The 56,752-nt window shown below is 41.4% G+C and carries 62 protein-coding genes and 1 other RNA gene (2 of these 63 running past the window's edge); 30 read left to right on the forward strand and 33 right to left on the reverse strand.

The genetic code is table 11. The annotated features are described in order from the left end of the window. The 4 genes from B9Y67_RS05710 to B9Y67_RS05725 all read right to left on the reverse strand — a co-directional run. A protein-coding gene (locus tag B9Y67_RS05710; RefSeq protein WP_085505812.1) for an acyl-CoA dehydrogenase family protein crosses the window boundary here: on the reverse strand, window positions 1-1,093 show its 5' portion. The gene continues 689 nt to the left of window position 1, outside the view; 1,093 of the gene's 1,782 nt are visible here — the first part of the coding sequence; it begins with the start codon at window positions 1,091-1,093; the stop codon falls past the left edge of the window. Between the two features lie 15 nt (window positions 1,094-1,108). Then, window positions 1,109-2,284: an acetyl-CoA C-acetyltransferase gene (locus tag B9Y67_RS05715; protein ID WP_085505813.1), complete on the reverse strand. Its 1,176-nt coding sequence runs from the start codon at window positions 2,282-2,284 to the stop codon at window positions 1,109-1,111. Between the two features lie 32 nt (window positions 2,285-2,316). Continuing rightward, on the reverse strand, window positions 2,317-4,716 hold the full coding sequence (locus B9Y67_RS05720; RefSeq protein ID WP_085505814.1) for a 3-hydroxyacyl-CoA dehydrogenase/enoyl-CoA hydratase family protein: 2,400 nt from the start codon (window positions 4,714-4,716) through the stop codon (window positions 2,317-2,319). A 229-nt stretch (window positions 4,717-4,945) separates the two neighbouring features. Continuing rightward, a complete protein-coding gene (locus B9Y67_RS05725) occupies window positions 4,946-5,863 on the reverse strand; it encodes a proline dehydrogenase family protein (protein WP_085505815.1) in 918 nt (305 codons plus the stop codon). Between the two features lie 235 nt (window positions 5,864-6,098). Between B9Y67_RS05725 and B9Y67_RS05730 the strand changes: the two genes are divergently transcribed. Together B9Y67_RS05730 and B9Y67_RS05735 are read left to right on the forward strand one after the other, a co-directional pair. Then, window positions 6,099-6,356, forward strand: a complete 258-nt coding sequence (locus B9Y67_RS05730) for a hypothetical protein (protein WP_085505816.1) — start codon at window positions 6,099-6,101, stop codon at window positions 6,354-6,356. A 17-nt stretch (window positions 6,357-6,373) separates the two neighbouring features. Next, the gene (locus B9Y67_RS05735) at window positions 6,374-6,700 is read left to right on the forward strand and encodes a spore coat protein (RefSeq protein ID WP_085505817.1); all 327 of its coding nucleotides are present in this window, start codon (window positions 6,374-6,376) and stop codon (window positions 6,698-6,700) included. Window positions 6,701-6,855: 155 nt separating this feature from the next. Here B9Y67_RS05735 and copZ read toward each other — a convergent pair whose 3' ends face one another. The 4 genes from copZ to B9Y67_RS05755 all read right to left on the reverse strand — a co-directional run bounded on the left by copZ (window position 6,856) and on the right by B9Y67_RS05755 (window position 10,335). Beyond that, on the reverse strand, window positions 6,856-7,062 hold the full coding sequence (gene copZ, locus B9Y67_RS05740) for a copper chaperone CopZ (protein WP_028783617.1): 207 nt from the start codon (window positions 7,060-7,062) through the stop codon (window positions 6,856-6,858). Window positions 7,063-7,093: 31 nt separating this feature from the next. Beyond that, window positions 7,094-9,478 carry a heavy metal translocating P-type ATPase gene (locus tag B9Y67_RS05745; protein WP_176223919.1) on the reverse strand — a complete coding sequence of 795 codons (2,385 nt, stop codon included), beginning with the start codon at window positions 9,476-9,478 and terminating at the stop codon, window positions 7,094-7,096. A gap of 11 nt (window positions 9,479-9,489) precedes the next feature. Further along, entirely contained in the window at window positions 9,490-9,804 is a 315-nt protein-coding gene (locus B9Y67_RS05750) for a metal-sensing transcriptional repressor (protein WP_085505819.1), read from the reverse strand. A gap of 147 nt (window positions 9,805-9,951) precedes the next feature. Then, window positions 9,952-10,335: a DUF302 domain-containing protein gene (locus B9Y67_RS05755; RefSeq protein WP_085505820.1), complete on the reverse strand. Its 384-nt coding sequence runs from the start codon at window positions 10,333-10,335 to the stop codon at window positions 9,952-9,954. Window positions 10,336-10,607: 272 nt separating this feature from the next. Between B9Y67_RS05755 and B9Y67_RS20620 the strand changes: the two genes are divergently transcribed. Next, window positions 10,608-10,772 (forward strand): hypothetical protein, encoded by a 165-nt coding sequence (locus B9Y67_RS20620; RefSeq protein ID WP_176223920.1) that lies wholly within the window; start codon window positions 10,608-10,610, stop codon window positions 10,770-10,772. 58 nt (window positions 10,773-10,830) lie between these two features. Here B9Y67_RS20620 and B9Y67_RS05765 read toward each other — a convergent pair whose 3' ends face one another. The 4 genes from B9Y67_RS05765 to B9Y67_RS05780 are packed head-to-tail and all read right to left on the reverse strand — an operon-like array spanning window position 10,831 to window position 12,919. Then, window positions 10,831-11,592, reverse strand: coding sequence for an STAS domain-containing protein (locus B9Y67_RS05765; RefSeq protein WP_085505821.1), 762 nt, complete (start codon window positions 11,590-11,592; stop codon window positions 10,831-10,833). Then, a complete protein-coding gene (locus B9Y67_RS05770; RefSeq protein WP_085505822.1) occupies window positions 11,579-12,241 on the reverse strand; it encodes a cobalamin B12-binding domain-containing protein in 663 nt (220 codons plus the stop codon). Before B9Y67_RS05770 ends, B9Y67_RS05765 begins: the two co-directional genes overlap by 14 nt. 13 nt (window positions 12,242-12,254) lie before the next feature. Beyond that, the gene (locus tag B9Y67_RS05775; protein ID WP_254901723.1) at window positions 12,255-12,617 is read right to left on the reverse strand and encodes a hypothetical protein; all 363 of its coding nucleotides are present in this window, start codon (window positions 12,615-12,617) and stop codon (window positions 12,255-12,257) included. Next, window positions 12,614-12,919 carry an antibiotic biosynthesis monooxygenase family protein gene (locus B9Y67_RS05780; RefSeq protein WP_085505823.1) on the reverse strand — a complete coding sequence of 102 codons (306 nt, stop codon included), beginning with the start codon at window positions 12,917-12,919 and terminating at the stop codon, window positions 12,614-12,616. Before B9Y67_RS05780 ends, B9Y67_RS05775 begins: the two co-directional genes overlap by 4 nt. Window positions 12,920-13,208: 289 nt before the next feature. Here B9Y67_RS05780 and B9Y67_RS05785 point away from each other — a divergent pair, with 289 nt between their 5' ends. Beyond that, window positions 13,209-14,729, forward strand: a complete 1,521-nt coding sequence (locus tag B9Y67_RS05785; RefSeq protein WP_085505824.1) for an AbgT family transporter — start codon at window positions 13,209-13,211, stop codon at window positions 14,727-14,729. Window positions 14,730-14,807: 78 nt separating this feature from the next. On the opposite strand, the gene B9Y67_RS05790 is transcribed toward B9Y67_RS05785, so the two are convergent. The 3 genes from B9Y67_RS05790 to B9Y67_RS05800 form a co-directional block, all read right to left on the reverse strand. Beyond that, entirely contained in the window at window positions 14,808-15,611 is an 804-nt protein-coding gene (locus B9Y67_RS05790) for a VLRF1 family aeRF1-type release factor (protein ID WP_085505825.1), read from the reverse strand. Window positions 15,612-15,786: 175 nt separating this feature from the next. Then, a complete protein-coding gene (locus B9Y67_RS05795; protein WP_085505826.1) occupies window positions 15,787-17,283 on the reverse strand; it encodes an esterase/lipase family protein in 1,497 nt (498 codons plus the stop codon). 317 nt (window positions 17,284-17,600) lie between these two features. Beyond that, window positions 17,601-18,494 (reverse strand): glycine betaine ABC transporter substrate-binding protein, encoded by an 894-nt coding sequence (locus tag B9Y67_RS05800; protein ID WP_085505827.1) that lies wholly within the window; start codon window positions 18,492-18,494, stop codon window positions 17,601-17,603. A gap of 307 nt (window positions 18,495-18,801) precedes the next feature. On the opposite strand from B9Y67_RS05800, the gene B9Y67_RS05805 reads away from it, so the two are divergent. Next, on the forward strand, window positions 18,802-20,268 hold the full coding sequence (locus tag B9Y67_RS05805) for a UDP-N-acetylmuramoyl-L-alanyl-D-glutamate--2,6-diaminopimelate ligase (RefSeq protein ID WP_176223921.1): 1,467 nt from the start codon (window positions 18,802-18,804) through the stop codon (window positions 20,266-20,268). Window positions 20,269-20,277: 9 nt separating this feature from the next. On the opposite strand, the gene B9Y67_RS05810 is transcribed toward B9Y67_RS05805, so the two are convergent. The 3 genes from B9Y67_RS05810 to B9Y67_RS05820 all read right to left on the reverse strand — a co-directional run bounded on the left by B9Y67_RS05810 (window position 20,278) and on the right by B9Y67_RS05820 (window position 21,485). Beyond that, window positions 20,278-20,649: a VOC family protein gene (locus tag B9Y67_RS05810; RefSeq protein ID WP_085505829.1), complete on the reverse strand. Its 372-nt coding sequence runs from the start codon at window positions 20,647-20,649 to the stop codon at window positions 20,278-20,280. 149 nt (window positions 20,650-20,798) lie between these two features. Next, window positions 20,799-20,984 carry a YfhD family protein gene (locus tag B9Y67_RS05815; protein ID WP_085505830.1) on the reverse strand — a complete coding sequence of 62 codons (186 nt, stop codon included), beginning with the start codon at window positions 20,982-20,984 and terminating at the stop codon, window positions 20,799-20,801. A 141-nt stretch (window positions 20,985-21,125) separates the two neighbouring features. Continuing rightward, on the reverse strand, window positions 21,126-21,485 hold the full coding sequence (locus tag B9Y67_RS05820) for a Lin0512 family protein (RefSeq protein WP_062441000.1): 360 nt from the start codon (window positions 21,483-21,485) through the stop codon (window positions 21,126-21,128). A gap of 309 nt (window positions 21,486-21,794) precedes the next feature. On the opposite strand from B9Y67_RS05820, the gene gvpQ reads away from it, so the two are divergent. The 12 genes from gvpQ (at window position 21,795) to gvpU (ending at window position 27,816) form a co-directional block, all read left to right on the forward strand. Next, entirely contained in the window at window positions 21,795-22,400 is a 606-nt protein-coding gene (gene gvpQ / locus B9Y67_RS05825; RefSeq protein WP_085505831.1) for a gas vesicle protein GvpQ, read from the forward strand. Between the two features lie 27 nt (window positions 22,401-22,427). Beyond that, on the forward strand, window positions 22,428-22,718 hold the full coding sequence (gene gvpA / locus B9Y67_RS05830) for a gas vesicle structural protein GvpA (protein WP_062441008.1): 291 nt from the start codon (window positions 22,428-22,430) through the stop codon (window positions 22,716-22,718). Window positions 22,719-22,784: 66 nt separating this feature from the next. Beyond that, window positions 22,785-23,078 (forward strand): gas vesicle protein GvpO, encoded by a 294-nt coding sequence (gene gvpO / locus B9Y67_RS05835; RefSeq protein WP_085505832.1) that lies wholly within the window; start codon window positions 22,785-22,787, stop codon window positions 23,076-23,078. A 37-nt stretch (window positions 23,079-23,115) separates the two neighbouring features. Then, on the forward strand, window positions 23,116-24,045 hold the full coding sequence (gene gvpN / locus B9Y67_RS05840) for a gas vesicle protein GvpN (protein ID WP_085505833.1): 930 nt from the start codon (window positions 23,116-23,118) through the stop codon (window positions 24,043-24,045). 5 nt (window positions 24,046-24,050) lie between these two features. Then, on the forward strand, window positions 24,051-24,815 hold the full coding sequence (locus B9Y67_RS05845) for a GvpL/GvpF family gas vesicle protein (RefSeq protein WP_176223962.1): 765 nt from the start codon (window positions 24,051-24,053) through the stop codon (window positions 24,813-24,815). Continuing rightward, entirely contained in the window at window positions 24,812-25,063 is a 252-nt protein-coding gene (locus B9Y67_RS05850; protein WP_085505835.1) for a gas vesicle protein GvpG, read from the forward strand. Before B9Y67_RS05845 ends, B9Y67_RS05850 begins: the two co-directional genes overlap by 4 nt. Window positions 25,064-25,078: 15 nt before the next feature. Beyond that, window positions 25,079-25,882 carry a GvpL/GvpF family gas vesicle protein gene (locus B9Y67_RS05855; RefSeq protein ID WP_085505836.1) on the forward strand — a complete coding sequence of 268 codons (804 nt, stop codon included), beginning with the start codon at window positions 25,079-25,081 and terminating at the stop codon, window positions 25,880-25,882. 14 nt (window positions 25,883-25,896) lie between these two features. Then, window positions 25,897-26,154 carry a gas vesicle protein gene (locus B9Y67_RS05860; protein ID WP_062441022.1) on the forward strand — a complete coding sequence of 86 codons (258 nt, stop codon included), beginning with the start codon at window positions 25,897-25,899 and terminating at the stop codon, window positions 26,152-26,154. Then, window positions 26,138-26,434, forward strand: a complete 297-nt coding sequence (locus B9Y67_RS05865) for a gas vesicle protein K (protein ID WP_139823744.1) — start codon at window positions 26,138-26,140, stop codon at window positions 26,432-26,434. The genes B9Y67_RS05860 and B9Y67_RS05865 overlap by 17 nt, the downstream gene beginning before the upstream one ends. Window positions 26,435-26,458: 24 nt before the next feature. Further along, window positions 26,459-26,776: a gas vesicle protein gene (locus tag B9Y67_RS05870; protein WP_085505838.1), complete on the forward strand. Its 318-nt coding sequence runs from the start codon at window positions 26,459-26,461 to the stop codon at window positions 26,774-26,776. A gap of 51 nt (window positions 26,777-26,827) precedes the next feature. Next, window positions 26,828-27,415, forward strand: coding sequence for a YtxH domain-containing protein (locus B9Y67_RS05875; protein WP_085505839.1), 588 nt, complete (start codon window positions 26,828-26,830; stop codon window positions 27,413-27,415). A gap of 26 nt (window positions 27,416-27,441) precedes the next feature. Beyond that, window positions 27,442-27,816 (forward strand): gas vesicle accessory protein GvpU, encoded by a 375-nt coding sequence (gvpU, locus tag B9Y67_RS05880; protein WP_085505840.1) that lies wholly within the window; start codon window positions 27,442-27,444, stop codon window positions 27,814-27,816. An 89-nt stretch (window positions 27,817-27,905) separates the two neighbouring features. Here the strand turns inward: gvpU and B9Y67_RS05885 are convergent, their stop codons facing one another. Together B9Y67_RS05885 and B9Y67_RS05890 are read right to left on the reverse strand one after the other, a co-directional pair. Continuing rightward, the gene (locus B9Y67_RS05885; protein WP_254901724.1) at window positions 27,906-29,609 is read right to left on the reverse strand and encodes a SulP family inorganic anion transporter; all 1,704 of its coding nucleotides are present in this window, start codon (window positions 29,607-29,609) and stop codon (window positions 27,906-27,908) included. Further along, the gene (locus tag B9Y67_RS05890) at window positions 29,572-29,778 is read right to left on the reverse strand and encodes a hypothetical protein (RefSeq protein ID WP_085505842.1); all 207 of its coding nucleotides are present in this window, start codon (window positions 29,776-29,778) and stop codon (window positions 29,572-29,574) included. Before B9Y67_RS05890 ends, B9Y67_RS05885 begins: the two co-directional genes overlap by 38 nt. A gap of 291 nt (window positions 29,779-30,069) precedes the next feature. Between B9Y67_RS05890 and B9Y67_RS05895 the strand changes: the two genes are divergently transcribed. After that, window positions 30,070-30,519 (forward strand): hypothetical protein, encoded by a 450-nt coding sequence (locus B9Y67_RS05895; protein WP_085505843.1) that lies wholly within the window; start codon window positions 30,070-30,072, stop codon window positions 30,517-30,519. Between the two features lie 46 nt (window positions 30,520-30,565). On the opposite strand, the gene B9Y67_RS05900 is transcribed toward B9Y67_RS05895, so the two are convergent. The 6 genes from B9Y67_RS05900 to B9Y67_RS05925 form a co-directional block, all read right to left on the reverse strand. After that, entirely contained in the window at window positions 30,566-31,225 is a 660-nt protein-coding gene (locus tag B9Y67_RS05900) for a 3'-5' exonuclease (RefSeq protein WP_085505844.1), read from the reverse strand. 27 nt (window positions 31,226-31,252) lie between these two features. Next, window positions 31,253-33,196, reverse strand: a complete 1,944-nt coding sequence (locus B9Y67_RS05905) for a DUF294 nucleotidyltransferase-like domain-containing protein (protein WP_176223922.1) — start codon at window positions 33,194-33,196, stop codon at window positions 31,253-31,255. Beyond that, window positions 33,162-34,841 (reverse strand): sodium:solute symporter family protein, encoded by a 1,680-nt coding sequence (locus tag B9Y67_RS05910; protein WP_085505846.1) that lies wholly within the window; start codon window positions 34,839-34,841, stop codon window positions 33,162-33,164. Before B9Y67_RS05910 ends, B9Y67_RS05905 begins: the two co-directional genes overlap by 35 nt. A 52-nt stretch (window positions 34,842-34,893) precedes the next feature. Next, a complete protein-coding gene (locus B9Y67_RS05915; RefSeq protein WP_062441051.1) occupies window positions 34,894-35,196 on the reverse strand; it encodes a DUF4212 domain-containing protein in 303 nt (100 codons plus the stop codon). A gap of 38 nt (window positions 35,197-35,234) precedes the next feature. After that, window positions 35,235-35,420: a hypothetical protein gene (locus B9Y67_RS05920; protein ID WP_085505847.1), complete on the reverse strand. Its 186-nt coding sequence runs from the start codon at window positions 35,418-35,420 to the stop codon at window positions 35,235-35,237. A 238-nt stretch (window positions 35,421-35,658) separates the two neighbouring features. Then, on the reverse strand, window positions 35,659-35,898 hold the full coding sequence (locus B9Y67_RS05925) for a hypothetical protein (RefSeq protein WP_085505848.1): 240 nt from the start codon (window positions 35,896-35,898) through the stop codon (window positions 35,659-35,661). 149 nt (window positions 35,899-36,047) lie between these two features. On the opposite strand from B9Y67_RS05925, the gene B9Y67_RS20625 reads away from it, so the two are divergent. From B9Y67_RS20625 to B9Y67_RS05930, 3 genes are all read left to right on the forward strand, one after another. After that, the gene (locus B9Y67_RS20625; protein WP_166761401.1) at window positions 36,048-36,206 is read left to right on the forward strand and encodes a hypothetical protein; all 159 of its coding nucleotides are present in this window, start codon (window positions 36,048-36,050) and stop codon (window positions 36,204-36,206) included. Between the two features lie 135 nt (window positions 36,207-36,341). After that, complete coding sequence (locus B9Y67_RS20630) at window positions 36,342-36,479, forward strand: hypothetical protein (RefSeq protein WP_176223923.1); 138 nt, start codon at window positions 36,342-36,344, stop codon at window positions 36,477-36,479. Window positions 36,480-36,672: 193 nt separating this feature from the next. Then, window positions 36,673-38,235 (forward strand): IS1182 family transposase, encoded by a 1,563-nt coding sequence (locus B9Y67_RS05930; RefSeq protein WP_085505849.1) that lies wholly within the window; start codon window positions 36,673-36,675, stop codon window positions 38,233-38,235. Window positions 38,236-38,362: 127 nt separating this feature from the next. On the opposite strand, the gene ilvD is transcribed toward B9Y67_RS05930, so the two are convergent. Beyond that, complete coding sequence (gene ilvD / locus B9Y67_RS05935) at window positions 38,363-40,057, reverse strand: dihydroxy-acid dehydratase (protein ID WP_085505850.1); 1,695 nt, start codon at window positions 40,055-40,057, stop codon at window positions 38,363-38,365. A 307-nt stretch (window positions 40,058-40,364) separates the two neighbouring features. Here ilvD and murB point away from each other — a divergent pair, with 307 nt between their 5' ends. Both murB and katA read left to right on the forward strand, forming a co-directional pair. Beyond that, window positions 40,365-41,285, forward strand: coding sequence for a UDP-N-acetylmuramate dehydrogenase (murB, locus tag B9Y67_RS05940; RefSeq protein WP_085505851.1), 921 nt, complete (start codon window positions 40,365-40,367; stop codon window positions 41,283-41,285). Between the two features lie 673 nt (window positions 41,286-41,958). After that, window positions 41,959-43,416: a catalase KatA gene (gene katA, locus B9Y67_RS05945; RefSeq protein ID WP_085505852.1), complete on the forward strand. Its 1,458-nt coding sequence runs from the start codon at window positions 41,959-41,961 to the stop codon at window positions 43,414-43,416. A gap of 84 nt (window positions 43,417-43,500) precedes the next feature. Here katA and B9Y67_RS05950 read toward each other — a convergent pair whose 3' ends face one another. Continuing rightward, a complete protein-coding gene (locus B9Y67_RS05950; RefSeq protein ID WP_085505853.1) occupies window positions 43,501-44,472 on the reverse strand; it encodes a cation diffusion facilitator family transporter in 972 nt (323 codons plus the stop codon). A 191-nt stretch (window positions 44,473-44,663) separates the two neighbouring features. Here B9Y67_RS05950 and B9Y67_RS20955 point away from each other — a divergent pair, with 191 nt between their 5' ends. Then, entirely contained in the window at window positions 44,664-44,858 is a 195-nt protein-coding gene (locus B9Y67_RS20955; protein WP_254901725.1) for an LAGLIDADG family homing endonuclease, read from the forward strand. 600 nt (window positions 44,859-45,458) lie between these two features. Here the strand turns inward: B9Y67_RS20955 and ssrA are convergent. Together ssrA and smpB are read right to left on the reverse strand one after the other, a co-directional pair. Further along, window positions 45,459-45,799: a transfer-messenger RNA gene (gene ssrA / locus B9Y67_RS05960) on the reverse strand. Between the two features lie 125 nt (window positions 45,800-45,924). After that, window positions 45,925-46,386: an SsrA-binding protein SmpB gene (smpB, locus tag B9Y67_RS05965; RefSeq protein ID WP_062441071.1), complete on the reverse strand. Its 462-nt coding sequence runs from the start codon at window positions 46,384-46,386 to the stop codon at window positions 45,925-45,927. Between the two features lie 237 nt (window positions 46,387-46,623). Here smpB and B9Y67_RS05970 point away from each other — a divergent pair, with 237 nt between their 5' ends. Next, the gene (locus tag B9Y67_RS05970) at window positions 46,624-47,481 is read left to right on the forward strand and encodes a GNAT family N-acetyltransferase (RefSeq protein ID WP_254901726.1); all 858 of its coding nucleotides are present in this window, start codon (window positions 46,624-46,626) and stop codon (window positions 47,479-47,481) included. A 55-nt stretch (window positions 47,482-47,536) separates the two neighbouring features. Here B9Y67_RS05970 and rnr read toward each other — a convergent pair whose 3' ends face one another. The 3 genes from rnr to secG all read right to left on the reverse strand — a co-directional run bounded on the left by rnr (window position 47,537) and on the right by secG (window position 51,062). After that, entirely contained in the window at window positions 47,537-49,849 is a 2,313-nt protein-coding gene (gene rnr, locus B9Y67_RS05975; RefSeq protein WP_085505854.1) for a ribonuclease R, read from the reverse strand. Window positions 49,850-49,906: 57 nt separating this feature from the next. After that, window positions 49,907-50,650 (reverse strand): alpha/beta hydrolase, encoded by a 744-nt coding sequence (locus B9Y67_RS05980; RefSeq protein ID WP_085505855.1) that lies wholly within the window; start codon window positions 50,648-50,650, stop codon window positions 49,907-49,909. 178 nt (window positions 50,651-50,828) lie between these two features. Then, window positions 50,829-51,062 carry a preprotein translocase subunit SecG gene (gene secG / locus B9Y67_RS05985; protein WP_062441084.1) on the reverse strand — a complete coding sequence of 78 codons (234 nt, stop codon included), beginning with the start codon at window positions 51,060-51,062 and terminating at the stop codon, window positions 50,829-50,831. A 299-nt stretch (window positions 51,063-51,361) separates the two neighbouring features. On the opposite strand from secG, the gene B9Y67_RS05990 reads away from it, so the two are divergent. The 5 genes in view from B9Y67_RS05990 to ptsP are tightly spaced (at most 52 nt apart) and all read left to right on the forward strand, a layout consistent with a single transcriptional unit that may run on beyond the window. Next, the gene (locus tag B9Y67_RS05990; RefSeq protein WP_085505856.1) at window positions 51,362-52,111 is read left to right on the forward strand and encodes a DeoR/GlpR family DNA-binding transcription regulator; all 750 of its coding nucleotides are present in this window, start codon (window positions 51,362-51,364) and stop codon (window positions 52,109-52,111) included. Then, complete coding sequence (pfkB, locus tag B9Y67_RS05995) at window positions 52,108-53,022, forward strand: 1-phosphofructokinase (RefSeq protein ID WP_085505857.1); 915 nt, start codon at window positions 52,108-52,110, stop codon at window positions 53,020-53,022. The genes B9Y67_RS05990 and pfkB overlap by 4 nt, the downstream gene beginning before the upstream one ends. A gap of 13 nt (window positions 53,023-53,035) precedes the next feature. Continuing rightward, window positions 53,036-54,922: a PTS fructose transporter subunit IIABC gene (locus B9Y67_RS06000; RefSeq protein ID WP_085505858.1), complete on the forward strand. Its 1,887-nt coding sequence runs from the start codon at window positions 53,036-53,038 to the stop codon at window positions 54,920-54,922. 52 nt (window positions 54,923-54,974) lie between these two features. Then, window positions 54,975-55,241 (forward strand): phosphocarrier protein HPr, encoded by a 267-nt coding sequence (locus B9Y67_RS06005; RefSeq protein ID WP_085505859.1) that lies wholly within the window; start codon window positions 54,975-54,977, stop codon window positions 55,239-55,241. Between the two features lie 4 nt (window positions 55,242-55,245). Next, a protein-coding gene (gene ptsP, locus B9Y67_RS06010; RefSeq protein WP_085505860.1) for a phosphoenolpyruvate--protein phosphotransferase crosses the window boundary here: on the forward strand, window positions 55,246-56,752 show its 5' portion. The gene runs 209 nt beyond the window's last position; only the first 1,507 of its 1,716 coding nucleotides appear in the window; it begins with the start codon at window positions 55,246-55,248; the stop codon falls past the right edge of the window.

A 56,752-nucleotide genomic window follows, 5' to 3' on the forward strand; every position in this document is an offset into this window, starting at 1 on the left:
AGAATACTTTATTTAATGAACATTCGATCGCATATTCAGCAATAACCTTTGCCACTTCTTTACCATCTTTCAACTGTTCATCCGTAAGTTTACCCATGCTTTGTTCAAAAAGCCCGACAGTACGGTAGACAGAGCTTTCATTGGCGTAGGTGTTTACAGCCATGGAAGCCAGTTTTTCCTGGATCAGCGAAAAGCTGGAAATAGGTGTCTGGAACTGCTTTCGCTCATTAGCATATTTCACGGCAAGTTCGATAGCACGTTTGGAACCACCTACGCCACCAATAGCTAATTTATAACGGCCGACATTCAGGATATTAAAGGCGATAATATGCCCGCGTCCGATGTCTCCTAACACATTCTCAACCGGCACCTGTGCATCTTCCAGCACTAACGTTCGAGTGGATGAACTTTTGATCCCCATTTTCTTTTCTTCCGGTCCTGTAGATACACCTGGATAATCTCTTTCTACAATAAATGCTGTGAATTTATCTCCATCTATTTTTGCATATACGACGAAGACATCAGCAAAAGCAGAGTTTGTAATCCATTGTTTTTCACCATTCAAAACATAATGGGTTCCAGCTTCATTTAGTTTAGCAGTAGTCTTCGCACCTAAAGCATCGGAACCGGAGCCTGGTTCGGTTAAAGCGTATGCTGCAATCAGTTCACCTGTCGCAAGCTTCGGCAAATATTTTTGCTTTTGTTCTTCATTACCAAAAAATACAATAGGAAGAGAACCGATGCCTACGTGCGCTCCGTGTGTTACAGAAAATCCGCCTGCCCGGGAAAACTTTTCAGTAATCAATGAGGAACTGATTTTATCCAATCCAAGACCGCCATACTCTTCCGGGACATCGACACCTAACAGCCCCAGCTCACCAGCTTTTTTCAGCAAATCGACAGAATGTTCGAATTCATGATTTTCCAGGTTATCTATTTTGGGGACAACTTCTCCAAGCACAAAATCTTCTGTGGTTTTCGCGATCATTAAATGTTCATCCGAAAAGTCCTCTGGTGTAATAACATCCTCCGCTGCTACATCCTCGATTAAAAATCCGCCGCCCTTGAACATTTTTTCCTTTGTTTCACTCATTGTATATTCCTCCCCTTATAATAATTCGAACACTCCAGCTGCACCCATTCCGCCGCCAATACACATGGTTACGACACCAAATTGTTCGTTGCGACGCTTCATTTCATGCATTAATGTAAGCGTCAGCTTCGTACCAGAACAGCCCAGCGGATGGCCTAATGCAATTGCCCCGCCATTAACATTGACTTTATCCATATCAAGACCCAGCTCTCTGATAACACGTAACGATTGGGAAGCAAAAGCTTCATTAAGTTCAAACAGTCCAATATCGGATTGCTGCAGTCCAGCTAATTTCAGAGCTTTCGGAATCGCTGCGATTGGACCGACTCCCATGATTTCCGGCTCTACACCCGCTACTGCAAAGGATCGGAATTTGAGCAAAGGTTTTAGTCCTTCCGCTTCTGCTTTATCCTTATCCATCACTAGTACAGAAGCAGCTCCATCACTCATTTGTGACGAGTTTCCTGCCGTTACTGTACCTGTAACCGAAAATGCAGGCTTTAATTTTGCCAGTATTTCCTGCGTTGTTCCTGGCCGCACGCCTTCATCCTGTGTAAATAATATGGTAGTTTCTTTTACCTTATTATTTGCTCCCAACTGTCGCTCGGTAACTTCAACTGGGACAATCTCATCCTCGAATCTTCCAGCTTCTATTGCAGCAGCTGCTCTTCTGTGACTTTCCACTGCAAAGGCATCTTGTTCTTCTCTTGAAATTTCAAAACGGGTTGCTACCTCTTCCGCCGTATGCCCCATAGACATATAGTAGCCTGGGGCATTTTCTACAATCTCTATATTTGGCTTGATGACATGACCGGGAACAGGAACCATGCTCATCGATTCGGCTCCTCCTGCAATAATAGAACCACTTTGCCCCAGCATGATTCTTTCCGATGCATAGGCGATACTTTGTAAACCAGAGGAACAATACCGGTTAATCGTTATCCCGGGAATTGTATGAGACAATCCTGCCAGTGCACCGATATTGCGCGCCATATTCATCCCCTGCTCTGCTTCCGGGATAGCACATCCGATAATGACATCATCAATTTCGCCTTCATAGTTCCCTGCACGTTTCAATGTTTCTTTTATGGTTAATGCCGCCAAATCGTCCGGCCTTGTGTTAGCAAGCGTTCCTTTTTTCGCTTTCCCAACAGGCGTTCGAGTTCCTGCGACTATTACTGCTTCTTTCACATTACCTTCCCCCTTTGGTTAGATTCCTGTCCTTAGTTTCTTAAAGGTTTGCCTTTCAAAAGCATATGCTGCATACGCTGCTGAGTCTTAGGTTCACCGATAAGGCTCAGGAATGCTTCCCTCTCCAGATCCAGCAAGTATTGCTCATCTACAAGCGTCCCTTCTTTCAAACGTCCGCCTGCTAAGACGAATGCCAATTTTTCTGCGATTTTCAAGTCATGTTCCGAGGCGTACCCTCCATAACCAAGTGATTTTGCTCCAAGCAGCATGGTAGCGTAACCTTGTTCACCTACAACGGGAAAATTAGTACGTTTTGGCGCACGATATCCGGAATGAGCAAGCCCTAAAACCTTTTGCTTCGCATCATGAAGCAAGTGATCCCCATTGACACTTATGGCGTCCTGTTGATCAAGGAAGCCGTTCTCCCTTGCTTCTTCACCTGATGTAGAAACCTTTGCCATGGCAATCTTCTCAAAAACAGCATTGGCAACCTTCTGCAGGTCGATATCTACGCCTTGTGGAATATTCCGCAAATGTTTCAAGTAAAGCTCTTTGTTTCCTCCTCCGCCAGGAATAAGTCCCACTCCCGCTTCCACAAGACCCATATAAGTCTCCTGTGATGCCTGGATAGCACTCGATGGCAGGCAAACCTCAGCTCCTCCGCCTAACGTCATACCGAATGGTGCAGTTACTACTGGTTTATCTGAATATTTAATATTCATCATCGCATCCTGGAATTTCCTGACGACTAATTCAATTTCAAAGAAATTATAATCTTGTGCTTCCATCAGCATCATGCCTAAGTTTGCGCCGACACAGAAGTTTTTGCCTTGATTACCGATCACCAGCCCTTCAAAGTTCTGATCCACCTCTTCAATCGCATCATTGATCATCTGTATGATATCCAGACCGATGGCATTGCTTTGAGAATGGAATTCCAGACCGGCCACCCCATCCCCAAGGTCAATCAGGCTGGCACCAGCATTCTTTTTGATGACATCCTTTGTTTCCTTCAGACGCTTGAGGTTAATCTCTTTTTGATTGAACTCTTTTTGCTGATAATTGCCGTCCGCATAGTAGAAAACGTTTCCATTTTCCTTTTTATAAAAGGACTCGCTTCCAGAGGTGAGCATCTCATCCACCCATGCCGGGACGGTCATACCTTCTTCTTTCATACGATCAACTGATTTCTTCACACCGATAGCATCCCACATTTCAAATGGGCCCAGCTCCCAGCCGAAACCCCACCGCATCGCTTCATCAATCGAAGGAATATCATCGGCTATGTCACCTAGTAATTCTGCTGAATAAATCAGTACTGGAGCTACTACGGACCAAATCAAATCACCAGCACGGTCCCCTTTAGCTGAAACAAGAGCTTTTAATTTTCTTTTTGTTCCTTTTTCCTGTTTTGTCAACTCTGTAGCCTTTGTTTTCAATTTCTTTCGTTCTTCATATTCGAGTGTTTCTGGATTCAACTCGTATATTTCGCTTCCTTTTTCCCCTTTTTTCTTAAGGAAAAATCCTTGCCCACTCTTAGATCCCAGCCAGCCTTTTTCCTGCATTTGTTTCATAAATCCTGGCACTTCAAACACTTTCTTTTCTTCTCCATCTACTTGCTCGTAAACGTTATTCGCCACATGGATAAACGTATCAAGACCAACTACATCAAGGGTACGGAAAGTAGCACTCTTTGGCCGGCCGATCATTGGCCCGGTCACAGAATCAATTTCCCCTACACTGAAACCCTGGTCAAGCATTTCCCGTACAGTTACAAGCAGCCCGTAAGTTCCGATACGATTGGCAATAAAGTTAGGTGTATCCTTTGCTTCTACAACGCCTTTGCCGAGAATATCCTCTCCGAACTTTTTCATGAAAGCAACTATATCCGCGTCGGTATGTTGAGTTGGGATCACTTCTAATAATTTTAAATATCTAGGCGGATTGAAGAAATGCGTGCCAAGGAAATGTTTTTGGAAATCTTCCGAACGGCCTTCAGCCATTGCTTCAATCGATATACCGGATGTATTGGAACTGATTATCGACCCAGGCTTTCGGTGTGTATCTACTTTTTCATAAACCTTTTTCTTGATCTCCAGATTTTCAACAACAACTTCAATAACCCAATCTACATCTGCCAATTTGTCCATATCATCTTCCATATTCCCGACCTGTATCATATCCAGGTTCTGTCTGCTTGTTATTGGGGAAGGTTTCTGCTTTAACAATCCCTGCTTATTCATGGCTGCGATTCGATTGCGAACACTAGAATCTTCTAATGATAAGCCCTGCTTCTTTTCTTTATCCGTCAATTCACGAGGCACAATATCCAACATCAATGTCGGGATTCCAATATTGGCCAAGTGGGCAGCAATACCGGCCCCCATGACTCCAGAGCCCAATACGGCGGCGCGCTTGATTTTGCGATTCATTACTTTTCCCCCTATCCCTTTTGAATGAATACTCATTCATTTTAAAGCTAAAAAAATAAGATAGTCACCTATCAACATCTATTCTTACTATAAAATATTTTCAGACATTTCGCAATCGTTTTTGTGTAACTAAGGAAAATTTTTCTTTATACTGGCACAGCCAAACCTCGCTGGCCCTAATAAAAGAGGAAGAAAACCCTGTTTTTTTCTTCCTCCTGCCTGTTACATACTATTTTTTTAAGACGCCTTTCAATACGAATGCTACATTAGCTGGACGCTCTGCGAGACGGCGCATGAAATAACCGTACCAGTCGTTGCCATAAGGTACATACACACGCATATTATAGCCTTCCTTCACTAATTCTTCCTGGCGCTCCACCCGAATCCCATATAACATCTGAAATTCGAATTGATCATTAGAAATGTTATGCACTTTCACTAATTGTTTGGTGTAGTCAATCATAGCATCGTCGTGGGTTGCCACTGCTGTAAAATTTCCATTTAATAAGTGTATTTTTATAATTTCTTTGAAATTTTCATCTACGTCCTTCTTTTCGGGAAAAGCCACCTTTGGTGATTCTTTATAAGCTCCCTTGACCAGGCGTAAATTAGGGTTGTATTGATCAAGCTCTTTTATGTCTTCTACCGTGCGGTATAAATAAGCCTGGAGTACCGTACCTACATTATCAAACTCTTCACGGAGTTCCTTGAAAATATCTATAGTCTTTTGACAGCGCTCGAAATCCTCCATGTCAATCGTTACAAATACCCCATATTCTTTACCTGCCTGTAAAATCCGTCTCATGTTTTCCATAACGAGATCATGAGAGATATCCAGCCCCATGGACGTCATCTTTAAGGATAATTGGGAATCAAGGTTATTTTTTGAAATGGCCTTAATCGCTTCTATACATTCATCTGCTGCTTGTCTTGCTTCAGCTTCGCTGTCAATGAATTCTCCTAAATGATCTATAGTTACCGACATTCCGTTTTCATTTAGCTTTCGGATTGTCTGAACAGCGTCAGGAATCGTTTCCCCAGCTACAAAACGGCCTGCCCCAAACCTCAATCCGTATTTTTTAGCTAACTTAGTGAAAAATTTATTTTTGGATAAAAACAGAAAGAAGTTACGTAACAACTGTTCCATGATGCATCCCCCTACACCAAACTTTTATCTAATTATGTGAAATTTACAACATGTAATCGCTATCACACTTACATTCTATCATTTTTCATAGTATGTGGGTATAATTTAGCAAAAATAATCAAAGAAACGGACAAAACATAAAATTTTGTTAAAAAACATCGAAATTCGCCCCTTTCCTAATAGGAAATGGCTAATAGGACAAAATAAACCTGATAAATCTTAAGGAGGTCATCATATGCAACAACAACAGCCTGGTATGCAACAAGCCCAGCCGATGGCACAGCCGCCTAACATGGTAAGCGGAAAGGACCAGCTTTATATTACGGACATGCTTTCCTGGAATTTGAATGCCTGTAAAAAGGCACATTTCTTTGCCCAGCAATGCCAGGGTCCCGAGCTGCAAGCCGCTTTGGAACAAGCTGGCCAAATGCATCAGAGACACTATAACAAAATTTTAGAGCACTTGAACAATCAATCGCAACCAATCAATTAACAAGGAGGGTGTATAGTATGAATCAACAAAGCCAAAAGATTCAAAACCCTGAAACGAGCGTACCGAAAACACCGCAAATGAATGAACGTGACTTCGTCAATGACCAATTATCGACGGAAAAATACATGACGGATGCCTACAACATTGCTATGAATGAAGCAAGTAACCAAAACCTTTATAATGACCTTGCTGCTATTTTTAAAGAAACACAAGACTGTCAGCGTGATCTGTTCAATCTCATGTTCAAGAAAGGCTGGTATGCCCTGGAGCAAGCCGATCAGCAAAAAATGCAGCAATCCTACCAGCAATTCAGCGGATACAAAAACCAACTCCCTTATCAGTGATTAGAAAAACTCGGCTTGTCGCCAAGTCCTTATGGCGAAAGCCTAGTTTTTCTTATAGTTTGACCCTTTAACAAAGTTAATCTTTCTTAAAGTGTAAAAAAAGCTATCTTGAAGGGGCGTCCCTTTCAAGATAGCTTTTCATCTGTTAAAAGCATTTATCCGACGACATCATAACCTTGGTCTTCAATTGCGTCTTTCATTTTTTCTTTCGTTACAAAAGCTTCGTCATATTTGACATCTACTTTACCTGCATCTAAGTGAACTTCTACACCGTGGACACCTTCCAATTCCTCTAAAGCTCCTTTGACCGCTTTTTCACAATGCCCGCAGGTCATTCCATTTACTTCTAAAGTCATTTCCATACATGAACATCCTTTCTCTTTAAACTGTGATTTATAATTTAACTCGCTTCAATCGAAGTGAGTTAGACACAACACTTACAGAACTGAACGCCATAGCTGCACCTGCTATCCATGGTGCCAGCAAACCTGCTGCCGCGATTGGAATACCGGCTGAATTATAAGCGAGTGCCCAAAATAGATTCTGACGAATATTTTTCATCGTCATTTGGCTCAATTGCACCGCTTTTGGAATTAACGTTAATTCGCCTCCCAAAATCGTCAGGTCAGCAGCTTCAATTGCCACATCTGTTCCAGTTCCTATCGCAATTCCTACATCGGCAATTGCCAAGGCAGGTGCATCATTGATGCCGTCCCCGACCATTGCTACTTTTTTGTCTTGCAGCTGTATTTCTTTTACCCGTTCCGCTTTTTCTTCCGGAACAACTTCCGCAATGACACGATCGATTCCCAGCTGTTTAGCAATTGCCTGAGCAGTCCTTTCATTATCCCCTGTCAGCATCACTAATTCAATGTCTGCTTCTTTTAATTGACGCAAGGCTTCTGGTGCAGACTCTTTAATCGTGTCAGCCACAGCAATAATGCCTTCAACCTTATTATCAACTGCAATAAGCATAGCTGTTTTGCCTTCATTTTCCCATTTTTTCATTGTTACTTCATATGATTCATATTCCACATTCAACTGACGAATTAACTTCCTTGTGCCGATTTGTACTTCTTTTCCATCTAACACAGCTTTTATACCATGACCTGGTACCGCTTCAAAGCTGCTAGGCTCCATCAGTTCTAAACCTTGTTGTTCCGCATAAGTGACAATAGCATCTGCTAATGGATGTTCGGAACTTTTTTCTGCACTGGCAACCAATTGCAGAATTTCCGATGTACCTTCGTAGTTTGTCACTTCCGGTGTACCTTTGGTTAATGTACCTGTTTTATCAAATACTACTGTATCAATTTTGTGGGTATTTTCCAGGTGCTCGCCACCCTTGAATAAAATGCCTTGTTCCGCACCTTTACCAGTACCGACCATGATGGAAGTAGGTGTAGCCAGACCAAGGGCACATGGGCATGCGATAACCAAAACAGCGATAGAAGCAACTAATGCAGATGTGAAATCCCCCGGAGAAACAATCGTCATCCAGACAATGAAGGTAATGATTGAAATAGCTACTACAATTGGTACAAAATAGCCTGAAATGACATCGGCCATTCTTTGAATTGGAGCTTTTGAACCCTGTGCTTCTTCAACAACTTTAATAATGCCTGCAAGGGCTGTGTCTTTCCCAACTTTTGTTGCTTTCATTTGAATATGACCATTTTTATTTATCGTAGCACCAATCAATTGATCACCAGGCTCTTTTTCTACCGGAATAGATTCTCCTGTTATCATCGATTCATCTACAGAGGAATTTCCTTTGATGATTTCTCCATCCACAGGAATTTTTTCGCCAGGTTTTACTATAAGAACATCCCCAGCCGAAACTTCTTCCAGCGGAACTTTTACTTCTTCCCCATTCCTTAGAACAGTCGCTTCTTTCGCTTGCAAATTCAGTAAACTCGAGATAGCCGTCGTCGTTCTCCCTTTGGCAACTGCTTCAAAATACTTCCCTACCAGAATCAACGTAATAAGGATGGCACTTGTCTCAAAATATAAATGAGGCTCCATACCAGTGTTTCCAAGTGAACGAATTGCTTCAGCCAGACTATAGAAATAAGCGGCGCTCGTTCCCAATGCAACCAGTACATCCATATTGGCGCTCTTATTCCTTAGGCTTTTATAAGCACCTACATAGAACTGCCATCCGATGATGAATTGTACTGGTGTAGCTAATGCAAACTGAAACCATGGATTCATCAAGAGATGTGGTACCGGCAGTCCAAGCAAATGATCAAACATAGTAAGCAGTAATGGCAAGGATAAAATAGCAGAGATATAAAGCTTGATGCGCTTTTTCTTTAACTCCTCTTCTTTTTGAGAAGCTCTTTCCTCTCGATCCGCCCGTAATTTAGCATCATAGCCTAGTTTCTGAACTCGAGCGATAATATCATTTTCATTAATATCCCCGCTATATTCTACTGTAGCTGTCTCATTGGTCAAATTAACCGTAGCATGCTGTATTCCTTCGGTTTTATTTAACACTTTCTCGATTCGTGCTGAACAAGCGGAACAAGTCATACCAGTGATATCGAATTCAGCTTTTTCGGTCTTTACGCCGTAACCCAGCTTTTCGATTCGTGCTGAAACATCATCCGGTGATACTTTATCCGGATCATAAGCGATTCTTGCATTCTCCATCGTCAAATTGACGTTTGCTTCAACTCCATCCATTTTGTTTAAAACTTTCTCGATCCTCGTAGAACAGGCAGAACAAGTCATACCTGTAATATCGACGGAAAGGTTTTTTCTGTCGCTCATCATACCTCTCCTTTCTATTTAGCAAATTGTTTCATGACTTTCATTAACTCTTCGATAGATTCATCGCCGTTACCAGCCTTTATCGCATGGCTTACACAGTGTTTTGTGTGACGTTCCATCAAAGAAAATCCAACTTGATTAAGTGCTTTATCTATAGCAGAAATTTGTACAAGTATATCGACACAATAACGGTCCTCTTCCACCATTTTTTGAATCCCTCTCACTTGCCCTTCGATTCGTTTCAAACGGTTCAAAACTTTTTGTTTCTCCTCATCTGTTCGTGGCTTAACCGGTTGTTTTCCAATATTTTCTGGTAATTGTTGATCCAACCTCGTCACCTCCAAGAGTACTTAACTAAACTATACCCCCGTATAGTATTGTTGTCAAACTGAAACACTTCATAATTTTATTATCCTGGATAAACCGCCATTATAGAGCATTAAAAAGAGCAGTTTTTACACTGCTCTTAATTTAACCTATTTTGCCTCGTTAATAGCGTTGATCATACGCTGTTCGATATCTTCGGCAATTTGGTTCAGTTCCTGATCCTCTACGAATTCAATTAACTTGGTAGGTTTCGGCATACCTATTTTTGTCATGCCGTCACTTTCATGTACGACAATTTTACAAGGAAGAAAGTAACTTACCAATTCATTCTTTTCCAGGACTTTTTTTGCTTCCGAAGGATTACAAACCTCTAAAATCCTCACTGGTTTGTCAAAGTCCAGTCCTTTGTTGTTTAAGGTGGCTTTCACATCAAAATCCCATAATACTCCAAACTTGTCATTTTTCAATTCAGCTTCTAAAGCTTGTACCGCTTCATCCATAGTCTTGTTCGTGTCGACTGTGTAATGGAACAATCTGATTACCTCCTTCAAAATCTTTTCACTTACACATTATACCCTATTCGGTATAATTAAAACGAGTGATATACTTTCATTGCTGCACACTAAAAGAATGCTGCTAATTATTTGAAAGTGTTGGAATTCTGACCTATGATGGCATTGTAAAGAGGGGTGAGATGATGCAAATAACAGATGAAGCAAAAACAGATATCATTCAAATTTTAGAAGATAATGATGCAGAAGGTATCCGTCTGTTTTTAGCTGGTATTGGCTGAGGAGGCCCACAATTGGGACTGTCCCTGGATGGGGCAGAAGAAACAGATACGCTGGAAGTCATTAATGGGGTAAAAGTAGCAATCGATCCGCACATTAAAGATATGACCAATTCCTTGCGACTGGAAAAACGTCCGCATGGTTTAGTGCTCGCTGGCATCCCGGCAGGGGATTGTTAGCTAAGAAATATTCAAATTAAAAAACCGTGGTACATCCATTGATGAATACCACGGTTTTTTAATTACAATATTTACGTATTGCCTGTTGAAGAGAACGCAAAAATTTAAGTCCCAATTTTAATTTAAGGTCATTTATCCTTTGAGCATGATCTGGTTTTACGCCAATCACTACAATTTCCATTCCCATATAGGCTAACGATTGAACAACCCCTTGAAACGCAATGACTCCATCCTGTTCAATTTCTCCAACGGCCGTGAGATCAAATAATATGGTTTCTATATATGACTGTTGAGCTGACGTTAACAGTTCATCACCAACAGCGTATATTTTTTCTGCATTGAGATCACCAAAAAGAGGCACCAGCGCCGTAGTGGAAGAAAGCTCAATAAATGGGGCGGAAAGCCTGTTATTTTCGGCCATGGCTTCCTGCAGCTTTTCTTTTTCCTCCAGCAGCTCAAAATTGGTTGTATTAAGACGTGAACGAAGTTGTCCCAAAGAAGCTGTCACATCCAGCATTCCTTGATCTTTCGGAATGATCATCAATTCTGCATGAAGGTCATTTTTCCAATTCACATAGAGATCTACGAGAAGAAGGTCATGATTAGCAGAGGAAGGTACCAAATTAATTTCTATTTTATTTTTACTTTTACCTGGCACAACTTCTTTGATTACTTTATGAACGCTTTCTTCATCACACATTTTTAAAAAGTTATGATGCATGACAAAAATCTCCTCGACTTCAGTCGTATACTGAAGAATTTCAAATTGTTTAGTTATGAGAAGATAAGGAATCGAAAAAAATTCATCAACTTGTTTCATCCACGACGCCTGCTTTCCATACATTATGCACTTGCTCTAACTCAGTCAGCCCCTTCACTACACGTACTTGCCCTGTTTCCAAGTTAGATAAATCATACTTCTTCGCTATCCTGCCACCGATAATAATACCAGGAGACCAACTCAGCTGACTGAAAGCTTCCGTCATTTGCTTTACTACCGGTAATCGGTATGATAAAGCTGCTGACAAGCCGATGACATCGGGCTGCCAATCTTTAATTTGTCTCAATGCATGATTTAAAGGAAGATTGGGGCCCAGATAGCGTACACGCCAGCCCTTTTCTCTGTAAAAACCGGCAACCATTTTCAACCCTAAATAATGCTGTTCTTCTTCAGCGCCCAAAAGTATGATCTTTTTTCTTTTTTTAGATTGAAATTTATTTTCATAAACCCCTGCATCGAGCCTGGAAAGAACAAAATCACATACAGCTGTAGCCAAATGTTCATCAGCAACAGAAATTTCGTTTTTTTCCCATAATGCTCCAATATAATACATGGCAGGGGTAATGATATCTTCGAAAAGATATAGTCTTGGATGCAAAGTAAGAAGCTTATCGACCAATTCAACAGCCTCATCTTCCTTGCCTTGTAAGAGATACTCCGCAAATTTCTCATAATGTTTTCTGGTCATTCCCACACCTCACTTACGACAGGGTCTTAAGTTCTTCTATTCCTGCCTGTAAATACTCCAAATAAGCATCTCGTTCATCAGAAGATTCAAAAGCCGCATTTTCCATGCCTTTGATAAGCCTTTCATAATTATCAACAATTAATTCAGTACCTACTCCCCTGGAAGTCAAAACACTGTTCAGCCATAAAGTATAATCCACAAAAAATGTACTGGTGCCCATCTGATATGCTGTATCAAGGTGATCAAGATGATGATAGTTATCTTCTATGGTCCGTCGTCTGCCATTTTCCCCGAATTTATCGATTAGACCTGGATAAGTCTGATAAATATCGCCGACTACACGGTCAACCAATTTAGTCTTCTCGGACACTTTCATCTGGCAACAACCTTATAGCGGGATACTTTAGGTACAATACCTGCCAGCTCCTGATCTGGATAATTCTTTTCTAATTCATGAATCCGTTTGAAATCTTCACTCCGCACCCACTTCAAGTAATCTTCTTTTGTCTCCCATTCCATATGAACAGTCAGCTCTCCCGCCCGTTTATCATTTTGTAATAACTGAAAAGAACGAAAGCCTTCTGAATGATCTACTGATCTGCTTCTATTATTATAAATTTCTATTAATTCCTCAGCTTTATGGTCAGGAACTGTCACCGTTGAGTCGACGATATACATAATTCATCTCCTTTTTCACACCTAAAAGACTATTTTTTCAATCGTACCATATAAAAGATCGCCTTGTATAACATTGGGGGTTATATCGAACTTAGTCGCATTATATGTGCCTATGACCATGTAAGCGGTTTCTTATTATCTGAATTGCTTGAAAGTTTCTATTTTTTTCAAACGTATTTAAATTATTATTTTTAGTGTATATACTAGTATTCGACAAAAAATTACAAAACCAGAAATCTAAAATTATTTTTCAGAATTTTAGTTTTTTTGTTAGGAAAGGAGTATTGATATGGCGACTAAAAAAAGGGGGATGTTCCAGCGGTTTTTGGATGGAATCGAAACGGTTGGTAATAAACTTCCTCATCCAGTCACCTTATTTGCTGTTCTAGCACTTTTAGTAATTGTTCTATCTGGCATAGTGTCGAGTCTGGGAATTTCAGTAGAACACCCTGGTGAAGAAGGAGAAATGGTTGAAGTAAAAAACCTCATGAATAAAGAAGGAATCCAATACCTTTTCTCCAGTATGACGGAAAACTTCATCGGGTTTGCACCATTAGGGGTTGTATTGGTCACAATGCTTGGTATTGGTATTGCTGAGCGGACAGGCCTGATCAGTGCCTTGCTAAGAGGTTTTGTCTTATCTGTACCACAACGTTTGATCACCTTCGGCCTTGTTTTTGCAGGGGTAATGTCCAGTGTAGCTTCTGATGCCGGTTATGTTGTCTTGCCACCATTAGGAGCGGTTATCTTTGCTGCTATCGGGCGTCATCCTCTTGCAGGTCTGGCAGCGGCGTTTGCCGGGGTTTCAGCAGGTTTCAGTGCCAACTTATTCTTATCCGCAACGGACGCCATGCTTGGCGAATTGACAATCGATGCCGCTGCGATTATAGATCCTGCATATGCGGAAACAATGAATATCGCCATGAATTACTACTTTATTATAGTATCTGTTTTCCTTTTATCTATTGTTGGCGCATGGGTCACTGAAAAGATAGTCGAACCACGCTTAGGGGAATACAAAGGAGAATACCGTGAGGACCTGAAAGGCTTGGACGCTACAGAGAAAAAGGGCTTAAAGTGGGCAGGTATTTCAGTAGCTATTGCAATCATCCTTACCGCATTATTAATTGTTCCTTCAGGTGCTCCATTGCGGGGAGATGATGGAAGTATCATCCAGTCACCTTTTATGAGTTCACTTGTACCGATCATTACGATTCTATTCTTCATCCCTGGCTTGTTTTATGGGATTGCAACAAAAGAAATCCGAAACGATAAAGATGTAGCGAATCAGCTTTCCGATACGATGGCTGCTATGGGTATGTTTATTGTTCTTGCATTTACTGCAGGTCAATTCGTTGCTTATTTCTCCGAAACTAATATGGGGCTTGTCATTGGTGTGTATGGAGCTGAATTTTTAGAGGCTGCCAATTTATCCGGTATTCCATTGATCCTAGGTTTTATCGTGGTGTCTGCCATCATCAACTTGTTCATCGGTAGTGCTTCCGCTAAATGGGCGATGATGGCCCCTATTTTCGTTCCAATTATGATGCAGCTGGGATATTCACCTGAATTGACACAGATGGCATATCGGGTAGCCGATTCAACAACCAATATTATTACCCCATTGATGACATACTTTGCGATCATCATTGCATTTGCTCAAAAATATGATAAAAAGATGGGAATTGGAACCATGATTTCTGTTATGTTTCCATACAGTATCGTCTTCTTGATAGCATGGACCATCATGCTAATCGTATGGATGATGTTCGGAATCGATTTAGGACCTGGTTCCCCAATCAAATACTAGACTTACCCAGAAGACCTAAAGTCGAAAGCCGAAATTTAAAAAAATGCTTGCAGGAATTTCCTGCAAGCATTTTTTCATTTATTGCGATACGACTTCATCGATGACTTTCATTTCTTCATGGTCAAGCATGTTTTTATTGACGATGTCCGTAACTTCCTTATTCATGTTATCTCTCAAATCATCTGCTTCCTCTTTATCACCAACTAGATAGATACGCTCCCACTGCCTGTCTTTCGCAAGCTTATCCAATTTAGGCGCAAGGCTCTTATACCAGCGATAACGGTTAGCTTCAAAACGCTCCTTGTATTGTTCCTGCGGTGTGCTGCGGCTGCTGTCTCCCTTAGGTGCCTGGGCTGGGTGGGTCGTATATTGCTTCCAATCTTCTGTATTCAAATCCAGTTCGAACATTTGTGAATCTTTCAATGTCCCCAGTTCTGTGTCCATGATTTTTATCGCTTCTTTTTGGGTCAGTATAATTCCGGTTTTAGGGAAGCTATCGTACATTTTTTTCAACTGATCCACTTTAGCAGTTTCCTCCCAGTGGAATTCTGTTTCTACTGGCATTTGGAAACGTTCGGCGAACCAGATAGAATCATCTGCTGTAGCAAAGATAACCAGACTTTTACGGAAATTCTGTTCATTTTCTTTCACAAAGTTTTCTACCTTCTCTTTAACTGCCCAGAAATTTCGTTTTTCATCAGAGTCACCATCTTCTTGAAGATAACTCTCAAAGTTATTCAAACCATTCTTCAAGTGTATTTTCCATTCCCCGCCTTGCTGGTCCGGGTCAGAAGGATCTGTATTTAAATACATGCTGAATACACGCTGAGGCTTTTCTAAATAAACACTTTCTAACTTCTTAATTTCTTTATTCATATCCATAAGGCTCCATCTACTCCTTTATAAAAACTGTTTGTCTACTAGTTATGTAACCGCGTTGTCTAGTACTCAAACCTGCTCACTTAAATTTCATAAAGAAAAAGCACCCCACGCAATCGAAAGGTGCTTTAAGCCAAGCGCAGAAGCCTTGCAGAAGGAATAAATCCCCAACAAAAAATCATCTCCAATACACATTCCCTTTATCATCTATATAAAGGGTTTGGACAATGGAACGGTTAAACTTATTGCCCATTTGTGTTTCACCTCTCACCTGAGCCGTTATGTTATAAACCCCTTTCTCCATTCCTCTTAAAAAGATCGTACCGTCAGCAGCCATATCTATAGTTGAAGTTTTTACTCTATCCGGGCTTTTAAAAGACTCGTGACCAAGTGTAAGTGTGGTCCTGACATTACTCACTGTATCTTTCCCTGTAAGAAGACGGACCTGGGGATTATTCTTTCCATGAACTTTCAAGTTTAAATTTTCATTGATATCACTTTGAAAATGAACATTTAACAAATAGGCTTCCTTATCAGCAGAGTGAGCCTGGATGCGCCATAAGCCATGCCCGGGATTTTCTATCGTCATCGTATGGTTATAAGCACCATGAAAGTAACTGCTTTGGTCTCTTGAGGTACGAAACTGGTCAAATTGCTTCCCTTTTGGACTGAACAACGTAAGGTCACTTGTCGGGGAGCTGCTCGTCCATTGTATGGTAACAGATTCTACGTTTTCTTCTATATGAAATGTTTCTGTCTTTTGTCGCTTGAACTTTCCCCCCCTATGAAATGTTGCAGCGGAATGTGGAGATAAACTTTCCATTTGGACATTACTCTGCAAAGAAGAGGTTTGTAAATAGGGTTGAAAAAGGTTGAACGTTGCATTTCCTTCTTTGATGGTGTAATGAGTCCAATCATCAACCCTAATTTCCTCCGCATACGGCAAACGGGAACTCGATACGGTTACTGCCCCATCATTGGAACCGTATTGACTTAAGTATAAACCTCCCCAAAACAGAGAACCCCACGCAGGCCCCCATCCGGTTCCACCAAAGGTGTACATCGAGGTATTTTCAATACCGGGCTCTCTATCCGTTATATCTCGAAAATAAGCCATATAACCTGTTTGCAAAGATTGTGTTGCTTCATTTTTATTACCTATAATATCCGCAAGCCAACTGGCACCCTCACTATGGGCTAAATCCGCCAGTTCCGAGCCATGATGAGGACTTGAAAGTGTGACCACCCGTTCCACATACTCATCGGCACCAAAATAAATTAAGGCTGTCTGTGCATCTACACCGCCTTTACTATGAGCTGCCAGTACTACTTTTTTCCCAAAATGTTCGTATATTTCACCAAGCTTTTCCGCAAGCAGTTCTCCGTTGTTCCACATATTTTTATCGGGATACAAGTCGATGAATGCTGTCTGATAGCCATTTGTATAAGCTGTCTCATACATATCATTTTCTTTCCACCATGTAGCTGAGGAACTATTCAATCCATGAATAAATACAATTGGTGCTTTGTTTTCATCAATATCGGCGGGGTCCTCACCGACGTACCACTGACCCGGCACTCCTGATGGGTCATCCTTGCCAAACGATCCTGCCCAAATCTCAGCCGGCCATGCCATCAATAGAAACAGTCCAAGAATTATGATCCTCTCCCTCATATTCTTTTACCTTCCCCTTCCCGTTTAGGTATGGTAAACATATTCTGTGTTGACGCTCCTATCCCCTTTTATATAGGAAGAAAAAAACAAAACAAGCCGAAGGCATCAGACGAAGCCTTAGGAAGCTCACAGTACGCCTATGGGAAGCGAGTGATTTCCCGCCCCCCCCAACCGTTACTATCGTAACGGAAACAACATATCCTGAAACTGAGTCTTCAGTAAAAGGGAGCTTTCATGTAAAATCACCAAGGAAATTTAACAGATCAAATCAAAATAAGGCCTGTTCCTTTTTCCTGGAACAGGCCTTATTATTCGTATTATTCAGAGCTTCCGGTCCATTCTTCAATGAGATCCCGGTTATCTTCTAACCATGTTTCCGCTCCTTCTTCAGGAGAACCTGCTTCGTTGATTTCTGCCATCAAACTTCCTAACTGATCATCGTTCAGCATGAAGTTATCAAACCACTCTACAACTTCCGGCTGATCTTCTTCCAGTCCTTTACGTGCTGCATAAGAAATGTTTTCAGAATCGCCATAGATGTTCTTTGGATCCTCCAAAATTTTCAAATCCATTTCTGCAAAAGTCCAATGAGGCTTCCATAGGGTCACAACAATCGGCTCTTCATCTTCCATACTATTTTTCAATTCAGATATCATCGTTGGCTCTGATGAGGAAGATAATGAATAGTCAAGATCATACTCATTGATGACCTGATCGGTCAGATCCATGATACTGGCACCTGCATCAATACCGACTATCGTTGAATCAAATTTTTCCTTATGTTCATTTAAATCTTCAATTGAATTTACTTCTTCTACATAAGATGGTACCACTAAAGCTAAATCTGTACCTTCATACCAGGTTTCCCGCCAATCGATTTCATCTTCAAACTTTTCATAAAAAGGCTTATCCGTATTAGGCAGCCAAATTTCCATACCGATATCGATATCGCCGGAAGACAACGCTTCATATAACGCACCTTTTTCCACGTTATTCAATTCAACGTCGTATCCTTTTTCCTCTAATACGATTTTCCACATGTTAGAAACGGCAACATTTTCGGCCCAGTTGTTCATGCCGATATTGATAGTTCCTTTTTCTTCACTATCTCCCCCGGCATTGCCTTCATCATCAGAATCTCCACCGCAGGCTGCTAAAATAAGTACAGCCGCCAAGGCTAACATTGTTAAGTAATTACGTAGATTTTTCATCTGTATTCCTCCTTTTAATGTTATTGTGATATTAAATTAAAAAAATAAACCAAAACACACTACTTGAGTAATACAATTTACGATTTTACCATATATTCTATAAAGTTTGAACAAAATAAACTGTATAAAACAGGAATTCAGATTACATTCCTGTTTCTTTAACTAAATTTTTATTACAATTGCTGATGAAAACAAGAGAAAGAGATACAATAATACAAGTGATTCTATTGTTCGAGTTTGAAGAGCATTAGATTTGTCTATACAATAGTATAAATTCATCCACGACCCATGAAGGAGATACATGCTCATGAAAGCTGCTGAACTACTTACAAATATACAATTAGATCATACCCCCAACCCATCAGCAATGTCTGTCCACATTGGTGATATTTCTTGTGATTCCCGTGAAGTAGCACAAGGGACTTTGTTTGTGGCTGTGCCAGGACATACTACCGATGGCCACAATTACATAGATAGCGCTGTAGAAAGAGGAGCATCATTAGTCATTGGGGAAAAAGAAATTGCCAATGCTGACTTCCCATATATACAGGTTAAAGACAGTAGAAAAGCATTGGCTCAAATAGCAAAAGCTTTCTACATGAAAGATAAGCCTTTACCTAAAATAATTGGAATCACCGGGACAAATGGAAAAACAACGACGACCTATATGCTGAAGAGTATCTTCGAACAAGCGGGATACTCGTGTGCCACTTTTGGTACAGTCTCTTATATTATCAATAAAAAAGCATATCCATCCTCAAATTCTACCCCGGGCCCTTTGACACTATATAAACTTCTGGCACAGAGTAATGATGATGTCGCCATTCTTGAAGTCTCTTCCCACGGGATTAGACAAGGCCGGGTTCATGGTCTTTACTTTGATCATCTGGTGTTTACAAACCTTGCACATGACCATTTGGACTACCATGGAAGCATGGAAGACTATTTTGAAACAAAGGCGAGTCTTTTTCAGCAACTGAAATCAGATGGTAAAGCTGTTATTTATACGGGACAAGGCTGGGGAAAGCAACTGTCAGAACGTCTGAGAGATGAAGGAAAACAGGTCTACACGGTAAATTCTTCAGAACAGGATGATGTGATTGTTCAGCCTGAACAAAATTATGTGACTGTAAACGGCGAGCAATGGCCCCTTTCACTACAGATGCCTGGTGTCCATAATTTTCATAATGCTACTTTCGCTGCTTACACCTCATATCTGGCAGGTATTGAATGGAATTCGATAACCGACACCCTAGCACGAAAGCTGCACGTGCCAGGTCGTTTCGAGGAATACAGGCACCCGAATGGAGCTACTATCATCGTCGACTATGCTCATACGGCGGATGCACTTGAAAATATCTTTCATACTGCTAAAAAAGAAGGTGCCAAACGAATTGTTCATATATTTGGCTTCCGTGGCGGAAGAGATCAGACGAAGAGAAAAGAAATGTTAAAAGTTAGCGCCTCAAATACCTCGCGCTACATCTTAACCGGGGACGATTTATATGGAGAAACACCTGCCGCTATGGAAAGGGAACTCCATGATTTGCACAAGCATTACGGAAACAGTGCGGGGAAAGTGATTTATGATCGAACGAAAGCAATAAAGTCAGCGTGGGATTACGCTCGCCCAGGGGATTGGATTATTATTACCGGCAAGGGGCATGAAACTTATGAACAGGTTTATAAATACCCAGTCGATTCCGATATCAATTGCATCCGCTATTTGGATCGGTTTACAAGAAATCCTCAGAAGAAATTGATTCAGAGTTGACGCAATGCGTCAACTCTGCCACTCTAATATTTCTATTCTGTTGCCAAACGGGTCTTCCATATATAGCCGCCTTGCATTCGGTAAGTTATCATCCTCTTGATAAGGCACATTCTGGTCAATTAAATGATTCATCAAGTGTTTGATATCCTTTACGACCAATGCTGGATGAGCTTTTTTGGCAGGCTGGAAATTATTTTCCACTCCAATATGCAGCTGATGAATACCACAGCTGAACCATACGCCTCCCCTTTTCTTTAATTCGGGAGGCTTTTCTAATTCTTCCATCCCTAAAATTTCACCAAAGAACTTTCTCGCTTGTTCTTCACAATTTGCAGGAGCGGCCAATTGTATGTGATCGATTCCTTCAAACTGATAGGTCATTGTTTTCACCCCCCTCGTCTCTTTCTCCATCCATATTGACAATTCCTTTATTTATCGTAAATTAGTTATAACCTGCTTTTTCGTTATAACTATAAAAAAACCAGCCTCTTTCCTCTCACGTTTCAAAGGAAAAGGCTGGCTTTTTAGTGTTAGTCTTTATTATTCATACGTGCATCTGCTGCTTGTGAGCGCGCTAGCGCTTCTTTATCTTCATGGTCAGCTAATTCTTCTGAAAATTCAATATCAAGCGCATGAGCTTTCTTTTCATATTTTGGTGTTTGTGGAAGTGATGAATCATTTTTCCCATTTGCTTTACGATGATCGTCTCTGCCCATTATCCCACCCCTTTTCTTATTTCATTACAGTTATTATGTGTTCAAGGCATTATTCTATACCAGCCCCAATGGGACTTGATTAAAGGATTGTTCCATATAAAAAGGCCGGCTCATATAAGAGCCGGCCTTTCATATTGATTTTTAGTACCCCACTTCAATAGAAGCATTTACCATATACATGAGATCATTGCTGTCTTCTTTATCTTCTAAAATGATCCCACTTGTCGTGGCCATGCCACCTTCCACTACTTCTACCGATACAGTGCCATAGGGGATAGCCTCTTTGACTTCGTTTTCATCTAATTGATCTTGATCACGAGGTATGGCAAGTTTGACGTTTACCTTCATACTATCTAAGGATTTTTCAGGCAGAGCCTCTTCGATACCCGGCATGGAGTTGAAATTAATGGCGTCCTGAATGGCCCTAAGTGAAGCTTTGGTTACGTTTTGACCATGTACATCAATCCCCATACCAGTTTGTATAAAGAGTATCTTATCCATATTATCCTACTCCTTTCGAATCAGGTATATTTTTAATTTATCCTTCACAAAACCCATAACCGTTTTTTTAGATAATAAATCAACATTTTACTAATATAATCTTTTTGTAATTTCTGTAATATTTTTCTCTTTAAGCGGCATTAATCCTCTTTTCGTCAACTTCTAGCTTTAATATTCCAAGAATTTTATTCCAATTCTTCAAGACACTAGTTTTGACCTAGTTTTCCTAATGTCACAATGGGGGTATCAAGAACAGTAAGGGTCATCACATCTTTTACAATTTGGGAGTATTCGAAAAGGAGGTCGTGCATGAGTAAAACGGATAAGATGAAAGAAAATGCGGGAGCCACTAGTTTAGCTGGTGGACTTACACTTGCCGCTTCTTCCCTGCTTCTCCCAAAATTCAGGAAGAAGATAAAAAAAGGCGCTAAGCAAACCTCTGAATTTGTGGAAGATAAAATGCCAAGAGTGGCAAGAATCGTCGATCGGGCCGATGACCCTAGTGATCTAAAAGAAGAAACAGAACAAGAAGTAAAAGATGAAATGGCCGATCAGATGAAAGAACAGTTTAAGGAAAGTATACAGAGCAAAGTCAATGAAGCATCAGAGAATTTACAAGAGGCACAGGAAGAAAATGCAGAAAAAGTGCATTCTAATGCCGAAAAAGTACAGGAAAAAGCACAAAATGCATTGCTGAAGTTTCGAGAGAAGTTATCTGGGGTAAAAGAAGCTGGTGAGGACTTTCAAGACAAGATGAAAGAGAAAACCGGCGGAAGTTCACAAGATAAGATAAAAGGGGTTAATGATATTAAAGGCGCTAATGACATTAAAGGTGTTAACAATATTAAAAGTTCCACTGATATCAAAAGCGCCAAAGATATCAAACACCCTTCAAATACAAAATCTTCCAGTTAGGAAATTAAAGAAAGGGGTATTTTATTTATGGCAGTACAAAAATCAACCGATAGCAGTAGCTTGGCAGAGGTTATTGACCGTATTTTAGACAAAGGGATTGTCATCGACGCATTTGCCCGCGTTTCAGTAGTAGGTATTGAATTAATTACAGTAGAAGCACGTGTAGTTATTGCAAGTGTAGATACTTGGTTGCGTTACGCAGAAGCGGTTGGACTATTACGTGACGAAGTAGAAGAAGAAGGACTTTCTGACAGATTATCAGCTCGTACAGAAAGCCAATCTAATTCTCAAAATGAACGCAGTGGGTTCAGCATTTAAATGGATTGGAGTCAGAGAATTCCTCTGACTCCTCCCTATTTTAATTAATAAAAGGTGAGGGTGATCGTGAAGATTATGAAGGTAATGGATGAAGTAAATCAATTTTTCACAGAGAATATAGCACCGCCTCATAAAATCATTTCTGTCCGTAAGCATAAGGATGAGGACAGTGAAGAGAAACAGCAAGGCTGGAAAGCAATGGTAGAAGTTATTGAGGAAAAGGAATATATGAAGAAATATGCCAACGATCAAATGATCGGTCTTTATGAAGTGTTCTTAGATGAAGATGCCGAAATAACCGGTTTCTCCAGAATCAGTTTAAGATACCGTAGTGACTTGGAAGAACAGCAATCATCATGACCACCCTGGATATTAGATGAATTAGGAGGATAAACGAATGACCGTATTGAAAGAAGTAAGACAACAGCCTCATATCAACAATGAAGTATATAAACATTCTTCCTATTATCAAGGGTTGATTAAACGATCATTACGGTACCTTTCATCCGGTTATCCTGTCCACTTTACTGGTCCGTCGGGGATTGGTAAAACAACACTCGCTCTTCATATAGCTAAACAGCGAAACCGGCCTGTTATGCTTCTAAATGGTAATAAAGAGTTGTCGAATGAAGATTTGATTGGTGCCTTTACCGGTTATCAAAGTAGTAAGGTGAAGGATAACTTTATTCGTACTGTCTATAAAACAGAAGAGAATGTTACTGAGTCATGGACGGATGGAAAGTTGCTGGAGGCCGTGAAACATGGCTATACGCTTGTATATGATGAATTTACCAGATCTCAGCCGGAAGCAAATAACATTTTCTTGTCTATACTAGAAGAAAGAATCCTTCCTTTATACGGGACTAAACGAAGAGAATCATTTGTACGCGTCCATCCGGAATTCTCAGTGATTTTTACAAGTAATCCTGCAGAATATGCCGGGGTCTTTCAATCACAAGATGCATTATTGGATCGTATGGTTACGCTGCCTTTAAATCAAATGGATCATCAGGCCGAGGTTACTGCTGTTATCAGCAAAACGAATCTATCCCGGGAATCCGCAGAATCCATTGTAGAATTTGTGGTAACTGCCAGAGAGTTATGTGAAAGCAATGATCAAGTGCAAGGGCCCAGCTTAAGGGCTTCCATCATGATTGCTGAAATGGCTGAGAAACATGATATACCTATCGATGGAAATGATTATGAATTCCAGGAATTATGCCTTGATATTACATGGTTCCCATTACAGACTTGTACACCAAAAGAAGAACAGCCCCAGCTTAAAGAGAAACTGCTGGATGCTTGTAAAAAAATTAAAGTCGGGTGAGTGAAATGGAAAACGAAACAGGAGTTTATATATTTTGTGCCATACAAACAAATGAAGAGCATGATTTTGGAGCCATAGACTTTGAAGGTGAAACTAGAGAAGTTTTTACCATCCACTATGATGATGCAGCAATGGTAGCTGCAGAGATGCCCATGAAAATCTACCATCCGAGTAAAGAAAATCTGATGATGCACCAGAATGTAATATCAGATATCATGCAGAAGATGGATACGGTCGTACCGATCAGCTTTGGTAACGTTTTTCATTCCAAAGAAGATGTAGTTGCTTTGACAAAGAGTTTGTATCCACAGCTAGAAACTCTTTTCCCTAAAATTAAAGGAAAAATTGAATTAGGCTTGAAAGTGGTTGGTAAGAAAGACTGGCTGGAAAAAGAAATTGCTAAAGATTCAAAAGTAGCAAAGCAAAAAGAAACGGTTCAGTCTAAATCAGAATCAGCAGGATATTTTGATCGTATTCAGCTGGGGGAAATGGCAACTAAGTTTTTTCAATCGCTTCAAAAAGAAGCAGAAGCTGAAATTCATGAAAAATTAACGCCCTTGGCAGTAGCCAGTGAAGTCAATGAGCCTATTGGAGAAAAAATGTTACTGAATGGCGCCTACCTGGTTGAAAAGGATATGGAAGAAAGATTTGATGAAAAAGTCAATGAGCTTCACGAAAAGTGGAAAGATAAGGTTGATTTCAAGTACACAGGTCCTTGGCCTGCGTATAATTTCATCAATATCAAACTTAAAGTGGAGGAACCTTCATGATCCAAAAACTATTCACTTCCCCATTGAATCTCGTCGTAAAAGTAGGAGAAAAGGTAAAGGAAGAAGTGGATAAAGAGTTATATGACTTGGAAACGATTCAAAAGAAATTGGTTCACCTGCAAATGATGTATGAACTTGAAGAAATCCCTGAGGATGTCTTTAAAGCACAAGAAGAAGAATTGCTTGTTCGTTACGAGGTAGCGAAGAAAAAAGAAATGGAACAATGGAACGAGTTGACCAAACGCTGAAAGTGAGGAAGCAATATGGCTGAACTAAAATATTTATATGGAATCATACCAACAGACGAACTAAATCAAACTCCTCTTCCCTCTTTCAAAGGATTAGATGAACAGCATGAATGGTATCCCATCGCCTTCGATGGAATCCAGGCAATTGTGTGCGACTTAGAAGAAAGTGACTACAATGAATCTGCACTGGAGGAAAAGACCTCAGATGTTGAGTGGGTTCATGAAAAAGCTTTCCATCATCACGAAGCGGTTATGAGGCTTCATGAAAGCTATACAGTAATCCCGATGAAATTCGCAACAATCTATACCAGTAAAACCAACTTGGAAGAAACGCTTACCAACCATTACCAGGAAATGGACGGATTACTATCCTGGCTGAAGGGTAAAGAAGAATGGAACCTGAAAATTTATTGTGACAACGATTCGCTCAGGAAGCGTACCGCTGCTCACAATTTGACTATAGAAGAGAAGAAAAAAGAATTGGAACACATGTCGCCAGGCAGGCAATATTTAGAGAAACGCAAATTGGACCGACTCATTGATCAAGAACTGGAGAAGGATAAAGAGCAACAATCCTCTTCCATCCATGATCAGTTGGTAACTTACAGCGTGAAGACGGATATCAAGAAGAATTGGAATAAAGATGTAACCGGAAGAACCGATGAAATGTGCTGGAACAGCGTTTACCTGCTCGAAAATCAAGAAGCAGAAGAGTTTCTGGGTAAGGTAAAGCAGCTGCAGAAAGAATGGAAAGAAGCAGGATTTACCCTTGAATTGACCGGTCCATGGCCTGCTTACCATTTTTCGAAACTGAAGTGAAGTGAGGGGGATTCATGTCACATAGACAAGAGTTTGAAAATAAAGATGTAGGACTTATCGATGTGTTGGATGTCGTACTTGATAAGGGCGTAGCAATTAAAGGCGACCTTATCATATCGATTGCAGGTATTGATTTGGTCTACCTTGATCTCAGAGTATTGATATCATCCGTTGAGACACTCGTACAGTCTAAACTCGATGGCGATGGGCAGTTATCCTCTGAGCAATTCGAAAAAGAGAAGGAGGCGTTGGACCATGTCACAAAAACTTGATCACCGCCCCCAAAAAAGCGGGAGAATCAGCCTGGATGAACAAGGTGCCGAACAGGGATTGGCACAGCTGGTATTAACAGTTATAGAATTGTTACGTCAGCTGGTCGAGCGACAGGCACTCCGCAGAGTCGATGGCGGCACCCTGACTGAAGAAGAAATCGAGCGTCTTGGAGTCGCCTTGATGAACCTGGAAGTCAAAATGGATGAACTTAAGGAAATTTTTGATTTAGATGATGAAGACTTAAACATCGACTTAGGACCATTAGGCAACTTACTTTAAGCACACTTCAAGGAGGTGGCGCACATGGCTATTGAACAATCTACCCAATCTAGCAATCTGGTAGATGTGCTGGAAACTGTTTTAGATAAAGGTGTTGTCATCGCAGGAGATATAAGGGTAGGCATCGCGGATGTTGAACTTTTATCCATTAAGATCCGTTTAATTGTAGCATCCGTCGATAAAGCGAAAGAAATCGGTATGGATTGGTGGGAAACAGATCCTTACCTGAACTCCAAAGCCGCTAATAAAGAGGATCAAAAACTGAAAGAAGAAAATGATGAGCTGCAAAAGCGAATTGAAGAGTTAGAAAAGAAAGCAGGACAAGACAATCGTTTAGTATAATATTTACTAATATTTTAATTATATTTAATTACACTTAAGGAGGAATTTATCATGGCAGAACAACAAAAAACACAACAAGCAAAAGAAGAAGTAAAAAATCAGGCAGAGAAAGCTAAGAGAGCATTAGGTAAAAGAGACGTAGCAACTGGTACAATTATCGGAGGTGTAGTCGGAGCAGCAACTAGTCTGTTGTTTGCACCGAAAGCTGGTAAGGATCTAAGAAATGATATCTCTACCCAGACAACTACAGCTGTCGGTAAATGCAAAGACTTCAGCAATTCCACTCGCGAAAAATGTACAGATTGGAAAAATACAGCTACAGAAAAATCTCAGCAGTTAAAAGATAAGTTCAAGAAAAACAAGGATAATGAACAATCCCAGGAAGAACAGTCTACTGAGGAGCAAACTGCTGAAGGTCAAAATGAAGCTGCAGCAACCACAGAAGCGGATACTTCTCAAGAGAAGCAAACGGAAAGCAAAGAACAAAATAAGCAAGAGAATAAGCAGCAAGATCAGAATACTAACGAAGAAAAAAACAAGCAGAAAAATAAGCAAACTACTTCTAAGACAAAAGGTAACTCCAATAAAAAAGATGAAGGAGAAACTACCCTTAAAACAAACGACGATACGGCGAAGTAATCTTCAGCAAATAGGAGGTAGCGGTTATGAGTAATGATGATGTACTCTCCATGTATGTCAAAGCGGCTAATAAACATGATTTCAATTTAGCAATTACGTTGAACGTCAATGGGGCGCTTGTCACTGGAACTACCATCTCAGCTCAGAGCTATTTCGATAAAATCAGCGAAAGCTTTGAGGATGGGAATGACGTAGCACAATCACTAAGTGATCAATTAAGAAGTGCCAGTGAAACTGCTGAAAAAAGCAGCTCAGACGAAGCGCAGTTTATTCACTTAAAAGAAGCCCAGGTATATTGTGGCGATAGCAATCCTACCCCTTCTAAAGGAAAATTCTTATGGCGTGGCAAGCTGTCAGAAGTAGATGGCTTTTTCCTCGGGACCATCGCCAAAGATAAATAAAAATACCAAAAGCATGCAGAGGAATCGTGGATTCCTCTGCATGCTTTTTCATACTTCACTTGTACTGCTCATTCCACCTTTAAAATGGATCAGGATACATGAAAGGATCCCTTTGAGGAGGCCAGTGCTTGCTGTAAGGTTAAAAATTCTATCTTACCTTGATACTTCTTATCCCAACCCGCTTTTTTCAAGTAATCCATTACCGGGCCTTTAACATGAGCAATGTTGAACTCCACTCCTGCTTCTTCATATTCATTCATCAATTTTTCCAGTTCATCAATCGCTACTGCATCAATCGCATTCACACCAGAAAAGTCAAGTATCACCCGGTTGATATCCGGTTTTTCGCTTATTTCTTTACGAATACGCTCTTCCAGGAAAGCAAGGTTCGCAAAATATAAAGAAGCATCAATACGGAATATCAAGGTGTGTTCAAATAATTTCGCATTGGAATATCGATCAATATTTTTGAATACCCCTTCCTCTTCTATATAACCGAGTTCTGCCGTATGAGGATATGCGGATCTCCAAATGAAAAGAAGCAAGGATACTCCTGCACCAATTAAGATTCCCGCTTCAATACTGGTAAGCAATGTTGCCAAAAATGTAATTACCAGTACCCACCCATCCGATTTTTTAATTTGGAAGAGGTGTTTCGCTTCTTCCACATCAATCAAACCGAATACTGCCACCATAATGATTGCTGCAAGAACAGCATTAGGCAGGTAGTAAAATAAATCTGTAAAAAACAACAATGTCAGTAAAATCAGTAGTGCTGTAATAATTGATGCCAACCCCGACTTTGCTCCAGCCTGATAGTTGACAGCAGTACGTGAAAAACCACCGGTCACGGGAGATGCGGAAAAGAATGATCCTACGATGTTAGCCGCTCCCAGACCAGTCAATTCCTGATTGGAATCAACTTTATATTTTTCTTTCGATGCAATGGTCTTTGCAACCGCAATGGACTCCATAAAACCTACGAAGGAAATAGTCAAAGCAATCGGCAATAAAGCAGATATTGATTCCATACTGAAACCTGGAATACTGAAAGCAGGAAGTCCACCAGGTACTTCACGGATAATACTGACACCATGTGCTTCAAGGTTGAAGAAATATACGACAAGCGTACTTCCTACCACCACTAATAAAGGAGCAGGGAACTTTGGCATTTTCTTTTTGAAGAAAAGCAGGACAAGAATACTTGCAATACCGATGGCAAATGTAATCCAATTGACTTCTCCAATTCGTCTTAATGAATTAAAAAGCATCACAAAGACGTTTTCGCCTTCTACACTTACCCCCAATAAATGTTTTAACTGACTGAAGCCAATAATCAATGCCGCAGCTGAGGTAAAGCCGCTGATTACAGCATGAGATAGAAAATTAACAATGAACCCTAATCGGAATAGTCCCATACTCAACTGAATGACACCAACCATTAAGGAAAGTAACAGAGCATAGGCAATAAACTCATCTGATCCTGGCTCTGCTAACGTGGAAACCCCCGATAATACCAGTAGAGAAACCATTGCAACAGGTCCTACAGCAAGTTGTCGCGAAGATCCTAACAGCGCATAAATAAGCAAAGGTATTGTAGAAGCATATAAACCGATCACAGGTGGTAATCCCGCCAGCATGGAATAAGCCATGCTTTGCGGGATTAACATGATGGCTACAATCAGTCCTGCTGAAAAGTCACTTTTTAAGAAGTCTTTATTATAATTCGCTAACCAATGATTTTGATAGAGATTTTTAAACATCAATTCCCACACCTTTAACAACAGTTTCATCTTCACTTCTATAATATTCAAAGGTTGTCCCAAGCAATGGAAGAATTTCCTTCTTGAAGTGTTGCTTAGGACATTGTTTAACCACGATATGCTTATTGGCTTCTGTCAAATCTATTTCTAATGGCAGTTGACATACTGGACAATTTTCTCTTGTTCTGATTTTTTTCATGTCCTTATCCTCCATATCGTTTAGTCGTCTCTATATTTATTTTTGATCAGATTACCGTTTTATACTTATAGTTATTTTATTATCTCCCCCTTCACAGAAAAAAACACGGTAACCCCTATTGGTATATTATAAAAGAAAACGCTTTCTGTCAAGATTAAGGTATCGAAGGTTTTAGGAAATAAGAATTATATAAATATGCTCTTCCGCATTATAGAAGAGTTTTCCTCTCGTTCAGGGTTTATGCTATAATTAGCAGATGATTCTAGAACGGGATAAGAAATGAGGAGTTTTATGCTAAGCTTTAATGAAAAAATTTCAATCATTGAGGAGTTTCCACAATTGACACGTAAAGAGGTGTCACTCGGGCGAGTGAACTATCATTATTATCCAAGCGTGTATGATAAAACAGTTGTAGTGTACCACCTTCACCCTAACGGGAATGGTTTTGTTTATACCGGTCAACTGAGTGAGTATGACGCTGATTCAAAAGGTTTAGTCAATATTAGGAATTACACCGAAAACCAACTACGCGACATTATTACTGCTGCTATCGGAAACTTATCAACAGACGCTGAAATATCCCATGAACAGACATGGACAGGTCCTGATAACCAATCACTGTTGCTGGTTCAGGAAGATTACTTCTGGAATATTTATACTGGAGAGATGCTAGAAGAAAGCTTCGAGACCTATAACGAAGCAGAAGCTTATCTTAAAGAAGAAGGATTCATCAAAACATAAAAAGAAGACGAACTCTATTTTTCGAAGAGTTCGTCTTCTTTGTGTTTCAATAAAACATTCTGCTTTTAACAGCTGTTACTTGCAAAAGATCTCCCCAGGTACCATGACCTCTTTCTTGAATCATACGGATGGCTTCACAGAAAAGATAAGCCGTAGTCAGCGTATCACCTAAAGCAGTATGTCGCTCGAAAATTTTTGTGCCTAACATGGCCGCATAATCCATTAAGTCTTTCCCACCTTCCGTAGGAAATAAATACCTTAATAAACTCAACGTATCTACTGCCCTCGGTTTTACAAATTTATATCCTTCCCTGGAAAGCTCACACTTCATCAGCGTAATATCAAATTGTATGTGATGCCCAATCAGACAGGTGACAGCATTATCTTCCATCATTTCCGAAAAACGGTTGATAACTTGATAAGCATTCGGGGCTGTCTGTACATCACGATCTTGTATACCCGTTAACTTAACGATTTTACCAGGAATTTCACGGTCAGGATTGACATAAGTCTGATAGGCGTTTTCTTTTTCCACCTGAAGATTCCGAACTGGAACTGCAGCCAATTCTATCATCCGATCTTCCTTTTGCACGTTAAAACCAGTCGCCTCCGTATCGACTACTTGAAAACTGACATCTTCCAGCCTGGTTGATAAGGGAATATCCTCTTGCAAGTCAAAATGAAATCGTTTCGCTCTCTTTATCATAGTTGCTCGCCTCCACTTCCCTTACCTTTACAGTGAGTACTGGCTTAACATCGTTGATTGCAGTTTCCTCATCTCTTTCAAGGCCCGTATCAATTTTTCTTTTTCTTTGGTTGAAAGCTGGGAGAAAGTAAGAATCGATGACGGCGGCTTTCCTGCTGTTATGCTCTCCCATTTTTGCTTAATATAAAATTCCATTACCTGAGTTAAGGCATGTCTCAAATCAGTTGCAAACCAATCTGTAATGACGTCTTTCTCTACTAAGGCTCCTAATTTTTCTAAAGTTGTCCCTTCCAGAATCTGATTGGATAGCGATAAAATCTGCAAAGCATGGTGAAATGGAAATAATACTTCTCTTTTTAGATCCAACTGTTTACGGTCTATACGTAAAAGTGCTCGTATTGGCTGTTCCAGACTGGGAATCTGATTTTCTTTTTCCACTTGAGCCAGCCGATATAAAAAGATACTCGAACGTCTGACCTCCTCCTGTACCGTTTCAAGGAAATCTGCATGCAGCTCCTCTGACCCGTACAACTTACGAAAAGAGAAGAAGTTCTGAGCAAGAAGTAATGTGTCATTGGTCGACCTCATGGACCACCTTCTCAATGTTTCTCTCCACTTGGACAGCGATCCTCTCCACATGGGTTCACTGGCCATCATATTTCCTTTACATCTTTCGTACCCGGCTTTCTCCAGGTTATTCGTAATTTCTTTCCCAAGTCGTGAAAAATAGTCTTCTACCTCTTCTTTCTTGTTCTCCTCGACCTCTTCATAGACAAGAAAGTGATCCTGATCCGTCAGGACGAATTGTTCACCCCGCCCTGAGCTCCCCATTTGATACCAGATAAACGCTGCCGGAGGACTCCCCAATCCTTGAACCTTAAGTGTATCAACAGCAATTGCTACGGCCCGCTTAGTCAGTCGATCGTAAAGTTCAGTAAGCACATCCAATATATGCAAAGAAGGTACATTATCACGAATAAGTAAAGCTAAGATATCGTAAATTTCCTTTTTTACTTCGTTTAACTCATGTGCTCCTGTCTCCTCCACCTTTTTTAAAGCAGAGAACATTTGACGATTTTTCTTTCTTAGTAGATCAGCCATTGTTATCATACCTGCTACCTTTTTTTCGTCATCTAATACGGGAAGATGTTTAACCCCTCTCAAAATCATTTCTGATAACGCATGATAGTAATAATCGGCGCGGTGGATATGATATGGCTGCTCTGTCATGATACTTTCAGCCAGGTCATTTACCGTTTTGTTACGAGCGACGACACGGCTTACGAAGTCTTTCTCCGTAATGATGCCTTCCAGGCTCCCATCCTTCGTAATTACAATAGAGCTTGCATCTTCTTTAAGCATCGTTTCTGCTGCTTTCTGAATAGTGACATGACGGTCTACAGTAGTTGCCGGCCGAGTCATGATATCCTGTACCCGTAAAAGAAACGGTTCGCTCTCCCCGAATTCATGAGCGAGTCTTACCTGTTCCGCCAAGGAAACATAGACATCTTTCAGCCTGGAGACTACCTGGTGAAGGAAATAATTACGGATATCTTCTTTTCTCCATAATTCCTTCAGTACCTCATAAGGAATATAGAGCCCTACTACGGTTTCAATCGCTCTGATCTCAACCATATAAGCATAGGTGTCATCTTCACTTATGCCGAGAAAATTGCTGAGGCTGCCAAGACCAAGAATTCCTCCTTCCTGGACAACCTCCAGCACTTCACCTGTGTCTTTATCTTCAGCCGCTGCATAAACTTCTGCATTCCCTGAAGTAATGATCAAAATACCCTCACGCCGTTTTCTGGCATGGGCGATGATCGCCCCTTCCGGGTACATTCTTTCTTCACAACGGGAATACAGCTCCCGGAAATAACCGTCGGAAAGCTTCTGAAAAAGCGGCTGATGACGGACTTTTTCACGTACCCGGCAACTATTTGGTGGAGTTTGGTACGTCTTGTGAATCATCCATCCATACCTCTCCATCTCGATAAGTCATTTGCTCTGGATAACGAAGATCAATGACCTCTTCCTGAGCTTCACGCGTCGGTTCTTTTGTCGCCAATGAAACAATAATATTAGTTAAAATGGCCGCAGCTGCACCGAAGACACCAGCCCCTGTATCAATAATTCCAAGGACAGTAAATCCGCCATATTTAGCTGCGAAGATATAACCGAGGGTTACTGATAAACCGACAATCATACCGGCAATAACCCCAGGACCATTGGAACGCTTCCACCAAACACCTAGCAATAGTGCCGGGAAGAAAGAACCTGAAGCCAGCGCAAACGCCCAGGCAACAATTTGAGTGATTGCCCCCGGAGGATTCAATGCAATCAAACCAGCAATAACAGTAGCTAATACAATCGACCAGCGGCCAACCAGCAGACGCTTCTTTTCGCTTGCATTCGGGTTGATGGAACGATAGTAAATATCATGAGAGAGCGCAGCTGAGATGGCGATCATAAGACCACCAGCAGTGGATAATGCTGCAGCCATGGCACCAGCTGCCATTAAACCGATGACGAATATACCCAGATTAGCGATCTCTGGTGTCGCCATAACTACAATATCGTTACTGATGACAATCTCCTGCCATTGCAGTACACCATCTCCATCTGTATCTGCCACCGATAACAGCCCTGTATCTACCCAGGAGGCTGTCCAGGTAGGCAAATCGTTAATAGCTGATCCTGCTACTTGTGTCATCAGAATGAAACGGGAAAATGCTGCATAAGCAGGGGCCGATAGGTAAAGTAAACCAATAAAAAGTAACGCCCATGCCCCGCTCCAGCGAGCCGCTTTCATAGTAGAAACCGTATAAAAACGAACGATAACGTGTGGAAGACCAGCTGTTCCCGCCATCAATGTAAACATTAATGCAAGAAACTGCCATTTCGTACCTTCTGTAAATGGAACTACGTACTCTGTTATACCAAGTTCCTGATCAAGTACACGGAGTTCATCAATTACTTGACCATAAGAGACCCACGGCATAGGGTTCCCGGTAAGCTGCAACGCCATAAAAATAACCGGGATCAGGTATGCGGTAATTAACACAATGTACTGTGCCACCTGGGTCCAGGTAATCCCTTTCATTCCTCCAAGTGCAGAGTAAAAGGCAATTAAAACGACCCCAATCAAAGTACCGATAGCCGCATTGACCTCCAATAGACGACCAATAACGACCCCAGAACCTGACAACTGGCCGACGGAGTATGTAAAACTAATGATAATCGTAGCAACAGCTGCAATCAGCCTTGCTGTATCGCTTCGATATCTGTCTCCAATAAATTCCGGAACTGTATACCGGCCGTATTTTCGGAGTTGTGGTGCTAATAGGAAGGTTAGAAGCAGGTAACCGCCTGTCCACCCCATAATATAGGCTAAACCATCGTAACCCAGGACCATAACTGTCCCGGCCATACCGATAAAAGAAGCAGCACTCATCCAGTCTGCCCCGATTGCCATTCCATTGAAAACCGGAGGAACTCCCCTGCCGGCTACATAAAAATCTGATGTCGCTTTTGCCTTATTGTAAATAGCAATTCCAATATAAAGACCGAATGTAGCTGCGATTAACGCAAATGAGACTATAAATTGTACATCCATCGTTGACCTCCTAAATATCTACAACTGTATTTATTACAAAATTAGGCTCGATTTAATGATCAAGCGTCTTACCAGCGCTGATGGATTCATTCTTCTTGGCATCAATCCCATATTTTTTATCAATCTTGTCACTAACTACCGCATTGACAAAAAGAAGAATGATGAAAGTCAATACTGCCCCTTGTGCCCCCATGTAATAGTGAAGCGGGAAGTGATTGAATGTGATGGTTGATAAAGGCTCCGCGAATAAAACTACTCCATATGAAACGAGGAAACCGATAGCTAAATAAATCACAATCATTGTCGTCCGGGCGCGGAAATACCCATCTGCCACCTTTTTTTCAATTTTCTTCACAATAGCCACCTCCTTTCAATGTATGGTTTTAACCAAGTTCAGCCCCGCAAATTAAAAATAAAACGAATCGTTTCCCAAAAAGGCATGGGAACCATGATAATTTTTACTAACATAAACACAAAAACAGAAATAAAAGGAACAACAAGAAAAACCGGCTTTTTCTTGTTGAGAGCCAAAATGACAGAGCCAATAGTGATCAATGCAAATATAATTACCCAAACCATGTTTCCAACCACCTTGTGAAAGCGTTATCAAAATTTGAAGCAAACTAATTAAGCAGTTCTTATACGACATCCCTCCATCCTTTAGTGCATTATTAAATGACAGAAAATTAATTATATTGCTATTATTCTAAAGTTCGAGTTTATTTGTCAAGTTATATATCACTAAAAAAAGGTGCAAATCTGTACTAAAACACCCCAGGATAGCCTCTATATGGCTATCCTGGGGTGAAAGAATTTTTTAAACTTTTTCAACAACATATGCTTTCTTATCCTGATAATATTTCTCTCCGTCTTGAGAAGAATGTTCAAAGAACCCTTCAAATTCCTGCGTAACTTTATACTCACGATCCGGCTCAGTGAATAATTGGTTTCCATTGTTAGAAAGAAGCACAACGTTCTTTGTTGATACGAAACTATCCAGTTCCTGAGCAGAGTAGTTATTTCCAGGTTTTAATGTATTGAACCCACTGTTTGTCATAAACATTCCTCCTTTTTTAAAATCAGTTCCCAGGAGAAAAAGGCATCAAACATCTTCCTGTCAAAAATCTGTTTTGGTAATAGTTCACACTCATGAACAAACAGAGAAGAAGCAAACTAATGTTGTAAAGGGAAGGGGGTGTTTGACGCATGCAAGGACGAAACATCCAGTGGCTTCCGATTATCGCTTCCGTCGGTATCGGTGCAGCAACTTACAGCATGATGACAGGTCAAGGCGGACAATTACAAAACGTGTTACCAAGTTTGACGAACATGGCTGGGCAGAACCAACAAAACAAGCAAGGGTAACTTGGCCTTTCGGGTCAAGATCAAATAAAGGGAACGAACTCTCCTCTATTCGGGCGAGTTCGTTTCTTATTATTAACAAGTGTCCTTTCGAAAAAATATAATATTTTTTCCAACCATCAAATGGAGGTGTACAAAATGAGTAAGAAAGCGAGTAGAAACAAAGGAAGAGCAGCATCAAATGTAAATCCGCAAGGGCTTAGTGAAGATGTATCTGACCAACAGCCGGATTCTCAATTAGAACAACATACTAAAAAACGCAACACTAAAATATAACAAAAGAAATCTGATAAAAAGTGGAATATAAAAAGGAGGCTGGGACAAAACCCAGTAAATTAAACGGAAAGTGGTCGGCATCAAAATGATGCCGACCACTTTTTTATGGTTTTCTTTTATTTTCAATAAAGAAAATAAGGACAACCTCTGATAAAATTAAAGTTACCACACAATAACCATCGGAGGTGTCCTTATGTTTAAACAGTATAACATGAACCAAGTAATCTTGCCTATGGATGTGGAAATGAAACTACAAGATAATGATATCGCCTATGCCGTGCATGAGTTGGTGGAAAGTATTCCGGATGAAGCCTTTTCAGCATTCCTGCGTGACACGGGATGCCCGGCGTATCACCCACGCATGATGATGAAGGTCATTTTATGCGCCTACACCCAATCCGTGTTCTCTGGAAGAAAAATCGAAGGGCTGATCAAGGATAGTGTGCGTATGATGTGGCTGGCTCAAGGTTATGAACCCAGCTATCGAACCATTAATCGGTTCCGTGTCCACCCCGCCGTCAAAGATCTTCTTCGCCAGAGCTTTGTCCAGTTTCGTTCCCGACTGGTTCAAGAAGATATCATTGATGCGGAAGCTATTTTTATTGATGGAACCAAGATAGAAGCAAACGCCAACAAGTTTACGTTCGTCTGGCGTAAGGCCGTCGAAAACTACAGCGACAAGCTAATAGAAAAGTCCAACCGAATGTATGAGGAATTAGTGGAAAAGGAAATCATCCCTGAAATAGAAAGGGAAAATCCGGAGGAATTATCGGTCGACGAACTTTCTGATATAGCCGAAACATTAGATGAAAAAGTCGAAGACTTGAACCGGAAAATTGAAGAAAGCGAAGACACAAGTGAACGAAAACAAATTCGTTCCGAACGCAAAGAACCGAATCAGGCCAGGAAACAGTTCAGAGACTTTGCGGCGCGCAAGCAAAAATATGCGAACGACATGGAAATCTTCGGGAAAAGGAATAGTTATTCGAAGACAGACCACGATGCGACATTTATGCGGATGAAAGATGATTACATGAAGAATGGGCAATTGAAAGCCGGCTATAATATCCAAGTTGCGACGGAAGGTCAATACGCCCTCGCTTATGATATTTTTCCGAACCCCACGGATATGCGTACCTTCGGTCCTTTCCTTGATCGGATCGAACAGGATTACTTTGAACTTCCGAACTACATCGTCGCCGATGGGGGCTATGGGAGTGAAGAAAATTATGAAGATGTCCTGGAAAACCGGGAGCGTGAGCCTCTGATTACATACAACTCTTATCGTAAAGAGAAGACGAAGAGCTTTCAAAAAAATGCCTTCCACTCCGCGAATTGGTCATACAATGAAGAAGAAGATTCCTATACGTGTCCTAACGGAAAACAAGTGACGTTCCGTTACCGATCCCAGAAAACCGATCGAAACGGTTATACCCGGGAGTTCAAAGTGTACGAGAGCGAAGATTGTACGGGATGTCCGCTCCGTTCCCCGTGCACGAAGGCAAAAGAAGGGAACAATCGAAAAGTCTATTATAATGAAAAGTGGGAGCAACAAAAAAATACGGTGAGAGAGAAGCTTTCGGATGAGAAAACCGGCGAACTCTACGGCAGACGCAAAGTAGATGTAGAGCCAGTTTTTGGATTTCTGAAGGCTAATTTGCGTTTCACTCGCATGTCCGTCAGGGGCAGCGATAACGTTGAAAATGAATTAGGTTTTGCCTTTTTGGCCGTGAACTTGAGAAAGTACACGGCCTGAAACGGAAACCGTCTAACCAATTATGAGATTGACTCAGTAAAAAAGGGTTCCGGTCATCAAAATTCGATAATCGGAACCCTTTTTTTACTATTTTCGGCTAGTTATGTCCCAGCCTCTTATCCTATATTCAATCGAGTTCTAAATCTGTTACTGCCCCTTTTGCTGAAGATGATACCAGACGGGCATATTTGGCAAGTACACCTGTCTTGTGTTTCAGTTCCGGGCGTTGCCATTCATCTTGGCGACGTTCAAATTCTTCTTTCGTTATACCAACATTGATTTCCTGGGTTTCACTGTCAATCGTGATGGTGTCGCCTTCTTTCAACAAACCAATCGGACCGCCGACAACGGCTTCTGGGGATACATGTCCAATTACAAACCCATGTGATCCACCGGAGAATCGGCCATCTGTCATTAGGGCGACCTTGCCTCCCAGCCCTCTTCCAACGATCATGGATGTAATGGAAAGCATTTCCGGCATTCCTGGCCCTCCTTTTGGACCAACGTTACGGATGACCAGGACATCCCCTTCTTTAATTTCTCCACCTTCAATTGCTTTGGTCGCATCTGCTTCACTATCATAAACTCGCGCCGGTCCTTCAAAACGGCTGATTTTCAAACCAGACATTTTAGCAACTGCTCCTTCTGGGGCCAGGTTCCCGCGCAGAACGACAAGTGGGCCTTCTGGCTTAATCGGGCTGTCAAGCGGAAGAATTACTTGTTGTCCTTCCTTCAGTGATGGTGCTTCTTCCAGGTTTTCTGCTACTGTTTTACCAGTCACTGTCAAACAATCACCATGAAGCAGTCCATGCTCATGAAGCAGTTTCATAACAGCCGGTACGCCTCCTGCTTCATACAGATCCTGCATCACATATTTACCACTAGGTTTCATATCTGCAATAAATGGTACCTTTTTCCTTACCCGTTCGAAGTCGTCTAAGGAAAGGTCGACTCCTGCAGAATGAGCCATGGCGGTTAAATGTAAGAGCGCATTTGTAGAACCACCAAGCGCCATGACAACAGTAATAGCATTTTCAAATGCTTCTTTTGTCATAATATCCCGTGGATAAATTTCTTTTTCGAGTAGTTCAACTACCATCTCTCCTGCTTGTCTGCACTCCTGTTCCTTATAATCGTTAACAGCAGGTGTGGAGGATGAACCTGGGATACTCATTCCTAAAGCTTCTACGGCAGAAGCCATCGTGTTGGCGGTATACATCCCGCCGCACGCTCCGGCCCCCGGACAGGCATTACATTCTACTCTGTGGAGCTGTTCTTCATTGATTGTGCCTTCCTGATACTGCCCGACTGCTTCAAAGGAAGAAACAATATCAATATCTTTTCCATCCAGTTTACCAGGCTGGATGGTACCACCATATACATATACGGATGGGATATTCATTCTTCCAATCGCCATGACACAGGCAGGTGTTGTTTTGTCACAACCTCCGATGGCTACGACGCCATCAAGCCGTTCAGCGTTCGTCACCGTTTCGATTGAATCAGCGATGACTTCCCGGCTAGGTAAAGAATAATGCATTCCTTCATGGCCCATGGCAATCCCATCGGAAACAGTAATGGTATTAAAAATCATTGGAGCTCCACCATTATCTGAAGCTCCACTCTTTGCTTCTCTGGCAAGCCGGTCGATATGTACGTTACAAGGAGTAACTTCACTCCACGTACTGGCGATGCCGATCATCGGTTTTTGAAAATCTTCATCTTCAAATCCTACCGCTCTTAACATGGAACGGTTCGGTACCCGATTAACGCCTTCACTGATTACTTTACTTCGTATGCGTAAGTCTTTTTTGTTTTCCATCAGCTACACCTTCCTACTCCTTTATTTACGCCAGGCGTTCAGCCTGAATCTTTGACTATTATTATGTAATGATACTAATTTGTCGACGGCTACGCAATGAGTTTTCTGAATATATCAAGTTTTTACAAAATAAAAGCGCTTTCTTTATTGTTATATAGCGTATCAGAAAAATTTTGACATTTGTTTGAATAAAATAGAGAAGGACACTGCATGTAACCTGCTTGTAACTTCACCTATGTATGCCTCATATGCTAATATATTAGAATGACTGGTGACGAACAGAATATTTTTAATGGGAATGATGTGTATGGACAATAAAGAAAAAATTCACAATAAATTAATGGACATTGTAAAAGAAGAAAATGTAAAAGTCGATGAAATGCTGCGAGACCATTTATATACCAAACTTGGCGGCAAAGCTGACTTCTTTATTACACCAACTACTTACGAGGAGATACAGAATGTTGTCAAGTTTTCCAAGGAAGAAGATGTCCCTTTCACATTGCTCGGGAATGGTTCCAACTTGATCATCAAGGATGGAGGCATACGTGGAATAGTTATTAACCTGAAGCATCTTGATAAAATATCTTCTGAAGGAAATACAGTGGTAGCCCAAAGTGGAGCGCGAATTATCGATGCTTCATATTACGCGTTGGAGCAGCACTTATCCGGGCTTGAGTTTGCCTGTGGAATCCCCGGAACCGTCGGAGGCGCCTTATATATGAATGCCGGGGCTTATGGTGGGGAAATCAAAGATGTTCTGGATTATGCTTATGTCGTTGATAAAGAAGGAAATCTTGTTAAGCGGCTCGCTTCAGAGCTTGACTTAGATTACCGAACCAGTAATATTCCAGATAATGGAGACATTGTCGTAGAAGCAACCTTCAACCTGAAACCAGGTAATTACGAAGATATCAAAGCCGTAATGGATGATCTGACATACAAAAGAGAATCAAAGCAGCCCCTTGAATACCCATCATGCGGAAGTGTTTTCAAACGACCGCCAGGGTATTTTGCCGGCAAACTGATTCAGGACAGCAAACTGCAAGGAACAAGCATCGGAGGAGCTGAAGTCTCCACAAAGCATGCCGGGTTTATCGTCAACAAAGATAATGCCACTACATCGGACTACATTGCTTTAATTGAACATGTTCAAAAAACCGTGAAAGAAAAGTTTGGAGTTGATCTCGAACGTGAAGTACGGATTATCGGTGAAGATGCCGAATAACCATCACTGCACATCACAGATGTGCAGTTTTTTAATTTTCTTTTCGTCATTTCCCTGCAAATGTATGTATTGCTCAACTTATCCTGACAGAAACTCATCAGAATTCGACAAAAACACCCCTTCCTGACTCGATTCTTGTAACAATTTTTATTGTTTAAGTCTCCAGGAAAAGCGGTATAAGCTACTATACATTAAATTAACAGTTTATGGTTTTCCCATCATCAGAATCTTTCTTCATGATATTTCACATTAATAAGGAGAGAAAAGTCATGAAAATCAAGGTACGTAGTTGGCAGATGTTAACGAGGCAAGATAAACTGTTTATTTTGAAAGCTGTCAGTCAACGGTCCAGGGTGATGAAAAGTGCTTAATTATAAAGAAAATAAAATCAATAGATACAGCTATCCAATACTTATACTATCTTGAACTTTCGTGATTAACCACATGTTGTCACGGAAGTTTTTTTATGTCTTCACTCTTCTGCTTTCTATTATTGCATATGTTCTTACTTTCAAGTTTAAGTATGCGATATGTCTGAAATAAACTACTTCTAACTATTTAATCTTTAAACAAATGATCAATTTATAATTATTATAAAAAGATATTGATTTTTCATTGATAAGTGTTATCATTGTTTTAGGTAGTAAAAATACTTTTATGAGGTGGTACTTTTATGAGCAATAATAAAAATACATTAACAACAAGCTGGGGAGCTCCCGTTGGAGATAATCAAAATTCCATAACAGCAGGTTCTCGCGGCCCTACTCTGATCCAGGATGTCCACTTGCTGGAAAAACTGGCCCACTTCAACAGAGAACGAGTACCGGAACGTGTTGTGCACGCAAAAGGTGCTGGGGCACATGGTTACTTTGAAGTAACTAATGATGTATCGAAATATACGAAAGCTGACTTTTTGTCTGAAGTAGGAAAACGCACCCCGTTATTTGTACGTTTCTCCACAGTTGCAGGAGAAAATGGATCCGCTGATTCTGTTCGTGATCCACGGGGATTTGCAGTAAAGTTCTATACAGATGAAGGCAACTATGATCTCGTCGGTAACAACACACCAGTGTTCTTTATCCGTGATGCGATCAAGTTCCCTGATTTCATTCATACACAGAAACGTCACCCGAAAACGCACCTGAAGAACCCTAATGCTGTATGGGACTTCTGGTCTTTATCTCCTGAATCACTGCATCAGGTCACCATATTAATGTCAGATCGAGGCATACCGGCTACATACCGTCATATGCACGGTTTTGGCAGTCACACATTTAAATGGACAAACGCAGATGGAGACGGTGTCTGGGTCAAATATCATTTCAAGACTGAACAAGGCATCAAGAATCTAACGGAAGAAGCAGGAACAAAAATCGCCGGGGAAAACCCTGATTACCATACAGAAGACCTGTTTAATGCTATTGAAAAAGGCGACTATCCAGCATGGAAACTATATGTCCAAATCATGCCACTCGAAGATGCCGATACTTACCGTTTTGATCCATTCGATGTCACTAAAGTGTGGTCTCAAAAAGACTATCCATTGATCGAAGTTGGACGAATGGTATTGAACAAAAATCCCGAGAACTATTTTGCAGAAGTTGAACAGGCTACCTTCTCTCCTGGAACACTGGTTCCTGGTATTGATGTCTCGCCTGACAAAATGCTGCAAGGGCGCTTGTTCGCCTACCATGATGCTCATCGTTACCGCGTAGGAGCCAACCATCATGCATTACCGATCAACCGGGCTCGTAACGAAGTAAACAATTATCAGCGTGACGGGCAAATGCGTTTTGATGACAACGGCGGTGGTTCTGTTTATTACGAACCAAACAGTGCAGGCGGACCCGCTGAGAATCCTGAGGACAAACAAGCAGCCTACCCTGTATCAGGTGTAGCAGAAAGTGTAGCTTATGACCATAATGACCACTACACCCAGGCAGGGGATCTGTATCGCCTGATGTCTGAAGAAGAGCGCACACGCCTTATCTCCAATATCGTTGGTGCAATGGGGCCAGTGGAAAGTGATGAAATTAAACAACGGCAAATCGAGCATTTCTATAAGGCGGACCCTGAATATGGTCAGCGGGTTGCAGAAGGACTAGGTTTGTCTGTAAAACAGGAAGTATGACAAAGGGCTATCCATTCTCAATTAAATAATGATTATTATCATTTAAAAGGAGATTCTCTATTAGTGAGAATCTCCTTTTTTCAATTATTTATTCTCTTTATCCTCCACTTCCCAGTTTTGGATCTTATCTGTTTCAATAATTCCGATGACTACATCATCTACATCAGGATCTTCCAAAACGCTGTCCCTTACCCTGTATTTTATATCATCCGCTTCTGCTAACGTCATTCCACCTCTTAACTCGATAGCACCATCAACATGGTAATCATCTCCCTCACGAATGATACGAAGCCTCTTGATGTCCTCGACATCCTTATCGGCAAGTATGAGGGAAGCAATCCTATTTTCTACAATTTCCGGGGCAGCAGCGCCAATCAACCCCATCGTGTTTTCGTAACCGAGCATCAATGCGATGATGATCAGCAATACACCAATCAGTATCGTTCCGATTCCATCCAGTATATATAAGCCAGTGAAGTGCGCTAAAACCACGGATATTAGTGCCAAAACCGCTCCTGAAGTAGCTATAATATCTTCATAAAAAACAAGCTTTGTTGGCGGGGCTGCATATTTGACATTTTTGAATGATGACGGAACTACTTGCAGGCCTGAGGCATCCACTCGTGATTCTTTCACCACTTCTTTCATTGCTTTAATTAAAATGAAACCATCGACGGCGATGGATGCAACTAGAATCAATACGTTAAGCCAAAAACTTGTCGATGCCTTCGGGTGCTGGATGATTTCCCATCCCTTTAAGATCGTTTCATAGGCCATGATGCCGATAATAATGACAGCTAACAGCACAAATAAATTGACCACCCGTCCAAAGCCGGTAGGGAACCGTTTAGTCGGCTCTTTTTCAGCAAGCGCGCTGCCAAAGTAAACAAGCCCCTGGTTAGTAGCATCAGCGATGGAATGAATGGCAGTTGCCATCATAGCCCCGCTCCCACTTACTGCTGCCGCTATGCTTTTGATAATCGCAAGACCGGTATTCCCCAGCGCAGCTACACCGGAAGACTTGTTCCCTTTTTTCAAAAGTTCCAGCAAAGCCATATTTTCAACTCCTCTTGAAGATAGATAAAATTCTTCATGATCTTTTTATTATTTACCTTAACTGTCTGATAATGCATCCCCATCCTCCTAGCAAAATAATGATGCTACTGAAAAACTGTAATAATATTGCTCATTACCGTATAATAAAAACGAGAACATTAGTTCCCGTTAAGATTAAGGGAGGAAACAATATGAAAGCTTGGGAAGCAGCCTACATGGCAGGGATAATTGATGGAGAAGGAAGTATCACTTTAACCAGAATCCATAAAAATGAACATAGAAGACCCTGCATTACCATTTCTTCCACTGATAAAGAACTTCTCACTTATCTACAAGCCTTAGGTGGGGGAACAATTATTAATAAAAAAAAATTACAAACCGGATAAACATTTAAATTCCTATACCCTAAACATTAAGGTAAAAACCGATGTATTAACGGTTTTAAAGAATGTTCATACATTTCTACGAGTTGACCGGAAACGTAAGCGAGCATTATTGATATTAGAACAATACGAGCTTGTAACAGTAAGGAACGGAAAGTATTCTAAAGAGGCATTAAAGAGGAAATTATCTTTTGAGGAAGAATTTTTTCAACTCTGATTTAACCAAAAAGTACTGTTGAGACTTGATTATTTCTAAACTTATACTCTATTTAAGCATAAAAAATAGACCAGCTAAAGCTGATCTATTATTACGTAGTTTGATGGAGACGGTGGGACATGTGCTTCCATGCTTTCGTCATGGCACTGACTATATCTTGAACCTGTCCTTACAGGTCCTCTGGCGTTTTATGTGAACTTTAGATTTTCTTAAGAAGAGTTCACATCCTAGTACTACCACTGCAAGATGGCAGCCTATAAGTCGATACACGGCTGTTGGATTACTCCACATACCGCTCGGTATTGCCTTATCACCAGAAGTGACTTAGGTTTCACCGATAAAGCCAGATTTTCACTTATGTGTTGCCACATAAGGCGACTATAAACTAATCGAACCCACGTCCAGAGATATCGGCACTCAGGCTTCTACAAGCGTAGTCGGTATATTATGCTTCGCCACCTGCTCAGCCTACCAACAGGCTTCCCAGGCGCTAGCCTGATTAGTCTCTTCGTTTCTCCTCAGGCGGTGGAGAAACGCGTAGTCCGCTTCAGTTTGGGACCCTTCAATCTGGCACACGGACAATGCCAGGAAGGATCAGCTCAAGTCAGCTTACGCTGCTAGAGCTAGGTTATCGTTAGATTCGCCAGTTATATTTAGGCAAATGACGTTTTACGAGTCGTCGCCTCGACTTGCAACCTGAGCTCGACCTATCCCTGTCGAATCCGTAACGTCCCCGTTAGGATAAAATAGGCAAGCTATTATTCAATTGTGCTTGTTGTCTTCATCGACAACTACTATTATAACACACCATCAATCATTTTCAAATGAGATTCCTGCCTGCATTTCCATCATTTAGTATCTCTCTTTCAATGCCCGATCGATGTCACGCTTCATCTGTTTCTCTTTCAATACCTGACGTTTATCGTATTTCTTTTTCCCTTTACCTAGGCCGAGCAAAACTTTTGCAACACCATTCTTAATATAGATTTTGAGTGGTACCAAAGAATAGCCTTCTTGCTGGGTTGCACCGATCAACCGATCGATTTCTTTACGATGAAGGAGCAGCTTCCTCGTCCGCGTCGGTTCATGATTATACCTGTTTCCCTGCTCATAGGGAGAAATATGCATGTTATGGAGAAACACTTCTCCTTTTCGGATGGTGGCAAAACTGTCTTTCAGGTTGACCCGCTTCGCACGGATTGACTTAATTTCTGTTCCCTGCAGAACCATGCCGGCTTCGAAAGTTTCTTCTATAAAATAGTCATGACTGGCTTTTCTGTTTTGTGCAATGGCATTTCCTTTTCCTTTAGGCATAATGGTTCCTCCTCTATTTGCCGTGAAGATTATTGTACCAAAAAAGCAGAGATAATCCAATTAAACAGGCATTGTTATAGACAATTACAATTAGCATATGAGATTATATTTTTGGAAATTTCTTTTAGAAAAACTTGCTTATCGCCAAGTACTTATGGTGAAAGCCTTAGTTTTTCTTATACTTTAATCCTGTAACAAGGTTTAACTTTCATAAAGTATAAAAAAGGGGCGGGGGCATTGGGAAAACAAGTGGTTGATATTCGAAAGCTGGAGTGGGGAGATTTAGATAACCTGAAAAAAATGGATACAGGGATTGAAGATGACTATGTTATCCGTATCTTCCCAAAACTTATCGAATCGGAGGAGCATGATATGTTCGGATTATTCCAAGGGGAAGCTTTATTGAGTGTAGCAGGTTACACTATTTTTGCTGATAAGTTTGCCATGCTTGGGAGAATGCGTAGTGACCGGCGCTATATCGGGCATGGTTATAGTACGGAAGTGATGTCCTTCATCGCTGAGTTATTAAGTAAGAAACCAAATATCCATTGGATTGGCGCTAATACACAAACCCATAACTATCCCGCCCAGCGCGTGATTGAAAGATCCGGAATGAAGCCCGGACCTGTCCATTACTATGCGATATTAAAGACAAAAACACATCATCCAGGTAAAAGTGGTCCGCTATGGAAGAAGATTGAAGAACTTGACCAGAAAAGAACGCTGTTATCATCACTTAATGATAATGCCCTTGGAGCTTTCCCTTATGAATGCTACTATCCGTTGCCGTTTGATAAGGTACTATTCACGGATGAATACTTAAACGAATGCACCTTTTACATAAACCCGGAAGAAGATAGATTTGTCATTTTCCGTAACGATCAAAAAGGTGACCTTCATACACATGTAAAATACTTTTGGGACGATCATTTCGAGCAGCCAGGCTTTTTCGAAACAGTCTATCATAACTGGAATGAGAACCCGGAAGCCGCTGGAGCCTGGATAGATTTTTCCGAAACTGGATTTAAAAACATACCTGACCTATCTATTTTTGAAGTACAAAAGCCTTGGAGACTATATAGCAGATGGTTTTAACATCCTAATAAACAGAAAAGCTGCCAGCATTACCGGCAGCTTTTTTGTATTGAGGTTATTTCTTTTTCTTCTTATTTTTCTTTCTTTGTTTCAGCCCTTTGTTGTTATAAAAGGGCTTCTTACTCTTGTTTTTACCCTTTTCTTTCTTTTTCCCGCTCTTGTTTTCAGAAGTACGATTGGCACTTCTTGTTTTGATGACCTTCGGCTTGGCGTCTGGGTCACGTTCTTTGCGCGGTTTCATCCCGACAATTTCAAAGTCGACTACACGTTCTTCTAAATTTACGTTCGTCACACGGACGGTCACTTCGTCACCAATACGGAACACATTACCGGTCCGCTCACCGATCATGGCATACTGCCGTTCTTCGAAATGGTAATAGTCGTCTGTCAAATAACTGACATGGACCAGTCCTTCAACAGTGTTTGGCAGTTCCACGAATAGGCCGAAGCTGGTTACTGAACTGATAACACCTTCAAACTCCTCACCGATTTTATCTTGCATATACTCGGCTTTCTTCAAATCATCTGTTTCCCGTTCCGCATCGACGGCGGCACGCTCCATCTCGGAAGAATGACGCGCAATTTCAGGCATTTTTTCTTTCCAATGCTGCTGCGTTTTCTCATCCAGTTTCTTTTCTACCAAATAAGTTCGGATCAACCGGTGCACAATCAAGTCTGGATAACGCCTGATTGGTGACGTGAAGTGGGTATAAAAATCAGTAGCAAGCCCAAAGTGGCCGATACTTTGCGGATCATATTTCGCCTGCTGCATCGAACGAAGCATCAATTTAGAAATAATCATTTCTTCCTGTGTACCCTCGATCCCCTCCAACACTTTTTGCAGGGCTTGTGGGTGTATTTCGTTGGCGGTACCGCGCACCACGTATCCGAGGTTGGCAACGAACTCAAAGAAATGCTGAAGCTTATCAGGGTCTGGATCCTGGTGAATCCGATGTATAAACGGCACATCCATCCAATGGAAATGCTCTGCAACTGTTTCATTGGCTGCGAGCATGAACTCTTCAATCAACCGCTCAGCCACAGAACGCTCACGAAGTTTCACATCGATTGCTTTACCTTGTTCATCGACAATGACACCGGCTTCTTTAAAGTCGAAGTCAATAGCTCCGCGACCCATACGTTTTCTTCTTAAAGTTGCAGCAAGCTTTCCCATGTCCGTGAACATCGGGATAAGCTCCTTATACCGCTCCATTAATTCAGGGTCCTGATCTTCGAGAATCTTGTTTACATCTTTGTATGTCATCCGCTCATTGGTCCTGATGACACTTTGGAAAATCTCATGATTGACTACTTCACCGTTTGCGTCGATCTCCATTTCACATGAAAGTGTCAATCTGTCCACTTGCGGGTTCAAAGAACATATTCCATTGGATAAACGATGCGGAATCATAGGGATGACACGATCGACTAGATAGACACTTGTCGCTCGTTCAGCAGCTTCCTGATCAATAGGAGAACCCTCTTCCACATAGTAAGAAACATCTGCGATATGGACACCCAGCTTGAAGTTGCCATTGTCCAGTCTTTTGACCATAACAGCATCATCGAGGTCCTTCGCATCGGCTCCATCAATCGTCACAATCATTTCATCACGCAAATCGCGGCGATTTTTGATTTCATCGGGTGAAATTTCATCCGGTGTATTTTTGGCCTGTTCCAGTACCTCATCAGGGAAATCAAGTTTGATTCCATGCTTATAAATAATGGAAATGATATCAATTCCCGGGTCATTCTTATGACCAAGGATTTCTTCAATCTCGCCCTCAGCACTCATCCTGTCTTCCGGGTATTTGGTAATCTTGACTATTACCTTATGCCCGTCGGCAGCACCATTGGCCGACCCTTTCGGTATGAAAATGTCATTTGGTATCCGCTTGTCATCAGCGATGACAAACCCGAAGTTTCTGCTAGGCTGATAAGTACCCACTACTTTGTCTGTTGCTCGCTCCAGGATCCGGATGACGGCACCCTCAGGTCTTGCTCCAGACTCGTCTCTCTTATCTACTCTTACAAGAACCTTGTCATTATTCATAGCAGAATGAAGGTCGGAATGGTGGATATAAATATCATCCTTGCCTTCTTCATCGGGGATAAGAAATGCAAACCCTTTCGCATGCATCTGGATTCGTCCCCTGATCAAATTCATTTTCTCTGGTAAGCCAAAACGGTTCTTGCGTGTACGTACAAGCTCTCCTTGTTCTTCCAATTCATTCAGTGTCTTCATGAGGTCTGAAAAGTCATCGGCTCCATCGAGCTCAAGCGTTTCTTCTAGTTCTTGTACTGATAGTGGTTTTGATGCCGATTCATGAAAAAAATCCAATACTTTCTTTTTCAATTCCTTACTCAAAACGCTTCATCCTCCTTTATCGTTCCGTGACATTCCGACCTTGGCGGACATTGATTCTCAATCCCAGTCCAATGATTCTAAAAATTCGAGAACATCCTTGTGCAGTTCATCTTTTTCTTTATCCATGGTGATGACATGTCCCGAATTCTCATACCACTTTATGTCTTTGTGATCGGATTCCACATGGTTATATATATAGTTAGCGCTATCCTTGTTGATCATTTCATCTTTAGCGGCCTGCACAACGAAAGTCGGGGTATAGATGTGATCGATATGGTCATGGACTTCATTAATAAACTGCCCGAGCTGCTTGAACATATCTTCTGACTGATCCATCAGCTCTTCTATTTCCTGCTCGATCGTTTCTTTGTCTTTCCCCTCTAATTGCTTATATTCTTTAGCTTTGAAGCGAAATCCTCCCGTCAATTGTTCTTCATTATCAAAGAACATCGGCGCGCACATTGGAATGACACCTCTAACCTTCTCTGAATAAGCAAGCTTTAGTCCAAGCACCCCTCCAAGCGAAAGACCTGCCACAGCTATTTTTTCATAGCCCAGTTCCCGGAGATGGTTCAAGGCTTCCTGTACATCTTCCCACCAATCTTCAGGGGTAGCCTTCGTCAGCTCTTCCGGTGGAAGTCCATGTCCGCGGTAAATAGGCGCATGACTAGTATAACCATGTTTTTGCAGAAAGCGTCCCATCATTCGAACATCTGCGGAATGTCCTGTAAATCCATGTAGTAACAATACCGCACGTTCTCCTTCTTCAAACGTAAACGGTTGTGGTTGTTTTATTTTCATATGTCAGTTCTCTCCTTACCTTTGTAATTCCCTATAACAGTAGATTTCATTCTCATTTAGCAAGCCTTTTTATTTTAGCAGACACCTCTATATACTTCCTACCTGTTTGCTTTCTATTTCTGTTAAAAGCAAAAAGTAAAGCCGCGCTAAATCAGCGCGGCTTTCTCTGGTTTCATTATTAACTTAATACATAAGCAGCTAAAAATGCGAAAACGAAGAATAGCACTCCCGTAACAATGGTAGCTTTGTGGAGTACGGCATCGATTCCTCTTGCTTTTTGCTTACCGAATAATTGTTCAGCCCCACCGGAAATGGCACCTGAAAGACCTGCGCTTTTACCGGATTGAAGAAGAACTAGAACGATCATGACAAGTGTATCGACTGTTAATAACGTGATTGCGAGTGTTTGCATGATGTGACTGACACCTCCTAAGAACGCACAAATACATAATGTAAATGTAGCACAAATTCCCATTATGGGCAAGATAATATAGAATGCTCCAGGCGACAAATTAACAGACCCTAAAAGATTTGTATCTTTGCATGAATTCTTCAGCTGGTAAAGGTACGTAAAAGGACATTCATGAATGGTAATGGCTGATATTGTTCACAAATATGATTAATTTTGATTGTATTTGATTGTTTTTGATTGAAAAATGAAAGGGCTTCCTTTATGATAAATGTAGGTTAACTTGAAAGGAGTGTCAGCCTATGTTGACCCCTGAACGCCACCAGGTTATTTTGAGCCTGCTACAGGATAGAAAAACAGTTAAAATGAAGGAACTAGTCGAAGCTACCAATGCTTCAGAATCTACCATCAGGCGTGATCTCAGCTTTTTAGAGGAAAAGAAAAAGCTCCGCCGGGTCCATGGGGGAGCTTCCATAAAAAGTGCAGCCAGTGAAGAACTTAGCCTGCAGGAAAAAAAGACAGTCCATCTTGCTGAAAAACGAGCCATTGCCAAATATGCAGCAAGCCTTGTCCGGGAAGGCGATAGTATTTTTCTTGATGCCGGTTCGACCACTTATGAGATGATACCTTTTTTAGCCAAAAAAAATATATTAGTCGTCACCAACGGGCTTTCCCACTTGGAGACCCTGACCAGCTATGACATTGACACATACGTGATCGGGGGCCGAATTAAACGAAAGACGCGTGCGGTAATCGGCGCACATGCTGTCGAGAACTTAAAACATTACCGTTTCGATAAAAGTTTTCTCGGTATCAACGGTGTCCATCCCAAAGAAGGATTTACGACACCCGATCCAGAGGAAGCCGTTGTTAAAAATACTGCCCTTCAATTATCGGGGGAAACTTTCATATTAGCTGATGCCTCAAAACTCAATGAAGTGACATTTGCTAAAGTCGCAGAAATTCAGGATGCTGTAATCATTTCTAATGCCCCGGATGATTTATTACCATCATTTAAAGAACTAACAGAAGTAAAGGTTGTGACATCATGATATATACATGTACGCTGAACCCTTCCATTGACTACATTATGCATGTGGATAAGTTTGAACCAGGAGGGCTGAACCGCGCTGAAAGAACCTTATATTATCCGGGGGGCAAAGGGATTAATGTTTCCCGAGTACTGAACCAGCTGTCTACCCCTTCCACCGCTTTAGGGTTTGCCGGGGGATTTACTGGAGAGTTCATCCGTTCTTACTTAGATGAAGATGGAGTGTCCCACCATTTTATTGAAACTGGAGAACCGTCCCGCATTAACGTCAAAATGAAATCAGGCGATGAAACAGAGATCAACGGACCAGGTCCGTCGATCACTTCTGCTCAGCAAACTGAACTGTTATCTTCCATAGAAAAACTATCACCAGAAGATACATTAGTAATTGCAGGGAGTGTTCCAGCTTCCCTGGATAAAGATATTTACTTAAAAATCGCCAGCATATGCAAACAGAAAAATATTTCTTTAGTGGCTGACACCTCTGGTGCCGCACTTAAACAGCTGGTTGGATTACCGGTAATGTTGTTGAAACCGAACCACCACGAGTTGGGTCAGTTGTTCGAAACAACCGTCACTACGAAAGACGACGCCGTCTTTTATGCCAAAAAACTGGTTGAGCAAGGTGCCGAGAACGTCATTGTTTCTATGGGTGGAGATGGTGCTGTGCTAGTCGATTCCCAGCGTGCTTTGCATGCTAATGTCCCACATGGACAAGTGAAAAACTCAGTCGGAGCAGGAGATTCAGTAGTAGCTGGCTTCTTGGCAGGTCTATCGACCGGAAACAACGTTGAAACAGCCTTACGATATGGGGTAGCTGCCGGAAGTGCTACAGCATTCAATGATGATCTCTGTAATCAAGAAGAAGTAGATGCACTGCTCCCGGATATTGAAGTTACCAGGTTAAATTAAAGGAGGGATTTTCATGAAAATAACAGATTTATTGAAAAAAGACACGATTCTGTTGGACCTATCCGCTCATTCCAAAGCGGAAGCAATCGATGAACTGGTAAGTAAATTGGATCAGGCAGGCCGTTTAAATGATAAGCAAGGATTTAAAGAGGCCATTTTAGAACGTGAAGCACAAAGTACCACCGGGATAGGAGAAGGAATTGCTATTCCCCACGCTAAGACAAGTGCGGTAAAAGAACCAGCCATTGCATTTGGCCGCTCATCCGAAGGACTTGACTATGAATCCCTTGATGGAGAGCCGACAAACCTGTTTTTTATGATTGCAGCTTCTGAAGGTGCTAATAAGACCCACCTGGAAACTTTATCCCGCTTATCTTCTTTCTTAATGGATAAAAATTTCCGCTCACAACTCGAGCAGGCAAAAACAGAAGACGAAATCATCGAAGCTATCAATGCCAAAGAAGCTGAAGAAGATGAAGGCGAAGTGGAAGCAGAGGGTTCCGATAGTCGAATCTTAGCAGTCACCGCATGTCCGACAGGCATCGCGCACACCTATATGGCTGCCGATAAATTGAAAGAGACAGCTAAAGAAAAAGGAATTAACATCAAAGTACAGACCAATGGTTCCAGTGGAGTCAAAAACCGTCTCACCGACGAAGATATCGCACAAGCAGACGCAATCATTGTGGCAGCTGATACAAAAGTAGAAATGGAAGGCTTCAAAGGAAAGCCTGTCATTGAAGTGCCAGTAGCAAAAGCCATCCATGAACCAGAAAAACTTCTTGAGCGTGCCGTAAACAAAGATGCACCGATTTACCAGGGAGACGGCAATTCATCCCAGGGATCTTCGAACGAAGGAAATCAACGCACAGGAGTTTATAAGCACTTGATGAACGGTGTTTCCAACATGCTTCCATTCGTTGTTGGGGGCGGAATTCTGATTGCTATTTCCTTTTTATTCGGTATCAATGCAGCAGACCCATCAAGTGATGAATATAATCGCTTCGCTGAAATGCTCAGCATCATAGGCGGTGATAACGCCTTCTTCTTACTTGTTCCAGTACTGGCTGGCTTCATTGCTTCCAGTATCGCTGACCGCCCTGGTTTCGCTCCTGGTATGGTCGGTGGTTTAATAGCGATCACCACAGGTGTAGAAGGAACTAGCGGTTCTGGTTTTCTTGGCGGTCTGATTGCAGGTTTCCTTGCTGGTTATTTGACTCTTGGAATTAAGAAACTGCTGGAAGGATTGCCTGATATGCTGGATGGCCTAAAAACTGTGTTATTCTATCCAGTGCTAGCCATTTTCGGTACGGGAATGATCATGCTTCTTATCAACCCTCCATTGACTCAGATTTACAGCGGGGTACTAAGCTGGTTAGAAGGTATGGGCGGCACGAACCTGGCCTTAGTAGGTCTGCTTTTGGGTGGCATGATGGCCATCGATATGGGCGGTCCGATTAATAAGGCTGCTTATACATTCGGACTTGCGATGATTGACGCTCAAAACTATGAATTCATTGCGGCTATCATGGCTGGCGGTATGGTTCCGCCTCTGGCAATGGGAATTGCAACCTTAATCTTTAAAAACAAATTCACACCACAGGAACGAGAAGCTGGTAAGACAGCCCTTCCATTAGGAGCATTTTTCATTACAGAAGGTGCTATTCCTTTCGCGGCTGCTGACCCGGTACGGGTTATTCCTTCTCTTGTCGTAGGTTCAGCTGTTGCAGGGTCCCTTACCATGTTGTTCGGAATCCAGTTATTTGCCCCGCATGGAGGGATTTTCGTATTCCCACTTGTTGAAGGTGGATGGTATCTTTATACCATCGCTATTTTGATTGGAGCATTTATCAGTGCTCTTATTGTAGGATTCTTGAAAAAGGACCTGCAAAAAGCTTAAAATGGTATAGTTAAGAATGAACAAAGAGAACTCTTTTGAGGAGGAATAAATCATGCAAGAAAAAACTTTTACAATTACATCGTCTGACGGGGTACATGCACGCCCGGCAACAGTACTTGTACAGAAGGCAGGAAATTTCGAGTCTGATATCAACCTGCATTATAAAGAGAAGGCTGTAAACTTGAAATCCATTATGGGTATTATGAGTCTTGGTATTCCATCTGGAGCAGAAGTAAAAATTACAGCTCAAGGCAATGACGAAGAAGAAGCGATTCAACAATTACAAGAAACCATGAAAAACGAAGGCCTGGGGGAATAACAACATGAGTCACATCAAAGGGATTGCAGCTTCCAGTGGTATTGCTATCGCAAAGGTATACCGCCTGGAGGCTCCAGACCTTTCCTATAATAAAAATAACGTCGACGTTCCGGAAGATGAAGTGAAACGGTTGCATGAGGCATTGGACATTTCCAAGTCTGAACTTGAGAAAATTAAGGCACATACGAAGAAATCACTTGGAGATGAGCATGCAGAAATTTTTTCTGCCCACCTGCTGGTACTAAGCGATCCTGAATTGATTCAGCCAATAGAGGATAAAATCAAATCTGAAAATGTCAATGCTGAAGCAGCGTTGGATGAGACAGCGAATATGTTCATCGATATGTTCAAAAACATGGATAATGAATACATGCGCGAACGTGCCGCCGATATCCAGGATGTCACCAAACGTGTCATGGCTCACCTGTTGGGGGTTACGTTCCCGGATCCGGCTTTAATCAATGAAGAAGTTGTTATTGTAGCAGACGATCTCACCCCTTCAGATACTGCACAATTGAACAAACAGTATGTCAAAGGGTTTACGACAGATATCGGAGGTCGTACTTCCCACTCAGCTATCATGGCACGCTCCCTGGAAATTCCTGCGGTAGTTGGAACAAAAGAAATCACCAGTAAAGCTGAAAAGGATGAAACAATCATTGTTGACGGTATTGATGGTGATGTCATTGTAAATCCTTCCGAGGAAGAATTGGAATCTTATCAACAGAAAATGAACGATTTTGAAAAACAAAAACAAGAATGGGCGAAGCTCAAGGATGAGCCAACCGTCACAGCGGATGGAACGCACGTCGAGCTTGCAGCAAATATTGGTACACCAGATGATGTTGAAGGTGTATTGAATAATGGTGGCGAAGGGGTCGGTCTTTACCGTACCGAATTCCTTTATATGGGGAAAAGTCAACTACCAACGGAGGAAGAGCAGTTCGGTGCCTATAAATCCGTACTAGAGCAAATGGGAGACAAGCCTGTTGTCGTACGTACACTCGACATCGGCGGTGACAAGGAGTTGGATTACCTTGATCTTCCGAAAGAATTGAATCCATTTTTAGGCTTCCGCGCCATCCGTCTCTGCCTGGAACGCGATGATATTTTCCGTACCCAATTACGCGCACTTTTGCGTGCCAGTGTGCACGGTAACCTGAAAATCATGTTCCCTATGATCGCTACATTGGAAGAATTCCGTGAAGCGAAAAACATGCTGGACGAAGAAAAGTTGAAACTGAAAGAAGCAGGCCATGACATTTCCGATGATATTGAAGTTGGTATCATGGTTGAAATTCCCGCGACTGCGATGATTGCACGCCAGTTCGCTAAAGAGGTTGACTTCTTCAGCATCGGAACAAATGACCTGATTCAGTATACAATGGCTGCCGACCGTATGAATGAACGGGTTTCCTACTTGTATCAGCCATACAATCCGGCGATATTGAACTTGATCAACAATGTTATCGAAGCTGCTCACGCAGAAGAAAAATGGGCAGGCATGTGCG

Origin of the sequence: Thalassobacillus devorans, assembly GCF_900176565.1 — a bacterium.
Taxonomy (GTDB): domain Bacteria; phylum Bacillota; class Bacilli; order Bacillales; family Halobacillaceae; genus Thalassobacillus; species Thalassobacillus devorans_A.

Coding starts and splice junctions, on each gene's coding strand:
- B9Y67_RS05920 (WP_085505847.1), bottom strand. CDS start 35,420: ATGGTTTGGGTAATTATATTTGCATTGATCACTATTGGCTCTGTCATT.
- B9Y67_RS05980 (WP_085505855.1), bottom strand. CDS start 50,650: ATGAAAATAAAACAACCACAACCGTTTACGTTTGAAGAAGGAGAACGT.
- B9Y67_RS05950 (WP_085505853.1), bottom strand. CDS start 44,472: ATGGCTTTGCTGGAACTTTTGAAAAAAGGGAACAAGTCTTCCGGTGTA.
- B9Y67_RS05930 (WP_085505849.1), top strand. CDS start 36,673: ATGTTTAAACAGTATAACATGAACCAAGTAATCTTGCCTATGGATGTG.
- gvpU (WP_085505840.1), top strand. CDS start 27,442: ATGAGTAATGATGATGTACTCTCCATGTATGTCAAAGCGGCTAATAAA.
- murB (WP_085505851.1), top strand. CDS start 40,365: ATGGACAATAAAGAAAAAATTCACAATAAATTAATGGACATTGTAAAA.
- B9Y67_RS05890 (WP_085505842.1), bottom strand. CDS start 29,778: ATGAAAAAAATCAGAACAAGAGAAAATTGTCCAGTATGTCAACTGCCA.
- B9Y67_RS05765 (WP_085505821.1), bottom strand. CDS start 11,592: ATGAAACAAGTTGATGAATTTTTTTCGATTCCTTATCTTCTCATAACT.
- ilvD (WP_085505850.1), bottom strand. CDS start 40,057: ATGGAAAACAAAAAAGACTTACGCATACGAAGTAAAGTAATCAGTGAA.
- B9Y67_RS05895 (WP_085505843.1), top strand. CDS start 30,070: ATGCTAAGCTTTAATGAAAAAATTTCAATCATTGAGGAGTTTCCACAA.
- gvpA (WP_062441008.1), top strand. CDS start 22,428: ATGGCAGTACAAAAATCAACCGATAGCAGTAGCTTGGCAGAGGTTATT.
- B9Y67_RS05805 (WP_176223921.1), top strand. CDS start 18,802: ATGAAAGCTGCTGAACTACTTACAAATATACAATTAGATCATACCCCC.
- B9Y67_RS05925 (WP_085505848.1), bottom strand. CDS start 35,898: ATGACAAACAGTGGGTTCAATACATTAAAACCTGGAAATAACTACTCT.
- B9Y67_RS20955 (WP_254901725.1), top strand. CDS start 44,664: ATGAAAGCTTGGGAAGCAGCCTACATGGCAGGGATAATTGATGGAGAA.
- B9Y67_RS05810 (WP_085505829.1), bottom strand. CDS start 20,649: ATGACCTATCAGTTTGAAGGAATCGATCACATACAATTGGCCGCTCCT.
- B9Y67_RS05785 (WP_085505824.1), top strand. CDS start 13,209: ATGGCGACTAAAAAAAGGGGGATGTTCCAGCGGTTTTTGGATGGAATC.
- B9Y67_RS05845 (WP_176223962.1), top strand. CDS start 24,051: ATGGAAAACGAAACAGGAGTTTATATATTTTGTGCCATACAAACAAAT.
- B9Y67_RS05820 (WP_062441000.1), bottom strand. CDS start 21,485: ATGGATAAGATACTCTTTATACAAACTGGTATGGGGATTGATGTACAT.
- B9Y67_RS05855 (WP_085505836.1), top strand. CDS start 25,079: ATGGCTGAACTAAAATATTTATATGGAATCATACCAACAGACGAACTA.
- B9Y67_RS05875 (WP_085505839.1), top strand. CDS start 26,828: ATGGCAGAACAACAAAAAACACAACAAGCAAAAGAAGAAGTAAAAAAT.
- B9Y67_RS05900 (WP_085505844.1), bottom strand. CDS start 31,225: ATGATAAAGAGAGCGAAACGATTTCATTTTGACTTGCAAGAGGATATT.
- copZ (WP_028783617.1), bottom strand. CDS start 7,062: ATGGAAATGACTTTAGAAGTAAATGGAATGACCTGCGGGCATTGTGAA.
- B9Y67_RS05775 (WP_254901723.1), bottom strand. CDS start 12,617: ATGAAAGTGTCCGAGAAGACTAAATTGGTTGACCGTGTAGTCGGCGAT.
- B9Y67_RS05730 (WP_085505816.1), top strand. CDS start 6,099: ATGCAACAACAACAGCCTGGTATGCAACAAGCCCAGCCGATGGCACAG.
- B9Y67_RS05990 (WP_085505856.1), top strand. CDS start 51,362: ATGTTGACCCCTGAACGCCACCAGGTTATTTTGAGCCTGCTACAGGAT.
- gvpN (WP_085505833.1), top strand. CDS start 23,116: ATGACCGTATTGAAAGAAGTAAGACAACAGCCTCATATCAACAATGAA.
- B9Y67_RS20625 (WP_166761401.1), top strand. CDS start 36,048: ATGCAAGGACGAAACATCCAGTGGCTTCCGATTATCGCTTCCGTCGGT.
- B9Y67_RS06000 (WP_085505858.1), top strand. CDS start 53,036: ATGAAAATAACAGATTTATTGAAAAAAGACACGATTCTGTTGGACCTA.
- B9Y67_RS05815 (WP_085505830.1), bottom strand. CDS start 20,984: ATGGGCAGAGACGATCATCGTAAAGCAAATGGGAAAAATGATTCATCA.
- gvpQ (WP_085505831.1), top strand. CDS start 21,795: ATGAGTAAAACGGATAAGATGAAAGAAAATGCGGGAGCCACTAGTTTA.
- B9Y67_RS05905 (WP_176223922.1), bottom strand. CDS start 33,196: ATGATTCACAAGACGTACCAAACTCCACCAAATAGTTGCCGGGTACGT.
- B9Y67_RS05795 (WP_085505826.1), bottom strand. CDS start 17,283: ATGAGGGAGAGGATCATAATTCTTGGACTGTTTCTATTGATGGCATGG.
- B9Y67_RS05720 (WP_085505814.1), bottom strand. CDS start 4,716: ATGAATCGCAAAATCAAGCGCGCCGCCGTATTGGGCTCTGGAGTCATG.
- smpB (WP_062441071.1), bottom strand. CDS start 46,386: ATGCCTAAAGGAAAAGGAAATGCCATTGCACAAAACAGAAAAGCCAGT.
- B9Y67_RS05735 (WP_085505817.1), top strand. CDS start 6,374: ATGAATCAACAAAGCCAAAAGATTCAAAACCCTGAAACGAGCGTACCG.
- katA (WP_085505852.1), top strand. CDS start 41,959: ATGAGCAATAATAAAAATACATTAACAACAAGCTGGGGAGCTCCCGTT.
- B9Y67_RS05910 (WP_085505846.1), bottom strand. CDS start 34,841: ATGGATGTACAATTTATAGTCTCATTTGCGTTAATCGCAGCTACATTC.
- B9Y67_RS05885 (WP_254901724.1), bottom strand. CDS start 29,609: ATGAAACTGTTGTTAAAGGTGTGGGAATTGATGTTTAAAAATCTCTAT.
- B9Y67_RS05870 (WP_085505838.1), top strand. CDS start 26,459: ATGGCTATTGAACAATCTACCCAATCTAGCAATCTGGTAGATGTGCTG.
- B9Y67_RS05780 (WP_085505823.1), bottom strand. CDS start 12,919: ATGTATATCGTCGACTCAACGGTGACAGTTCCTGACCATAAAGCTGAG.
- B9Y67_RS05790 (WP_085505825.1), bottom strand. CDS start 15,611: ATGGATATGAATAAAGAAATTAAGAAGTTAGAAAGTGTTTATTTAGAA.
- secG (WP_062441084.1), bottom strand. CDS start 51,062: ATGCAAACACTCGCAATCACGTTATTAACAGTCGATACACTTGTCATG.
- B9Y67_RS05865 (WP_139823744.1), top strand. CDS start 26,138: ATGTCACAAAAACTTGATCACCGCCCCCAAAAAAGCGGGAGAATCAGC.
- B9Y67_RS05725 (WP_085505815.1), bottom strand. CDS start 5,863: ATGGAACAGTTGTTACGTAACTTCTTTCTGTTTTTATCCAAAAATAAA.
- B9Y67_RS05800 (WP_085505827.1), bottom strand. CDS start 18,494: ATGAAAAATCTACGTAATTACTTAACAATGTTAGCCTTGGCGGCTGTA.
- B9Y67_RS06005 (WP_085505859.1), top strand. CDS start 54,975: ATGCAAGAAAAAACTTTTACAATTACATCGTCTGACGGGGTACATGCA.
- B9Y67_RS05770 (WP_085505822.1), bottom strand. CDS start 12,241: ATGACCAGAAAACATTATGAGAAATTTGCGGAGTATCTCTTACAAGGC.
- B9Y67_RS05745 (WP_176223919.1), bottom strand. CDS start 9,478: ATGATGAGCGACAGAAAAAACCTTTCCGTCGATATTACAGGTATGACT.
- B9Y67_RS05850 (WP_085505835.1), top strand. CDS start 24,812: ATGATCCAAAAACTATTCACTTCCCCATTGAATCTCGTCGTAAAAGTA.
- B9Y67_RS20630 (WP_176223923.1), top strand. CDS start 36,342: ATGAGTAAGAAAGCGAGTAGAAACAAAGGAAGAGCAGCATCAAATGTA.
- B9Y67_RS05860 (WP_062441022.1), top strand. CDS start 25,897: ATGTCACATAGACAAGAGTTTGAAAATAAAGATGTAGGACTTATCGAT.
- pfkB (WP_085505857.1), top strand. CDS start 52,108: ATGATATATACATGTACGCTGAACCCTTCCATTGACTACATTATGCAT.